Raw genomic sequence first — 47,418 nt, 5'->3', positions numbered from 1 at the left:
TTTCCGCGGCCGTCCTGCGTCCGGGGCGGCGGGGCCCGCCCGGCCCCCCCCCCCCCCCCCCCCCCCCCCCCACTACAGTTGAAGCGCGCCGGCATTACAGTCGGCGCAGTTCCCAGGCGCGGTGGATGCGGGCGTTGCGCTCGAAATCCGGGCCGATGGTCTGTGCGGAAATCTCGCGGCAGATCGCGAACTCGGCAACCGCGTTCTCGTCCAGCTTGAAACGACGGAAGTTGTTGGAGAAGTACAGCACGCCGTCGGAGGTCAAACGATCCATTGCCGCACGCAGCAGGCGCACGTGCTCGCGCTGGATGTCGAAGTCTTCAGCGCGCGCGGAGTTGGAGAAGGTCGGCGGGTCGCAGAAGATCACGTCGTAGCGGTTCTTCTCCGCTTCCAGCCAGGTCACCGCATCGGCCTGCACCAGCGTGTGCTGGCTGCCGCCCTTGCCGTTGAGCGCGAGGTTGTCGGCACACCACTGCAGGTAGGTACCGGACAAGTCCACGCTGGTGGTCGAGCTGGCGCCGGCAACCGCGGCTTCCACGCTGGCCACGCCGGTGTAGCAGAACAGGTTGAGGAAGCGCTTGCCACGGGCTTCCTGCGCCATATGCGTGCGCAGCGGGCGGTGGTCGAGGAACAGGCCCGTGTCCAGGTAATCGAACAGATTCACGCGCAGCAGCGCGTTGTTCTCGCGCACCAGGATGAACTCGCCGCGCTGCTCGAAGCGCCCGTACTTGCTGCCGCCCTTTCCGCGCTCGCGTGACTTCAGCGCGACCTGCTCGGCCGGCGCCTGGAACACCTCACGGGCCGCAGCGAGCAGCTCGTTGCGGCGACGGCGCACGTCCACATCCGGAATGGTGGCAGGTGCGGCGTATTCCTGCACATGCAGGAAGGTGCGGTTCTTGCCACCGTCCTCGCGGTAGACGTCGATGGCCGCCGCGTATTCCGGCAGATCGGCGTCGTAGGCGCGGAAGCAGGTAATGCCTTCGCGGTTCAGCCAGTTCTTGAACTTCTTGAGGTTCTTGCGCAGGCGGTTGGCCACCATCTGCGCGCCTTCGCTGAGCTCGCGCGGCTGGCCTGCGTTCTCACGCTCCGGCACAGCGATCGGATCGCAGACAATCAGCGCGCACTCGATGGCGCCATTGAACATTTGGTACTTCTTGGCCGCGCGCAGCCCGGTGGCAAAGGCCAGGTCGGCGCTGCCGCACAGCAGGCTTGCGCGCCAGGTCGGCACCGCGCGCTTGAGCGCATCGCCGATACGGCGATACAGCACGGTGTCGGCTGCCAGACGCTCGTCGTAGGGCGGGTTGCAGACCACGCAGCCGGTTTCCTGCGGCGGCACCTGCACATCGGCCACGTCACGCACGCCGAACCAGATAGCTTCGCTGACGCCGGCCACTTCGGCATTTTCCTTGGCCGCACGGATGGCCTGCGGATCGATATCGCTGCCGTGGATGACCTGCTTGAGCGCAGCGCGACCGGCCTGCTCACGCTCGCGCGCTTCGGCCATCAGTTCCTTCCACTGCACCTGGTCGAAACCGCGCCAGCGGCTCGGTGGGATGCTGCCGTGGCGCTGCAGGCCAGGTGCGACGTCGGCGGCCATCAAGGCGCCTTCGATCAGCAAGGTGCCGCTGCCGCACATCGGGTCGAGCAGACCGCCGCCTTCGGCGTGGATCTTCGGCCAGTTGGCGCGCAGCAGCACGGCGGCGGCCAGGTTTTCCTTCAGCGGCGCGTCGTTCTGCGCCATGCGCCAGCCGCGGCGGTGCATCGGGCCACCGCCGAGGTCGATCGAGATCGTCGCCCTGCCCTTGCGCAGCGACAGGTTGATGCGCACGTCCGGAAATTCCACATTCACCGACGGCCGCTCCATGCCCTGGTCACGCAGGCTGTCGACCACGCCGTCCTTGACCCGCTGCGCGGCAAAGCGCGCATGGGTGATGGCGGTACCGGACACGTGTGCGTCCACCGACAAGGTCAGCTCGGGGGTGATGTGCTGGTCCCACGGCATCGCCGCCACGCCCTGATACAGCGAATTCTCGTCCGGGCATTCGAACTCCTGCAGCGGCCACAGCACGCGGCTGGCCAGGCGCGACCACAGCACCACACGCTGCGCATCGCGCAGTTCGCCCTCGGCATTGACGCCGGAAATGGTGGCGGTCGCCCGCGGCAGGCCCATCGCCAGCAGTTCGTCGGCGAGCAGGTATTCGAGGCCCTTGGCGCAGGAAACAAAGAAATTCACGGGAGATATCAACTTTCAGAAAGGGAATCAGGCCAGCCAGACGGGCGGGCACGGCAGCCGGCCCCGGGGCATCCAGGGGGTCTATTGTAGGCAGTTGCCCGCCGCACCGTCGGATTCAGCCGACAGCCGCGTTCACAAACCGCGCAGCAAGGCCTCAAAGGCCTGGCAGGACGCATCCACATTGCGCATCAGGCGGTGGCCGTCGTTGACCAGCAGCAGCCGCGCTTTGCGCTCGGCGGCCCAGGCGATGACATCGGCAGCCGGGATCAGCTCGTCGTTCCAGGCGTGGACCACGCTGATCGGCACCGCCGCGGCATCCAGCGCCGGCATCGGCCCCATTGTGGTCGGCGGCACCATCAGGAACAGCCCGGCAACCGGCACCTGCAGCGAGGTGATGGCCGAGATATAGGCGCCCAGACTGGACCCGGCCAGCACCAGCGGGCCATGTGCGGCCTTTTCGGCTGCCCGCTCGATCAGCCGCTGCAGCCGCGCCGGTACGTCGCCAACCCGGCTGATCTCGCTTCTGGCATCCAGATCGGTGTAGTCCGGGCGCTCATGACTCCAGCCCAGGCGTTCGGCAACCTCAGCCAGCGCGGTGACCTTGGTGGCGTCCGGGCCGCTCTCGAAGCCGTGCGACAGAATGCAGTGGCCGCGGCTCATGACTGGCGGCAAGTCGTGGGGGAATTCATGCGTGGATGCTAGCATCCACGCATGCACCTGCCGCCCCCCATCATTGCCAAGCCGCTGCCCTACGAGCACCAGTTGGCGCAGCGCAAGCCCGCCGATATCGACCTGGTGGTGATCCATTGCACCGAGCTGCCGGACCTGGCCACGGCGCGCGAGTACGGTGAGCGTGCGCTCTACGACAATGGCAGCGGCAACAGCGGCCATTACTACATCGACCGCGATGGCAGCATCCAGCAATACATTGCGCTGGACCGCGTCGCCCACCACGTGCGCGGCATCAATCCGCGCTCGATCGGCATCGAGCTGGTCAACCGCGGGCGCTGGCCCAACTGGTTCGACTCCAACAACCAGGCCATGAGCGAGCCCTATCCCGAAGCACAGATCGCCGCCTTGGTGAGGTTGCTGGAATGGCTGCCGCAGGCAATACCGTCGCTGCGTTTCATCGCCGGCCATGAGCAGTTGGACACAGCCCTGGAACCGGCCAGCGACAACCCCAGCCTCAACGTGCAGCGCAAACTCGATCCGGGCCCGATGTTCCCGTGGGAACTGGTGCTGCGCGCGATTGATCTGCAGCAGCTGCCGAACTAAGCAACTCCCGGCAGCCGCCTACTGCGGCAGGTACTGGAACTTCTCGCCTGCCGTCACTGCAAGATCCAGGCGATTGATGGCCGGCGCGATCGGGCACACCACGTGTGGGGTGAACGCGCAGGGCGGGTTCTCGGCGCGATTGAAATCCAGCTGAACCACGCCGTCGGTGGGCATGGCCGCGTACAGGTAACGCGCACCACCATAGGTTTCGCGGCCGCTGGTGCGGTCCGACAGCAGGAAGAACAAGCGTCGTGATGCTGGCGCAGCCTCATCCAGCACCGGCTGCAGGTGATAGCTGCGCCCATTGACCTCAAACACCGCCTCGCCCGGCACGACGGCCGGCAACGGGGTGCCGATCGAGGTCAACAAGACTGCCTGCTTGGGCGCGGGGAACGGCCGCCATTGCGCGCTGACGTTCCATTTCGGATCGACCGGAAAGTGCTCGATAGCCGTGAATGCAAGGCGTCGCGGCGATTGCGGGTCGCGGTAGCGCCAGCCCAGAATGCTGCCGGTGCGCACCAGATAGAACTCCGAGTCACCCACTTGAACGCGGCTGGCTTCGTTGACATGGGCAACCCCTGGGACCAAAACCGCCCGCTCCAGCGGCTCGCCGTTGATCCGGGCACCGGCGCGGCTACCTGCGGTGAACATGGCTTCGCCGTCACGGTCGACCTGCAGGAAACCAAGCTCCGCAGGGCCACTGGGCAGAACCACGTCATTGGCCGCGGCACTGCCCACCCGGTAGGCACCGGTCTTGAGTCGGCCCGAGCCGGTATAGCTGAGCCAACCCTCAGGCGCGCGCAGTTGGGCCAGGCGCTGCGTCCGCCACTGTTCAACCTCGCGCAGATACTCACGCACTGCATCACCGGACAAGCCGTTGCCTGGCGCATTGCATGCACCAAGAACTGCCGCCACCAGCGCTACGCCTAGCCATTTCAATGAACGCACGCTTCCCCCGAAGCATTCATACCCATCGGCACCGCGCCCACTCGCGGTGTACTGATCACTCAAACCGTAGCAACCGGCCTGTTTGCATCACTGGACCAACCACTCCAGGAATCACTGAACACACGCAGACCTGGCATACCCGCATGCGCAAACGCCAGGGCGAGATGACAGGCGGTGACGCCCGAACCACACATCACCGCCACCTGCGCCGGTGCCTGCCCGGACAACAGCGGCTCCAATTCAGCACGCAGCTCCTGCGCAGGACGGAAACGGCCATCGCGCAGATTCGTGCCGAACGGCCGGTTGAGCGCACCAGGCACATGCCCAGCTACCCGATCCAGGGGCTCGACTTCGCCGCGGTAACGTTCACCTGCACGCGCGTCCAGCAACCATGCCGGCGTCTGCGACAAGCGCGACTGCACCTCATCGGCACCGACTACCTGGGTCATGTCGAACTGACCGGGATAGGCCGGCAATGCAGGCACCACAACCGGAGCCGCATCAACCGCGTACCCTGCCGCCTGCCAAGCGGCCAGACCGCCATCGAGCACGGCGACCTTGCGGTGGCCGATCAGGCGCAGCAGCCACCACAGGCGCGCCGCCGCCATGCTGCCATCGGCCGCATCGTAGACCACCACCTGGGTATCCGGCGCAATGCCCCACTGTCCCAGACGCACTGCAAAGACCTCGCTTTCCGGCAACGGGTGTCGACCATGCCCCTGCTTGCCCATGTCCGACAGATCTTTCTCCAGATCCGCATGAAGCGCACCGGGAATATGTGCGGCGGCGTAGCCAGCGGCACCGGCCTGCTTGTCCACCAATGAATAGCGCGCATCCATCACCCGCACCGCAGTGCTGGCGGTGGCGCGGGCATCGACCACGCGCAATTCGGGCTGTGCCAGGGCATTGGCCAGCTCCGCTACATCCACCAGCGTGGTCCACGAAACGCCAACCTGGCTCATGCCACCTGCTCCAAACGACGACGAAGGTTGTAGAGGATGGCTGCGGTCGCGCCCCAGATGCGCTGCCCGGGCCAGCTGTACTCCATGACATGACGGACGCGCCCGCCATGCTCGATATCCACCTGGCGCAGGTTGGCCGGGTCCATCAGGTAATCCAGTGGCACCTCGAACACCTCGGCCACTTCACCGGGTTCGGGACGTGCGATGAACGCCGGGTCCACGACCGCGACCACCGGCGTCACCCGGAAGCCGGTGATGGTGATGAAGGGGTCCAGATAGCCCAAGGCCAATACCTGGCTGCGCGGCAAGGCGATTTCCTCGTCGCTCTCGCGCAGCGCAGCTGCCAGCGGATTGCGGTCCAGGGTTTCGATGCGGCCACCAGGAAACCCGACTTGACCGCCATGGTTGCGCAGCGCTTCGGTACGACGGGTCAAGATCACCTGCGTGCCCTGCGCGCGCGGCACCAGTCCAGCAAGTACCGCCGCTTCCACCGGTGGCCCCGGGGGCAACAGATCCTCCAGCTCCGAGCGGTTCCAGCCCGGCCCGGTTGGCGTCTGGGTCAGTGGCATCAAGGCCTGCTGCAGCCGATCACGACCCTGCAGTTGCTCGGCAAACGCCTGCGCCTGGCGTGCGCGCCCTGGCAGTTCCTGCGTCATTACCCGCCGCCGCTCGTCCTCGCTCATGCGCATCCACGCACCGATCTCGGCACCATTGCGCCAGCAACCACGGCAGTAGCCCTGTTCATCAAGCGCGCAGATGCCAATACAGGGGCTGGAGATGACACGAGCAGGTGCATCCATCAATTCCGACATCACGCTAGCGTAACGCGAGGCGCACCTGCGGACCAGTTATCGGCCTTCGTCAGCAATGAATTTGCCCAGCCCGGATGACAAACCCAAGGACAAACACCCAAGCCAATCCAGCATGCCCAGGCAATGCTTAGGCCCATTAATTATGTGACCTCCATCAAACTATGGTTGAGGAATGGTTCATCTCCGGGCACACTCCAATTGCCGACAGGGGGAACACGAACCATCCAATGCGCGTGACGCGCGTTCGATCAGCGTGGCTGTTGGACGCCTGCCTCGCGCGCGCATGGATGGAGCCTTATCGCTTTTCACTCTGTAAGCGGAGCTCGGAAATGAGAATGGCAAAACCTTCCTTGTTGTTATCGGCGCTGGCACTGTCCGCCAGCCTTTCAGTACAGGCCAATGAGCCGCCAACGGACGGCAACCCAAGTACCCCTACCGAAAGCGGCATGGTCGCCGGCATCGATGCCAAGACCGGCAAGCTGCGCAAACTCACCGATACCGAGATCCGCGCTCTTTCCGAAAAGGCAAACGCAATGCCTTCGGCAAGCCGCAGCGCCGCCGGCACCAACGCCGCCTGGGCACGCATTCCGCAGACCGGCACCGATGCAGCCAAGACCATCCGCCTGCAGAGCAACGGCATGAGCACCGCCGACCTGCCGCTGTCCGCGTTGAGCTCATTGAGCGTCGAACGCGATGCCAACGGTGAAGTACAGATTCTGGAGAACGGCGCGCCGCTTTCGCATGGTCGACAGGAGGTGTCCGAATGAAGACGCTGCTGCTTTCCGCCGTCATCGGCAGCGCCGTGCTCGGCGCATCGGCCAACGCCGCCATCATCACTCCGATCAACCAGGATCCCGCAGGCAAGGGCCTGAACGACACCACCGTACGCGCGCCTGAAGGCGGCAACCCCGGCAAGACGGTCGGTGAGCAACGCCGCATCGTCTATCAATTCGCCGCCGATCTATGGGGCGCGGTGCTGCAGAGTGACGTGGAGACCTTCGTCGGCGCCAGCTTCCAGGACCTGACCTGTACCGCGACCGGCGGCACCCTCGGCTCGGCCGGCGCCTCCTGGATCGCAACCACTCCGCCCACCGCCACCGAACTGGGCATGATGTACCACGCCCCGCTCGCCAATGCCCTCAACGGCAGCCGCATCACCATCAGCAGTTCCGGCACCGATATCACCAGCCGCTTCAACGCCAATCTTGGCGGCAGCAACCCGGACGGTACGCCATGCATGACCGGCTCGGGCTGGTACTACGGACTGGACGGCAAAGCGCCCGCCAACCTGATCAGCTTCCTCGACGTGGTGATGCATGAGATCGGCCACGGCCTGGGCTTCTCCGGCTTCGTCGGCTATACCACCGGCCGGCTGGGCGAGCGCGCCGGCATTCCGCAGTACTACGGGTATTCGGACGTCTATACCGAGAACGCGTTCGACAACCTGTCCGGCAAGCGCTTCACCGAACCCACGATGACCAACGCGCTGCGCGCAACGTCGGTCAAGACCCGCGGCGCTCCGGCATGGAACGGCGCAACCACCAAGGCGCAGACACCGCTGTGGCTTGATCCTGCAGTGGTGCTGTCGGTCAACGGCAGCGGCCTGGTCACCCAGTTCTACGGCACCGCATCCTTTGGCCCCCCAGCCACTCCGGCCAACTTCGCCGGCGCGGTTGTCGTCGCCAACGATGGCACCGGTGCCGACACCGCCGACGGCTGCGAAGCGATTCCCGCCGGCAGCCTCAGCGGCAAGGTCGCCTACGTCAATCGCGGCGGCTGCGCATTCGAGATCAAGGCAGCCAATGCACAGGCAGCAGGCGCAGTCGCAGCGATCATCGGCAACGTAGCCAGCTCCGGAGATCCGGGCACCGCACCGGGCATGGCCGAAGACGCCAGCGTCAACGCCACCATCCCAACGCTTAGCGTCAACCTCACCGATGCCAATCAGATCAAGGCAGCGGCACAGGCAGGCACGGCGTTGACCGCAAGCCTGGGCCAGGTAGCCGGCCGCTATGCCGGTGCCGATGCCAGTGGGCGTCCGCTGCTGTATGCACCGGCCATCGTTGCCAGCGGTTCGACCTTCTCGCACTTCGAGAGTGTGCTGGTACCCGACGCGTTGATGGAACCGGCCAACAGCCCCAACACTGACGCGGGCCGCATGGTCGACCTGACCTTGGCGGTATTCGTCGACCAGGGCTGGGACTTGAACGCTGGCACGGCGCGCATCGGCAGCTGCGATACGGGCGTGAAACTGTTCAAGAACCCGGGCTTGATCGCCGGTGCCAATGTGCAGGCCCAGGACCGCCTGTGCCGCACCACCGCCAACGGCAACCGTGCGCTCTACCTGCGTTGCATGAACGACACCGCTGCCTCGCTGAAGGCCGTCAACCTGATCAGCACCGTCGAACAGGCTGGCATCCGCACCTGCGCGGCCAAGGTGACGTCGCCGTAAATCCAGTGGAGCAGAGATTGCCTGTAGTGCCGAGCCATGCTCGGCAGAGGCTCTACAAGCGAAACCACCAGCTCGTCCAGAAACAGCACTGGATGGTGAACAAAGAGCCGGCGCCTTGATGGCGCCGACTCTTCTTTTTCCACGGCACTGATGGTTACCTGACCTGCAACAACCCAGCTTGCGATGGTCGGCCACTGCGCCCTTGGCCAGCTACGCGCCTGCACTGGGCTGATCGTTGATGAAGCGCAACTGCTGGTGTCGCCGGGAAAGCCCTTGCCGAGCATGGCTCTGCACTACATGTGCTTGCAGACAAAAAGAAAGCGCCGGTGTTGCCACCGGCGCCTCTTGTTGCGTCACTGGTTTGCGCTTACTTGACGCTGACCAGCTTGATCTCGAACTGCACAGCCACGTTCGGCGGGAACGGGGTGCGCGGGTCGGCACCGTAGGCCTTCTCCGGCGGCAGGGTCACTTCCCACTTGGCGCCGGCCGGCATCTGCAGCAGGGTTTCGCGCATGGCAGCCATTTCCACTTCGCTTAGCTTGATCGACGGAATCGACTGTGCCGGGCGAGCTTCGGTCGGACGCTGGCCGTACGGGAACGGACCGGCAACTTCCAATGCAACGGTGCTGGCCTGGGTCGGCTTGGCGCCGGCACCGGCTTCGATCACGCGGTACTGCACGCCGCTGGCCAGGGTCTGCACGCCGGCCTTGGCCTTGTTGGCGGCAATGAACTGGTCACTGCGGGTCTTGTTTTCAGCAGCAGCCTTGTCGTACTCGGCCTTGGCGGCCTGGGCACGGCCCTGCTCGCGGCGCTGGAAGGCTTCAACGGCCGGCTTCAGCTGGTCGGCGGTGATTGCCGGCTGCTTCTTGGCGTAGGCATCCTGCAGGCCCTTCACCACCGAAGCGATGTCCAGCTGCTCGCCACGACCGGTGAGCTCAGCCAGGTTGTTACCGTAGTCATAGCCGAAGTAATAGCTCAGCTTGCCCTTTTCGGACGCGATGTCCTGGGCGAAAGCGGTGCCGGTGACGGCCAGGGCGGCCACGGCGACCGCAATAGAACGCAACTTCATCAAACAGTTCTCCAGGAATGGTGTCTCAGGGCAAGCATGCCGCCTGAGGCGACGGGTTAGGATAGCCGTCACAAAGGCTGTCCGCCACTGACGACGCTCAGCTATGACCATCGCCGATTGAAAGAGTTCCTTTCATTACTTTTTCTTAACGTTTTGAGGCTTTCACCCCATGTCCGATTCACCGGTTTCGATCAGCACCCATGCAGGTGTCCGCACCATCACCGTGCAGCGCCCGGAAAAGCTCAATGCCCTCAATCGGCTGACCTTGGAAACCCTGGACGCCGCCTTCGCCGAAGCAGCATTGGCCGAGGATGTAAGGGTGGTGGTCCTGACGGGCGCGGGTAGCAAAGCCTTCGTTGCCGGCGCGGACATCGCCGAAATGAATACCTTGACCCCGGTTCAGGGCCGCGATTTTTCGCTGGTCGGACAGCGCCTGATGCGCCGCATCGAGCGCCTGAACAAGCCGGTCATCGCAATGGTGAACGGTTTCGCACTGGGTGGCGGCATGGAACTGGCGATGGCCTGCCACCTGCGCATCGCCGCCGACAGCGCCAAGATCGGCCAGCCGGAGATCAACCTGGGCCTGGTACCGGGTTTTGGCGGCACCCAGCGCCTGCTGCGCCTGGCCGGCCGCGCGGCCGCGCTTGAACTTTGCCTGCTGGGCGCACCGATCAGCGCCGAGCGCGCCCAGCAGTTGGGCCTGGTCAACCGCGTGGTGCCGGCCGCCGAGCTGGAAGCGGAGACCACCAAGCTGGCCGAGCAATTGGCCAATGCGGCACCGCTGGCGCTGCGCGGCATCCTCGACGCGATCAACGTCGGTGGTGAGTGCGCCATCGAAGAAGGGCTGGAATACGAAAGCGCACAGTTCGGCCTGGTGTTCTCCACCGACGACATGCGCGAAGGCACTACTGCATTCCTGGAACGCCGCAAGCCGGAATTCAAGAATCGCTGAGTTGTCCATGTCCAACGCAAGCGCTACACCCCGCCAACTGCTGCAATTCGTGCTGGACGATGATCTGGATGCGGCGCTGCGCGCCGGGCTGATGGAGTACCTGCCGCAGCCCGGCGATGAACTGCTGGATCCTGCGCAGCCGCAACTGCCACAACTACTTCAACAGGCCCAGCAGCAGCTGCGCACGGCCTGGGCTGCACGTGAGCGCCATCGCGCCCGCGCCGCGCGACTTGAACGTCGCGATGCCGAGCGCCAGGCACGCCGTGCGCCGCCGCCGGCAGCTGACAGCAAGCCTGCCCTGCCCTCTGCGGCGGCGGCAATCCTGGCGCGTGCCAAGGCGCGCGCCGCAGAAAAGCCGGGCAAATGAAGGCAGTGGCAGTGAAGAAAGCTACAGTGAAGAAGACGGCCGACAGAAAAATCGCCGCGAAGAAGATCGCGGTAAAGAGCGCTCCGGCAAAAAAAGCCGCAGCGCGGAAAAGCACGTTGGCTCGCGGCAGCAAACGCATGAGTGCGGCCGAAGTGTTGGAGATGTTCACCCGCCTGCGCGAGCTCAACCCACACCCGACCACAGAGCTGGAATACAGCTCGCCGTTCGAGTTGCTGGTAGCAGTGACCTTGTCGGCGCAGGCCACCGATGTCGGCGTGAACAAAGCCACCCGCAAATTGTTCCCGGTGGCCAATACCGCCCAGGCCATTCTTGCCTTGGGCGAGGAAGGACTGAAGCCTTACATCGCCACCATCGGCCTGTTCAACGCCAAGGCAAAGAACGTGATTGCCGCCTGCGCCATCCTGGTCGAGAAATACGGTGGCGAAGTGCCGGCCGAACGCGCCGCGCTGGAAGCCCTGCCCGGGGTCGGCCGCAAAACCGCCAACGTGGTGCTCAATACCGCCTTCGGCCAGCCGACGATGGCGGTGGACACGCATATCTTCCGCGTCTCCAACCGCACCGGACTGGCACCTGGCAAGGATGTGCGGGTGGTCGAGGATGGGCTGGTGAAGGTGATTCCGGATGAATTCCTGCAGGATGCGCACCACTGGCTGATCCTGCACGGGCGCTATGTCTGCAAGGCGCGCAAACCCGATTGTCCGCAGTGCGTGATCCGGGATCTCTGCCATTTCAATGACAAGACCGCCGACGCAGCATGAGCGTCGGCGGCTGCCATCTGCACGACACTTTCCCGTAACAGCCCCAAGGCCCAATACGCAGGCCCTTGTGCCACAAGGCCAAAGCTCGTCGTTGAACTGTCACATTTACGCAATCTTTACGCCCTAGCCTTCGCAGCAACCTCCAACCGCCTGCAAGGCTACCCACCCAATGAAACTGCATCGCCAACTCCTTACCGCGGCCGTGGCTGCTGCACTGTTCGCGCCGGCTGCACACGCTGAAGTCGCCATCGACGTTATTGGCGGTTCCGAAATCACCTTCGAAGGCCTGGTCCAGGCCGACGGCAACTGGTTCAGCAATGACAAGGCCGACCTCAATGGCGTTGCCAAGAACGGCAAGGACAGCGAGTTCGAACTGCGCCGCGCCGAGCTGGTGCTGAAGGGCAAGGGCCCGGGCAATATCGAATGGGTGGTCGGCTATGACGCCAAGGCTGACAAGTTCCTCGACACCAACGTCAAGTACAAGCTGGGCGGCAACAGCAACCACTTCCTGCAGGCCGGCCAGTACAAGCAGCCGAACAGCCTGGAAGAACTGTCCAGCACCAAGAACAACGACTTCATATCCAAGGCCACCGTCACCAACACCTATGCAGTTGCCCGCCGCCTCGGCGTTGGCTACGGCGTTGGCGATGCCAACTGGTCGGTCACCGCTTCGGCCTTCGGCCGCGAGCTGACCCGTGACCTGGCCCACGGCAGCGGCTACGGCGTGCGCGGCACCTTCGCCCCGATCAACGAGAAGGGCAACATCCTGCACCTGGGCCTGAGCTACGTAAACTACGACACCGACGCCGACCTGCTGCGCCTGCGCGCCCGCCCGAACGCCGACCTGGCCACCGTGCGCCTGGTCGACAGCGGCGACCTGAAGGACACCGACCGCCTGAGCACCATCGGCGCCGAAGCCATGTACGTGCATGGCCCGTTCAAGGCCCAGGGCGAGTACTACAGCTCGAAGGCCAAGCGTTACGACCACGACAACTACAGCACCGACGGTTACTACATCAGCGGCGTGTGGAACGTGACCGGCGAGACCTGGGGCTACAAGGGCGGCACCCCGAGCCTCGGCCTGCCGGATGCGCCGGGCCGCGGCATGTGGCAGCTGGGCGCACGCTTCGACAGCATCAACCTGGACGACGGCGGCCTGCGCGCGCCGGCCGTGGTTGGCGGCGCACCGCTGGTTGACGGCGTGCTCGGCGGCAAGATGGACATCTGGACCGTGGGTGCCAACTGGTACTGGCGCTCCAACTTCAAGGCCTCGCTGAACTACGTGATGGTCGACAGCAAGAAGTATTCGTCGAGCGCCCGCAGCTTCGTCAGCGACAAGCCGGACATCCTGGAAGCGCGCCTGCAGTTCTTCTGGTAAGCATTGGCTGCATGCAATAACACGAACGCCCCGCAAGGGGCGTTCGTCGTTTCAACAGGTTTTCTTTGTGGGAGCGGCGTGAGCCGCGAAGCTGGTAACGTTTGCGCGCAAGCGGTTGCCACAATCTGAGGGTGTATCGGCTTCGCGGCTCACGCCGCTCCTACAACGGCAGGCGCCGCTACGCTTGCTGAAGCTGTGTAAGCTTCGCAGCTTACGCAGCTCCCACAACGCATCCGGGGGCGCTCCAACCGGATGGATCCCATGCGCACCTGCCTGCTGGCACTACTGCTATTCCTGCCCGTCACCAGTTTCGCCCAGGACTGCGGTGATGACGCTGCCGCGCGTATCACCCAGGCGTACCAACAGCGCAACACGGCCGCCCTGCCCGACCGCTCCGGCTGGTCCATCGACGCCGAGCGCGGCGCTTGCCGAGTATGGCCAGCGGATACTTCGTTGACCTTGATCGCGGTGCCGTTTCTGGGCCCGGAGGGACCCAATGGTGACTCCCAGTCGGGCGACCTGGATGTATTGGTGGTCGACAGCACCAGCCTGCGCCCACGCGCGGGGCTCCGCCTGCCCGAGGTGATGAGCAGCGATGCCATCCAGGTCGACAGCGTCGGCCTGGATACCGCGCGTTACAACCTCTCGCCGGGCGTACGTGCGTTCGGCGTACGCAGCTCACGCAGCAACTCCTCGCAACCCAACCCTTTCAGCGAAACCCGGCTGCAGCTGCTGGTACTCAACGGCAGCAACCTGGAAGCAATTACCGGGCAGATCGTGGTGTCCAGCAGCGGCGGTGAATGGGATACCCGCTGTGCCGGTGAATTCCATGAAACAAAGCGCACGCTGGAGGTTGGCCCCTCCCCCGCGCAAGGCTGGGCAACGCTGACAATCCGTGAACGCGGCAGTTCAACCGTGAACCACGAAGATGCCAAAGGTGACTGCGTGGAAGCCCGCGAAGAGCAGCCCGTGCGCAGCTTCAAGCTGCTACCAGAGGGCCGCAGTTACCCCCTTCCCAGCGAGGTTGAAGCAGCGTTCTGATCACAAGCGCCACTGTCATATGTGCGTCATATGACAGACGCTGCGCTGTCATCAAATGGTTATGGAATAGGCGCCGGGGCGGAAACCACCGCACATCAACTCCCAGGAGCCATTCGTGATCCACGCCATCAAATCGCGCGCCGCTGTAGCCATCCTCGCAGCGTCGTCCGTGTTCGCCGCCAATGCAGCCGATGTCACCGGCGCCGGCGCGTCCTTCATCTACCCGGTCATGTCCAAGTGGTCGGCCGATTACAGCGCCGCCACCCGCAACCGCGTCAACTACCAGTCGATCGGCTCGGGCGGCGGCATTGCCCAGATCAAGGCCAATACCGTTGACTTCGGCTCGTCCGATGCGCCGCTGAAGCCGGAAGAACTGGCGTCGGCTGGCCTGGTGCAGTTCCCGTCGGTGATCGGCGGCGTGGTGCCGGTGCTCAACGTGCCGGGCGTGGACGCCGGTGCGATGAAGCTGGATGGTCCGACGCTGGCCAACATCTTCCTGGGCAAGATCACCAAGTGGAATGACCCGGCCATCGCCGCGCTCAATGCCGGCCTGACCCTGCCGGACACCAAGATCACCGTCGTCCACCGTTCCGACGGTTCGGGCACCACCTTCAACTTCGTCAACTTCCTGTCCAAGGTCAACGCTGACTGGAAGACCACCGTCGGTGAAGGCACCAGCGTCCAGTGGCCGGTCGGTATCGGCGGCAAGGGCAACGAAGGCGTGGCCGCTTACGTCAAGCAGATCCGCGGCTCGATCGGTTACGTCGAGTTCTCCTACGCCCTGCAGAACCGCCTGACCTTCTCGCGCATGAAGAATGCCGCCGGCAACTTCGTGCAGCCGCGTGACGAGACCTTCTCGGCCGCTGCTGCCAGCGCAGACTGGGCCAACGCACGTGACTTCTACCTGGTGATGACCAACGCTCCGGGCGAGCAGGCATGGCCGATCACTGCCACCAACTTCATCCTGATGCGCAAGCAGCCGAAGAGTGCCGAAGGCGCCAAGGCCGCGGTTGAGTACTTCCGCTGGATCTACGCCAACGGCGACGCCCAAGCCCGCCAGCTCGACTACGTGCCGCTGCCGGACCCGCTGGTCCGCCAGATCGAAACCTACTGGCAGCAGAACCTGCGTTACTGAGTAAAGAGCCGGCGGGTCCCTCTCCCTCGCCGTCTCAAGCGCGGATCAAGTGATCCGCGCTTTTTTTTGCGCATTAGTTGTGGGAGCGGCGCAAGCCGCGAGGCTGAAGACCCAGTCCCAGCGGCATTGCCGGGACCACTCCCTGTAGAGCCGAGCCATGCTCGGCTGAGGCTCTATCGGTGAGGCCCCTGCCGAGCGTGGCTCGGCATTACGTTGAGGCTCTACCGGTGAAACCCCTGCCGAGCATGGCTCGGCACTACATTGAGGCTCTATCGGCGAGGCCCCTGCCGAGCGTGGCTCGGCACTACGCTGGGGCTCTATCGGTGAAGCCCCTGCCTAGCGTGGCTCGGCACTACACGGAGGCATGACCGGCGCAGCACCTGTAGAGCCGAGCCATGCTCGGCTGAGGCTCTACCGGTAAAGCCCCTGCCGAGCATGGCTCGGCACTACGGGGCATCGCCGGATAGCCCCACCTCCGGGTGACATTTCTGCCTTTCAGGGCACCATCCACCCATTGATTCTGTGAGCTTTTTCAGATTTTTTTCACGATGTAATCAGGTTGTAACAAAAACATCATTTCATAGCCGCATCCGCCGGCGATGCCGGCATTTACCCCGCTATGGAGTGACGCATGAAGCTGCACACGACCGGTCTTGCCGCCCTTTCGCTGGCCATCGCCCTGGGCCTGTCGGCCTGTGGTGACAAGGGTAACCAGGCCGCTTCCGGCCCAGACGCCGCGGGTGCCTCCGCAGCGGCCGCAGGTGACAAGGTTGCCGTTGAGATCTCCGGTGCCGGCGCATCGTTCATCTTCCCGCTGGTGTCCAAGTGGTCGGCCGACTACAACGCCGCGACCGGCGCCAAGATCAACTACCAGTCGATCGGCTCGGGTGGCGGTATCGCCCAGATCAAGGCCGGCACCGTCGACTTCGGCTCTTCGGACAAGCCGCTTTCCACCGAAGAACTCGCGCAGGCAGGCCTGGGCCAGTTTCCGTCGGCAATCGGCGGCGTGGTACCGGTGGTCAACCTGGAAGGCCTGCAGCCGGGCCAGCTGCGCCTGAGCGGCACCCTGCTGGCTGACATCTTCCTGGGCAAGATCAAGACCTGGAACGACAAGGCCATCGCCGATGCCAACCCGGGCGTGACCCTGCCCGACACCAAGATCACCCTGGTGCACCGCTCCGACGGTTCGGGCACCACCTTCAACTTCTCCAACTACCTGTCCAAGGTCAGCGGCGAGTGGAAGGAAAAGGTTGGCGAAGGCACCTCGGTGCAGTGGCCGGACGGCGTCGGTGGCAAGGGCAACGAAGGCGTTGCCTCCTACGTGCAGCAGATCAAGGGTTCGGTCGGTTACGTCGAGCTGGCCTACGCCCTGCAGAACAACATGCCGTATGCCTCGATGCAGAACGCCGCTGGCAGCTGGGTGCAGCCGACCGCCGAGACCTTTGCCGCCGCTGCTGCCAGCGCCGACTGGGCCAACGCCAAGGACTTCAACCTGGTGATCACCAACGCACCGGGCGCCAATGCATGGCCGATCACTGCCACCAACTTCATGCTGATGCACAAGCAGCCGAAGGATGCCAAGCGTAGCGCCGATACCCGCGCGTTCTTCAAGTGGGCCTTCGAGAATGGTCAGGCCCAGGCCAACGAGCTGCACTACGTGCCGCTGCCGGCGGAGCTGGTTACCCAGATCGAAGCCTATTGGGCTGCTGAGTTCAAGTGACGCAATGACGCGGGCGCACCGCAGGTGCGCCCGCCTTTGTCATTGCGTCATCCCCGCGCAGGCGGGGATCGCTCGTGATTCTGCTTATGTTGTTGCTGTTGCTGTTGCTGTTGTTGCTGCTCTTGCTCCGCCCTCGCTGTTGAAGCCACACGCACCATCAACAGCAAGAGCGATTCCCGCCTACGCGGGAATGACCGCTGAAAAGCGATCCCCGCCTTCGCGGGAATGACGAACAAAAGCAGAAGCGACGGCTAACCCCTCCAACGAGGGATTGATATTTCACCGCATCCACCTGGGCCCCTGCCGCTGCCATGAATGCCATTGCACCGTCCCTAGCTTCCTCGCCCACATCGCGCGACCTGCGTGACGCCCGCAACGAGCGTCTGTTCCGCTGGTTCCTGGTCGCCACCGTCATCTTCGTCCTGGTCGCCCTCGCCAGCGCCGCACTGTCCATGCTCTGGGGCGGCCGCCACGCGCTGCAGGAGCAAGGCCTTAGCTTCTTCTACTCCTCCGAGTGGAATCCAGTCGAGAACAAGTTCGGCGCGCTGGCACCGATCTACGGCACCATCGTCACCGCCCTGATCGCGATGTTGATCGCCGTGCCGGTGAGCTTCGGCATCGCCTTCTTCCTGACCGAAGTCGCGCCGCGCTGGCTGCGTGGCCCGGTTGGCACCGCCATCGAGCTGCTGGCAGGCATTCCGTCGATCATCTACGGCATGTGGGGCCTGTTCGTGCTGGTGCCGGTGATGACCGAATACGTCACTCCGTTCCTCAACGATCACATAGGTCCACTGCCGGTGATCGGCGCCTTGTTCCGCGGTCCGCCGTTGGGCATCGGCATGCTCACCGCCGGCTTCGTGCTGGCGATCATGGTCATCCCCTTCATCTCCTCGGTGATGCGTGAAGTCTTCCTCACCGTTCCCACCCGCCTGAAGGAATCGGCCTACGCGCTGGGTTCCACCAAGTGGGAAGTGAGCTGGGACATCGTGCTGCCTTACACCCGCTCTGCTGTCATCGGCGGCGTGTTCCTTGGCCTCGGCCGTGCGCTCGGCGAAACGATGGCGGTCGCTTTCGTGATCGGCAACAGCGTGCGTCTGACCCCCTCGCTGCTGGAGCCTGGCACCACCATCGCCGCACTGATCGCCAACGACTTCGGCGAAGCCACCGAGACCTACCGTTCGGCGCTGCTGCTGCTCGGCTTCGTGTTGTTCATCGTCACCTTCGTGGTGCTGGCACTGGCCCGCCTGATGCTGATGCGCCTGTCCCGCAAGGAGGGCAACTGATGTCCGCTTCCGCTGATTCGCTGTACCTGCGCCGTCGCGTCGTCAATGTCGTGGCCCTGTTCATGGGTTGTGCGACCGCCTTGTTCGGTCTGTTCTTCCTCGGCTGGATCCTGTGGACGCTGCTGTCCAAGGGCCTGCCGGGCATCAACCTGAATCTTTTCACCAAGATGACGCCGCCGCCGATGCAGGAAGGCGGCCTGCTCAATGCCTTCTTCGGCAGCGCGGTGATGTGTGCGATGGCGATCGGCATCGGCACGCCGCTGGGCGTCGCCGCGGGCACCTGGCTGGCCGAGTACGGCAACGCCCGCAAGGCCGGCACCGTGGTCCGCTTCGTCAATGACATCCTGCTGTCGGCACCGTCGATCGTGCTCGGCCTGTTCGTCTACACGCTGTACGTGATGCAGACCGGCGGCCAGTTCTCGGCATTTGCAGGCGCGCTGTCGCTGGCCTTCATCGTGCTGCCGGTGGTGATCCGCACCACCGACGAAATGCTGCGCCTGGTACCGGTGCAGATGCGCGAAGCCGCGTTGGCTCTCGGTGTGCCGCAATGGAAGGTGATCATGCAGGTGCTGTACCGCAGCGCCATGGCCGGCATCGTCACCGGCATCCTGCTGGCGCTGGCCCGCATCTCCGGCGAAACCGCGCCGCTGCTGTTCACCGCCTTCGGCAACCAGTACTGGAACAGCAACGTCATGCAGCCAATGGCCTCGGTGCCGGTGGTGATGAACCAGTTTGCCGGCAGCCCGTATGAATCCTGGCAGGTGTTGGCTTGGGCAGGCGCCCTGGTGCTGACCGTGTTCGTCCTGCTGGTCAGCCTCTCCGCGCGCGGCCTGCTGCTGCGTAACCGCATCTCGAACGATTGAACTTAAACGATTGATTGCCATGGACCTTCCCATGAACGACCTCAGCAACGCCGTACCGATGCAGCGCATCAACGTGCCCGCCGCCAACCAGTCGCTGCATACCCCGGCGCCGGTCAAGCTGGCTGCACGCGGCCTGGACTTCTACTACGACAAGTTCCATGCGCTGAAGAGCATCAACCTGGAGATTCCGGAAAAGCGTGTCACCGCGCTGATCGGCCCCTCCGGTTGCGGCAAGTCCACCCTGCTGCGCATCTTCAATCGCATCTACGCGCTGTATCCCAAGCTGGAAGCGCGCGGCGAAGTGTTGCTGGACGGTGAGAACATCCTCTCGCCCAAGTACCCGATGAACCGCCTGCGTTCCAAGGTGGGCATGGTGTTCCAGAAGCCGGTGCCGTTCCCGATGACCATTTTCGAGAACGTCGCCTACGGCATCCGCCACCACGAGAAGCTGTCCAAGGCCGACATGGCCGTGCGCGTCGAGCAGGCACTGCGCCAGGGCGCGCTGTGGGACGAAGTGAAGGACAAGCTCAACCAGAGCGCGTTGGGCCTGTCCGGTGGCCAGCAGCAGCGTCTGTGCATCGCCCGCGCCGTGGCCCTGCGCCCGGACGTGCTGCTGCTCGATGAGCCGACCTCGGCGCTGGACCCGATCTCCACCAGCCGCATCGAGCAGCTGGTCGAAGAGCTGAAGAACGATTACACCATCGCCATCGTCACCCACAACATGCAGCAGGCCGCGCGCGTGTCCGACTACACCGCCTTCATGTACCTGGGCGACCTGATCGAGCACGACCGCACCGAAACCATCTTCTCCAACCCCTCCAAGCAGCAGACCGAGGACTACATCACCGGTCGCTTCGGCTGAGGCTGGCGCAGGCAGACCATGCAAGGGTCCGCCGCCCGCTGGACGCCTGGCCAAGGATGGCCGGGCCGCACTCCGAAGCCAGATGTACGCCATGGATGGCAACGCAGCTACCGAACGAATGCAGTCCCACCCGAACCGTCTCCAGCGAGCATTCCATGAATCTTCCCAACGACCACATCGTCAAGAGCTATGACGAAGAACAGCAGCGACTGGTAACCGAGATCGTGCGCATGGGCGAAATGTCCGTTGCCCAGCTCGAAGCCGCGCTGGACGTGATCGAACGCCGCGACGAGAAGGCCGCGCAGCGCATCGTCGCCAACGACGAGGCCATCGACCAGCTCGAGCAGCAGATCAGCCACGACGTGATGCGCCTGGCGCTGCGTGGGCCGATGGCCCGCGACCTGCGCGAGATCCTCGCCGGCCTGCGTATCCCCGCCGACATCGAACGCATCGGCGACTATGCCGCCAACGTCGCCAAGCGCTCCATCGCGCTGGCCGCGGTGCCGCCACTGCCGCAGATCCAGGGCGTGCGCGCACTCGGCCGGCTCGCCGCGCAGCAGGTCCGCCGCGCGATGGAAGCCTATCGCGACAACGATGCCGAGGCGGCGCTGAGCCTGCGCGCCGACGACGCGCGTCTGGACGCCCAGTACACCGCGCTGTTCCGCGAGTTGCTGACCTACATGATGGAAGACCCGCGCAACATCACCCCGTGCACGCACCTGCTGTTCATGGCCAAGAACCTGGAGCGTATCGGCGACCACGCCACCAACATCGCCGAGAACGTATGGTTCCTGGTACACGGTGATGCGCCGCTGCCGCCGCGCGAGAAGCGCGACGAAACCAGCACCGTCGATCACGCCTGATCGACGGTTGTCCGGCCGCTGCCTGCATGCGCAGCGGCCGCGCTGCCATCCTGTCCGCATCAGCCCGCTGCACCTCGTCGTGGCGGGCTGATACAGACTGGTACAAAGCGACACCGTGCAGCCGGTGTTTTTAATCAGTCATTCACGCATTTTTTCCGAGCATGGACTCGTCCGCAGCACTCCCGCCGCGCACTGAGGAATTGCCATGAAGCGTATCGCTGCCACCCTCCTGGGTCTGTCCCTGTTCGCCTCCGGTGCCGCCCTTGCCGGCCCAGCGCAGGATCGTGACCGCGACGACATTCGTCGCGACAAGTCGGCCCACAGTGCTGACCAGCACGCCCAAGGCCATCGCACCAGCACACCTGCACCGGCCGCGCACAACAGCGCCCGCCACGCATCCAGCAACAGCGCGCACCATGTCCCACGCAAAGGCGAGCGCCTGCCGCAGAACCAGCGCGGCAACCGTATTGCCGATTACAGCAAGCATGGCCTGCGTCGGCCCGGGCGTGGCAACGAATGGCGCAAGGTCGATGACCGCTATGTGTTGATGGCAGTCGCCACCGGGCTCATCATCGATATCGTCAGCGGCCATCGCTGATCACCATCGCCAGCTGAACCAACACGGGCCCCAAGTGGGCCCGTTGCCATTCCAACGGTGGCAAGGTCACGCCATTGCGCCGGACCGCTTGCTAAGCTCCAGCCTCCCCCCGGCCCAACCACCACCGGAGACACCATCAATGGCCATCGACATCCGCAAGTCCACCACGCTCGCCCTGGGCGCCGCCCTGCTCGGCGGCATGGCGGCCCCTGCTTTTGCCATGACCGACCTGGCCCAGGGCTATGCCCTCGGTGCCAGCACCCAGACCCCACCAACCACCGAAGCACAAGCGGCTACCGCTACCGCGCAAAGCACCGATGCTGCCGCCAAGCAGAAGGCCGAGAGCAAGTGCGGCGAAGGCAAATGTGGCGAAGGCAAGTGCGGTGCCGACAAGGACAAGCCCAGGACCGATGCCGCCAAGGTTGATGGCGAAGCAGCCGCAGGTGCCGACAAAGCCAAGGCCGAAGGCAAATGTGGTGAGGGCAAGTGTGGCGGTAAGCACTAAGCCCTGCACACCACCCCACCAGCGCATGCCCGCCCAGGCCAGCGCTGGCCTGGGCCTGCGGCGCTCGCTGCTCGACGCCTTGCAGGCTGCACCGGCCGGCGCATTCGATTTTCTCGAATGCGCCCCGGATAACTGGATCGGGGTTGGCGGCAGCCTGGGCGAAGCGCTGTCCGCACTGTCGCAGCAACATCCGCTGAGTTGTCATGGCCTGTCGCTGTCGCTGGGCGGCCCCGCCCCGTTGGACCTGGAATTCCTTGCACGGACGCGGCGCTTCCTCGACCAGCACCAGGTCGCCCTCTACAGCGAACACCTGAGCTGGTGCACGGATGACGGCCATCTCTACGAGCTGCTGCCGCTGCCGTTCACCGATGAAGCCGTGCGCCATGTGGCCGCGCGCATCCGCCAGACACAGGACATCCTGGGCCGTCGCATCGCCGTGGAAAATGCCTCCTACTACGCTGTACCTGCGGCGGACATGGACGAGGCGGACTTCATCAACGCCGTGCTGGACGAGGCCGATTGCGATCTGCTGCTGGACGTCAACAATGTCTACGTCAACGCCATCAACCATGGCTATGACGCCCGCACCTTTCTTGCACGCCTGCCCTCGCAACGCATTGCCAGTTACCACGTTGCCGGCCATCACGACGAAGCCGAAGACCTGAAGATCGACACCCATGGCATGCCGGTCAAGGACGATGTCTGGGCACTGCTGGCCGATGCCTACACCATGCATGGCGTGCGCCCCACCCTGCTGGAACGCGACTTCAACTTCCCGCCACTGCCTGAACTGCTTGAAGAACTGACACGTATCCGCCAGTTGCAGCAGGCCGCCCATGGCTGAGTCACTGCGTGAGATGCAGATGCGCTTTGCCGCACACCTGCGTGATCCGTTGCAACAGCCTGCTCCGGCGAGTATCGATTACACGCGCATGCAGGTGTATCGCGAGCTGTACTTCAACAATATCCAGAGTCTGCTGGCCGCGAATTTTCCGGTAATCACACGCACCTTGGGTGAATCGCGCTGGCAGCAACTGGTGCGCGTTTTTTGTCGCGAGCATCGCGCGCGCACGCCGTTGTTCCCGGAGATCGGCCAGGAATTCATTGCCTTTCTGGACAGTCAGCCGGTCGATCCGCAAGCGCCCTGGTTGCTGGAACTGGCGCATTACGAATGGATCGAACTGGCGCTGAAAATCAGCGACGAGCCGCTGCCTGCGCATGATCCTGGTGGTGACCTGCTGGCTGCCAGCCCGGTCTGTTCGCCCAGCTGCCGTGCCTTGGCCTACCAGTGGCCGGTGCATCGGATTGGTCTGGAATATCAGCCCAGTGAGCCACCGTTACAGCCAACTTTGTTGCTGGCCCGGCGCGAGGCTCATGGAAACATCGTGTTCTCCGAACTTTCGCCGATGCTGTACCGGTTGTTGGAGAGGCTGGAGCAGTTTCCCGAGCTCAGCGGGCTTGAGCAGCTGCGGGCGTTGGCGGCCGAGGCAGGTACACCGGCGGATGCTGCTTTCGTCAGCAATGGCACGGCAATGCTGCAGCAACTGCGGGATAAGGGCTGTCTGCTGGGCAGCTTGGCCCCCTCCCTTGCGCCGAAGGCGTAGGGGAGGGTTGGCTCTCAGGCATTGCCGGGAATGCCCCTGTAGAGCCGAGCCATGCTCGGCTGAGGCTCTACCGGTAAAGCCCTTGCCGAGCATGGCTCGGCACTACGCGGTAAAGCCCTTGCCGAGCATGGCTCGGCACTACGGCCTCCTGATAGCGCTTGCAGCCTGCCGCTGACGCGGCCACTTGACCCGCTCTGCTACCCTATTGCGATGAACGAACTTGCTGAACCCTCGGTCCCCCGCCCTGCTTTCACGCCGATGGCGCAACGCTTCCGTGGCTTCCTGCCGGTGGTGGTGGATGTGGAAACGGGCGGCTTTGACTGCAATCGCCACGCCCTGCTTGAGATCGCCACCGTGCCGGTGGAGATGGACGAGAACGGCCTGCTCTACCCCGGCCAGACCGCCAGTGCGCATGTGATCCCGGCCGAAGGCACCGAAATCGATCCCAAATCGCTGGAAGTCACCGGCATCGTGCTCGACCACCCGTTCCGCCTCGCCAAGCCCGAGCGCGATGCCTTGGAGCATGTGTTCGCACCGGTGCGTGCGGCGATGAAGAAGTACAACTGCCAGCGCGCGATCCTGGTCGGCCACAACGCGCATTTCGACCTGAATTTCGTCAACGCCACCGTCGCCCGCAGCGGCCACAAGCGCAACCCGTTCCATCCGTTCAGCGTGTTCGACACGGTGACGCTTGCCGGCGTGGCTTACGGTCAAACCGTGCTGGCCCGCTCGGTACAGGCGGCTGGCTTCGAGTGGGATGCCAGTGAAGCGCACAGCGCGGTATACGACACCGAACAGACCGCGCGCCTGTTCTGCAAGATCGTCAACGCCTGGCCAACCGCGCCCGGCCGCTGAGCTGCACGATCATCAGGCCGCGCAGGTCCTTGCGCGGCCTTCCTTCTTTGCCTGCGCCAATGCGTTCTTGGCACGCTGATAGAACAGCACCGGCGCCTGGTCGTCTTCGCCGAGCTGCACAACGCCAGCACTGAAACTGACCTTGATATCACCGGCCTCATGGCCGCCCCACTCCGCGTACTGACCAAACAGACGCTGCAGGCGCTGGCAGGCGATCTCGGCCTCGGGCAACGCGGTATCGGCCAATAGCACGGCAAATTCCTTGTTGCCCAACCGTGCCGGCATGTCGGATGCACGCAGGCTGCGTCGCATCAGATCGCCTACCTCGCACAGCACCAGGTCACCCACCGCACGCGACCACTCGGCATTGATCTGCTTGAGGTGATCGATGCTCAGTACCACCAGGCTCAAGGAACGCCCGGTACGACGCGCTGCCGCCATGTCACGCGCCAGCACGTCATCGAAGGCACGGCGGTTGGGCAGGCCACTGAGATCATCCTCATTGGCCAAGCGCTCGAACGCTTCGGCCTGCTCGCGCAGCCGCTGTTCCAGCTGCGCCTTCTCCAGCAGGGCGACTTCCAGCCTGCCGTTCTGCTGCTGCAGCTGTTCGGATCGAGCATGCTCCTGCGCGGCGAGCTGCTGGGCCTGGCCACGTTGCTGCCTGAGCTGAAGCGCCAGCCACAACACCAGCACGAGCAACAGCAGACACAGGCCGGCGAGCAGGCCGGGCAGCGGCAATACCGCCAGCGACGGCGGGAAACCTTCGACTCCGCCCTGCGCCCAGGCAGGTGCCGCAGCAACGCCTGCCAACACGCTCAGCGCTGCCAGACATCGTTTTGCAAAGACCCTCGCCCTGCCCGACGTCGCGCGCATCCCCATCCCCGACCGGGTTACCGGATTCTTCTCTGCTGCCATCGTTCATGCCCCAAACTGGTGTGGCGATACTAGCAAACAGAGGCCTTGTTGCAGGGATGAGCGAGCGCTGGCAGCAGGGATTTCCGCCAGAGTGTGATTGGTGGTGTGAAAGCCTAGCGCCCCCGCTGTTGTGGGAGCGGCGTCAGCCGCGAAGCTGGCTATCCGCCAGACTCAAGCAATAGTTTCCTGCGCTCGACATACCAATGATGGTTTGCCTTCGCTCACGCCGGATGTATCTGTTGCTTCGCGGCTGACGCCGCTCCTACAACAGCCCAGCGCCGCTAGGCGCTGGCCGGCCACTGCGGCGCTTCCCACCGAACGATGGCTTCCAGACCGCCTTCGGGGTGATTGCGCAGGATCAAGCTTGCACCGTCCTTCTCTGCCAGTGCACGGGCGATGGTCAGGCCCAGGCCAGCGCCGCCGGTCTCGCGTGAGCGCGAGGTTTCCAGGCGCAGGAACGGGGTGAACACGGCTTCGAGTTCGTCCTCGGCCAGCCCCGGCCCATGGTCACGCACCCGCACCTCGACTGCATCGCCATCGCGGCGTGCACTGACATGCGCGGCGCGGCCATACTTCACCGCGTTGTCGACCAGATTGGAGAACAAACGCCGCATCGCCAACGGCCGCAGCATCAGCACCGCCCCGCTCCCCTGCTCCAGCACCGCATCATGACCAGACTCGGCGACGTCCTCGACCACGCTTTCCAGCAGCGAGTCCAGATCGAGCGCCGCACGTTGCTCGGCACTCTCGGCACTGCGAGCAAGATCCAATCCCTCGCGAATCAAGGCCTGCATCGCGGCAAGATCGCCGATCAGGCGCTCACGCAATTGTTCGTCCTGCACGTTTTCCAGCCGCAGGCGCAGCCGCGTCGATGGCGTCTGCAGGTCGTGGGTGATCGCCGCCAGCATCTGCGTGCGTTCGCTCAGATGGCGCTGCAGACGCTTCTGCATGGCATTGAAGGCTTCGGCAGCACGCTGCACTTCCAAGGGTCCGCTGACCGGCAGCGGTTCGCGCTGCAGGTCATGGCCAAGCTCGGTGGCGTGGTTCGCCAATCGCTGCAATGGCGAACTGGCGATGCGCGCAACCACATAGGCCAGCAGGCCAATCGCCAATGCCAGCAACGACAGGAACCACGGGTCAAATGCCGCGCCGCTGCGCCTCGCCACCGCCGGGTATTCCAGCGCCAGCCGCAGCGGCGTGCCGTCAGTGAGCTTCAGTTCCACCAGGCGACAGCGCGGTGGGGTGAATGCCGGGTCGCGCTCACGTGGGTGCTGTGATCGCTGTCCGCGCCCCGGTGGTGGCAGGAATTCCGGCAGCGGCGGCATGCAGGAGCGGAAACTGGTCGCGCGCACCTGCGCATTGGCGACTGCACCACCGCGTGCCGCCAGCACCGCCATCAGGGCCTCGTCCACATCGCCGACGCGGAAGTCGCCTTTCACCTCACGCACATTGGGTCCGCCCACCGCCAGCAGGCGGCTGCGCAGCTCCGGGTTGCCGTCCAGCAGATTGACGAAGCCCTGCAGACGGTCGGCGATACGCGCAAGGTTCTGCCGCTCGAATTCCTGCTGGCGCCGGCTCTCGGCCAGCAATGTCGCGCCAATCGCCGCCACCATCATGCCGACCAGCAGGATGACGAACAGCCGCCCGGCCATCGACGACAGGAACAGGCGCAGCCGCTTCATTCCAGCGTCACCGCGCTGGCGAACACATAGCCCTCGTTGCGCACCGTCTTGATCAGGCCGTCGGCACCACCAGCATCAGCCAGCTTCTGCCGCAGGCGGCTGATCTGCAGGTCGATGGCACGGTCCTGCGATTCGTAGTTGCGACCGCTGCTCAGCGACACCAACTGCTCACGCGACAACACCTTGTTGGCATGCGCCACCAGCACCCGCAGCAGGCGGAACTCGGCCCCCGACAACATCACCACGCGCTTGGCCGGATCAACCAGATGCCGGTGTTCCAGATCGAATACCCAGCCGGAGAACAGCGCCCGGCGCATCGCCAGCGGTTCCATGTTGGTCGGCAAGGCCTCGGTCCGGCGCAGCACGTTGCGGATGCGTGCCAGCAGCTCGCGCGGCTCGAAGGGCTTGGCCAGGTAATCATCGGCGCCCATTTCCAGCCCCAGCACGCGATCGATCGGTTCGCTGCGTGCGGTGAGCATGATCACCGGCGTGGTCGAACGCACCCGCAATTCGCGGCACAACGCCAAGCCGTCTTCGCGCGGCAGGTTCAGGTCAAGCACGATCAGGTCGATGTGCTCGCGCGCCAGTACCTGGCGCATCTGGTTGCCATCGGCCGCCGTGCTCACGGCATAGCCGGCCCGGCCCAGTTGCTCGGCCAGCAGGCTGCGGATGTCACTGTCGTCGTCTACCACCAACAAGCGGTGCAAGGTCTGTATGTCCGTCATGGGGCAATGATCCATGCTAGCGGATCGTCGTGCGCGGCCGCAGTGTATCCACAGGTATCAACGCCCGCACTTGATACACGCCGATACATTGCTGGCTGAACCTGATACATGCCGACACACACTGTGCCTTGAGGCTGAACAGGGTGCTGACCACACTGGCATCAACGCCGCACGCTGCGGCCCAGCCTGAGTGCCTGATCACCGTGAAGCTGCTGCCCTCCTCCCGCCGCAACCGCATCCTGCTTGCCGCTGCCATCGTCGCCCTGATCGCCGGCGGCGTGTTCTGGGCCACGCGCAAGCCCGCTACTCCTTCGATGGCCACCTCGCCGGTCAGCCGTGGCGATCTGGAACAGACGGTCGACGCCACCGGCGTCATCGATGCCTACAAGCTGGTCAGCGTCGGTGCGCAGGCTTCGGGCCAGATCAAGGTGCTGAAGGTGCAGCTGGGTGATGTGGTCAAGCAGGGCGACCTGATCGCCGAGATCGACTCGGTAACCCAGGAGAACAGCCTGAAGAATGCTGAGGCGGCGCTGGAGAACATCCGCGCCCAGCGTGCGGTGCAGACCGCCTCGCTGAAGGAATCCGAGCTGGCCTTCGCCCGCCAGAAGGAGATGCTGGCCGCCGAAGCCACCTCGCGCGCCGACTACGAGTCGGCCGAAGCCAACCTGGCCAGCACCCGCGCGCAGATCCGTGCGCTCGACGCACAGATCCGCCAGCGCGAAACCGAACTGGGCACCGCCCAGGCCAACCTCGGCTATACCCGTATCACCGCGCCCATCGACGGCACCGTGGTCGCGGTGGTTGCCGAAGAAGGCCGTACCGTCAACGCCAACCAGTCCGCACCGACCATCGTCAAGCTGGCGCGGCTGGACCTGGTCACCGTGAATGCCGAGATTTCCGAAGCCGACGTGGTCAAGGTCAAGCCCGGCATGCCGGTGTACTTCACCATCCTCGGCAATCCGGACCACAAGTACGAAGCCAAGCTGCGCACGGTGAACCCGGCGCCGGCCTCGATCAGCACCGACAGCACCAGCTCCAGCAGTTCTTCCTCGTCCAGCTCCAGCACCGCCGTGTACTACAACGCGCTGTTCGACGTCGAGAACCCGGACGGCACGCTGCGCATCGACATGACCGCGCAGGTCTCGGTGATGCTGGCCCAGGCCAAGGACGCGCTGTTGATTCCCACCGTCGCGCTCGGCCCCAAGGTGCCGGAAGGCGGCCGTGGCCCCGGCGCGACTGCCGCCAATGGCGAGCAGCGCGCCGCCCGCGGCAAGCAGGAAGGCCAGCGCCAGCAGCGCCGCCAGCCGGATGCCGCCGCACTGGCCAAGAGCAACAGCTACGTGGTCCGCGTGGTCAACAAGGACGGGCAGCCCGAGCCGCGCACGATCAAGGTCGGCCTCAACAACGGCTCCAACGTCGAAGTACTGGAAGGCCTGAAGGAAGGCGAGCTGGTCGTGGTCGGCGAAGTCACTGCCGGCGAGAAATCCAGCAGCAGCAACCAGCGCGGCCCGATGGGCCCGATGATGGGTGGCCCGCGCCGATGAGCCAGCCACTGCTGCAACTGCGCGACCTGCGTCGCGAGTTCCCGGCCGGCGAGGACACCATCGCCGTGCTCAAGGACGTCAACCTCGACATCCATGCCGGCGAGATGGTCGCCATCGTCGGCCAGTCCGGTTCGGGCAAGTCGACGCTGATGAACATCCTCGGCTGCCTGGACCGCCCCACCGTGGGCTCGTATAAAGTGGCCGGCCGCGAAACCGGGCGCATGCAACCGGACGAACTGGCCGAGCTGCGCCGTGAACATTTTGGTTTCATCTTCCAGCGCTATCACCTGCTGGGCGATCTGGACGCACGCGGCAACGTGGAAGTGCCGGCAATCTACGCCGGCACCCCGCACGAGGCACGGCGCGAACGGGCTGAAGCCCTGCTCACCCGCCTTGGCCTGAGCGACCGCATGGGCCACAAGCCCGGCCAGCTGTCCGGCGGCCAGCAGCAGCGCGTGTCCATCGCGCGTGCGCTGATGAACGGTGGCGAGGTGATCCTCGCCGACGAACCCACCGGCGCGCTGGACAGCGCATCGGGCGAGGAAGTGATGAACATCCTCGGCGAGCTGCATGCCGAAGGCCAGACCATCATCATCGTCACCCACGACATGCACGTAGCCGAGCACGCCCAGCGCATCATCGAGATCCGCGATGGCGAGATCATCGCCGACCGCCGCAACGACAAGGTGCCGGCACTGCAGACGCAGCAGCGCACCGAGCCCGTGCGCGCCGGTGGCAGCGCCTTCCAGGCCGCCCGTGATCGCTTCGTCGAAGCTTTCCGCATGGCCTTGCTGGCAATGAACGCGCACCGCCTGCGTACCTTCCTGACCATGCTCGGCATCATCATCGGCATCGCCTCGGTGGTGTCGGTGGTGGCGATGGGCAATGGCTCGCAGCAGCAGATCCTGCAGAACATTTCCTCGCTGGGCACCAATACCATCGACGTCTACCCGGGCCGTGGCTTCGGCGACATGCGCTCGGCCCGCGTGCAGACGTTGAAAAGCAGCGATGCCGAAGCATTGGCCACGCAGAGTTACATCGACAGCGTCACCCCCAGCGTGTCCAGTTCGGTGACCGCGCGGGTCGGCAACAAGGCTGCCTCGGCACAGGTTGCCGGTATTGGCGACCAGTACTTCCGGGTCAAGGGCATGACCCTGGTCAGCGGTCGCTACTTCGACGAAAGCGAGGTAAAGGGCCTGGCACAGGTCGTGGTGATCGACGAGAACACACGTACCCAGCTGTTCGGCAGTGATGATCCGCTGGGCAAGGTGGTGCTGCTGGGCAATGTGCCGGCTCGGGTGATCGGCGTGGCCAAGCGCCAGTCGATGGGCTTTGGTGGCAGCACCAATCTCAGCGTCTGGGTGCCCTACACCACGGTGATGGCGCGCATGCTGGGGCAGACCTACCTGAGCAGCATCACCCTGCGGGTCAAGGACGACACGCCGATGGATGCCGCGCAATCGGCGATCACCAAACTGTTGACCCTGCGCCACGGCACCGAGGACTTCTTCCTCAGCAATACCGCCGAGATCCGCGAGACCATCGAGTCCACCACCAAGACCATGACCTTGTTGATCGGTGCGATCGCCGCAATTGCACTGGTGGTCGGCGGCATCGGGGTGATGAACATCATGCTGGTGTCGGTGACCGAACGTACCCGCGAGATCGGCGTGCGCATGGCCGTGGGTGCGCGGCAAAGCGACATCCGCCAGCAGTTCCTGATCGAGGCGGTATTGGTCTGCCTGCTCGGCGGCGTGCTGGGCATCGCGCTGGCGCTGTCGATCGGCTGGGCCTTCCAGACCTTTGGCGCGAGCTTCACCCTGCTGTTCTCCACCGGCTCGATCATTGCCGCCTTCGCCTGCTCGACCCTGATCGGCGTGGCGTTCGGTTTCCTGCCGGCCCGCAACGCCGCCCAGCTCGACCCGGTCGAGGCCTTGGCCCGCGAATGAAGATGACCATGAAAGCACTCCGTCCCCTGCTGCTCTCCGCCGCCCTGACCGCTGCCTTGGCCGGCTGCGCCACCACGCCCAGCGCCGACCCTGCTGCCGACCTGCGCGTGCCCAACGTCTATGGACGCGGCGATGCCGCTGCCAATGCGCCGGTGCAGGCCATCGCGCATGAAGTGACCGCACCGGTTACCGATGTGCATGCAGATGCCTGGTGGCAGGGCTTCGCCGATCCGAACCTGGACCAGCTGATCGAACGCGTACTGGCCAGCAACACCGACATGGCCTCGGCCGGTTTGAAGCTGGAACGTGCCCGCGCCCAGGCAGGACTGGCCTCCGCCGACCTGTGGCCACAGGCCAGCGGCTCGGTCAGCGCCAACAGCAGCCGCAGTACCGACAGCAGCGACGACTGGTCGCGCAACCACAGCGCCAGCGTGTCGCTGGGCTGGGAGCTGGACCTGTGGGGCAAGCTGCGCGGCCAGCGCGATATCGCCCAGTGGGAAGCGCAGGCCACCGCGCAGGACCTGCAGAGCACCGCGCTCACGCTTGTTGGCCAGAGCACCGAGCTGTACTGGCAGTTGGGCTATCTCAACCAGGCGATCGCCACCGGTCAGGCCAATCTTGAGCGCCTGCAGCGCACAGCTTCCCTGGTGCAGGCACAGTTCGATGCGGGCGGCGTATCGCGGCTGGAAGTTCGCCAAGCGCAACAGAACATCGAGAGTCAGAAGGCCGCACAGTCGCAGCTGGAACAGCAACGGGTGGAAACCCGCAATGCCTTGACCGTGCTGCTCGATGGCCAGCCCTGGCCGCTGGCGAACGAGCCGCAGAACCTTGATGTCGCGCAGAGCCCGGCCCTGGTCGAAGGCATGCCGGCCGAGTTGCTTGCACGCCGGCCCGACCTGCGTGCTGCCGAGTTGCGCCTGCGACAGTCGCTGAAGAGCATCAAGGTGACCGCCACCAGCTACTACCCCAGCCTGAGCCTGAGCGGTTCGGTTGGCAGCTCCAGCAGCTCGTTGGAGGATGTACTGACCAATCCGGTGGCGACGCTGGGCGCTGGCTTGAGCCTGCCATTCCTGAAATTCCGGCAGATGCAGCTGGACATCAAATCGGCCGATCTTTCCTACCAGATCGCCGCCAATGATTTCCGGCGCACGCTGTATACCGCGCTGTCGGAAGTGGACAACGCCTTGTCGGCACGCACCCGCCTCGCGGAGCAGGTCGCTGCGGCGCAGGCCTCGTATGACGAGGCGGTGGAGATCGCGCGCTTGTACGAGGTGCGTTATCGCGCGGGTGCTACGGATCTGCGTACCTGGCTTGAAGCGGAGCAGACCCGCCGTAACGCCGAGCTGTCGCTGGCGCAGACCAAGCGCAGCCAGCTGGTGAACGATGTGACGCTGTACAAGGCGTTGGGTGGTGGGGCAATGACGAGCCAGTAAACCTGCTTAAGCCCCTCTCCCGCATGCGGGAGAGGGGTTGGGGTGAGGGAAAGCTCCTGGCAAAGCAACGTCAAAAGCTCCCCTCATCCGCCCTTCGGGCACCTCGCACCGCGCCCCGGCCCTGCGTAGCACGCAGGGCGTACGAACAGTCACGAGCCTTTGGCTCGTGAACGCCTGTTCTTAACCCCGCAGGCGGGAGAAGGGCTTGCGTCCGACATTGCTGCGATCTGCAACACCCCGCGCGAACTACCGCTCCTGCTGCCCCACCCCATGCCGCTGCAGAACCTCCCGCACCTTATCCAGCGGAATCGCCTCCACCGTCTGCCCATTGCCACTCACCGTGGTCGCCATGAACAAGGCGTTGTAGACCGACTCTTCCACCGCATCGACGCTGGCCTGGAACACCGCGCTCATCTGTTCGTTGGCCAACTCGGTGGTCTGCAACTGCGCCGCGTCAAATCCACGCCGTACCGATTCGGCCGTTGAAAATGCCAGCACATAATCGCCGCTGCCGTTGGAGGCGGAGCTGCCGGTGCGCCCCAAACCCATCATTCCGCGCGAGGCCAGACGCCGCAGGTTGCGGTCCGACAAGGGTGCATCGGTTGCCACCACGATGATCACCGAACCATCGCCGCGATCATCGGCCAGCCCGCGCACATTGCCCTGCGCGGCCACTGCATTCTGGAATGCATAACGGTCCAGCTCGCGCCCGACCGGTGCACCTTCCACCTGCAGGACACCGCCGAAATTGGCCTGCACCAGCACGCCCACGGTCCAGCCGCCCAGGCTCTCGGGCAGCTTGCGCGACGAGGTACCAATACCGCCCTTCCAGCCGAATGCCACCGTGCCGGTGCCGGCACCGACACTGCCTTCCTGCACCGGCCCGCTCTTCGCGCTCTCCAATGCCCGGCGCACCGCGTCCGCGGTAACCGGCCGTGCGCGGATGTCATTGAGGCCACCATCATTGGTTTCGCCAACAACGACGTTCAACGAGCGCACCTGCTGCATGTCCGGCTGCGCCAGCATCCACTCGGCCATCGCATCAGCCGCCTTCCACACGCATAGCGTGCAGGTCAGCAGGATCGGGGTTTCCAGTTCGCCCAGTTCGTTGACCTGGGTGCTGCCGACAAATTTGCCGAAGCCGTTGCCAACATGCAGCGCCGCCGGCACCCGCGAGCGGTAGGCATTGCCGGGATGCGGCAGGATCGCGGTAACGCCGGTGCGTACCGTGTTGCCGGTACTCAGCGTCACCTGGCCAACGCGCACGCCGGCTACGTCGGTGATCGCGTTGTTGCTGCCTGGGCTGAAGATGCCGGGCGCGACACCCAGCTCACGCGCGCGTTGGCGAGGTGCGTCCTGCGCGGCGGCGCCCAGGACGCAAAGCCCCGCCAGCGCCACGGTCAATCGGAGGAAGAGACGAGGCGGCGTGCGGGGCATGGTGTTCCTTACAGGCGTTGGCGGACTGCCTCGAACAATGCCACACCCGTCGCCACGGATACATTGAGGCTCTCGACGTCGCCCGGCATCGGGATGCGCACCAGCTGGTCGCAGGTTTCGCGGGTCAGGCGGCGCATGCCATCGGCTTCGCCGCCCATCACCAACGCCACGTTGCCACGCAGGTCGAGCTTGTGGATGGTGGTTTCGGATTCACCGGCCAGCCCATACACCCATACGCCCAGCTTCTGCATGTCCTTGATGCAGCGGACCAGATTGGTCACCGATACCACCGGAATGCTGTCCGCGGCACCGGCGCTGACCTTGCGCACGGTCGCATTGACCGGGGCGCTCTTGTCCTTGGGGATCACCACCGCAGTGACGCCAGCGGCGGCGGCACTGCGCAGGCAGGCGCCGAGATTGTGTGGGTCCTGCACCTCGTCCAGCACCAGCACCAGCGCCTTGCCTTCGGCCGCTTCGATCAGGCCCTTCAGCTCGTTCTCGTCCCACAGCTTGGGCGCGGCATAGCGCGCGACCACGCCCTGGTGGCGGACCTGACCGGCCACGCCGCCCAGCGCCTGGGCGTTGACCTTGCGCACGTCGATGCCCTTGCGCAGGGCCTCTTCCTCGATTTCAACCAGGCGCGGGTTCTTGGCGCCGGCCTCGATCAGGACCTCGCGGACGTTTTCGGGGTCTTTCTCGATCGACGAAGCAACGGCATTGACGCCGACGATCCACTGGTTCTGCTTGCTCATGGGCGTCACATGGGGACTTCTGGGGGTGGCAATGGTAGGCCGATTCGGCGCGGCCCGCAGCTGCCACCGGCCTGCGGGGTGCGGGAATGGCGGCCGCCGCTGCTGCGAGGGCCGCTTCCGGCATCAATACTTCTGCTTGGTGCGCTTGGCTGGCTTGCCGCGTTCGGGCAGCGGCGGCAGGCCTTCCTCCAGCGGTTCGCCATCCAGCTTTTCGACCAGCCGGAAGTCGATCTTGCGCTCTTCCATGCTGGCCTTGAGCACCAGGATGCGGACCCGGTCACCGAGCCGGAACTCGTTGCCACGGCGGTCGCCGCTCAGCGTCTTGCGGATCGGGTCGAACTGGTAATAGTCATGCGGCAGCTGGGTAACGTGGACCAGGCCATTGACCTTGGACTCGTCCAGCTCGACGAACAGGCCGAAGCTGGTCACGCCACTGATCACGCCATCGAACTGGCTGCCGACGTGCTTTTCCATCCATGCGGCACGGAAACGCTCGTCGACCTCACGCTCGGCCTCATCGGCACGGCGCTCACGCTCGGAACACTGCAGTGACAAGGCCGCCATCTCGCGCGGGGTATAGGTGTACTTGTCGAGTGGACCGCCGCTCAGCGCGTACTTGATGGCACGGTGCACCAGCAGGTCGGGGTAACGACGGATCGGCGAGGTGAAGTGCGCGTAGGCCTCCAGCGCCAGGCCGAAGTGGCCGTTGTTGTCCGGCGAATACACCGCCAGCGACTGGCTGCGCAGCAACACCGACTCCAGCAACGCCGCATCCGGGCGCTCGCGCACCTTCTTCAGCAGCTTGGTGTAGTCACCCGGCTGTACCTTGCTCCACGGCGGCAGACTCAGCTTGAACTCCTTGAGGAACTCCAGCAGGTCGGCGAACTTGGATTCCGGCGGCCGCTCGTGCACGCGGAACGGTGCCGGCACGTGCTTGGACAGCAGGTAGCGTGCGGCCTCCACGTTGGCGGCGATCATGCATTCCTCGATCAGCTTGTGGGCATCGTTGCGCACCATCATGCCGGCCTGGGTGACTTCGCCACGGTTGTCCAGCACGAAGCGCACTTCCGAGGATTCAAACTCGATGGCGCCGCGACGCTCGCGCGCCTTGGACAGGATGCGGTAGAGCTGGTGCAGGTTCTGGATCTGCGGCAGCAGCGGGCCGATGAAGGCCTTGGCATCTGCATCGTCCTCGCCCACCGCCGCCCACACCTGCGTGTAGGTCAGGCGCGCATGCGAGTTCATCACCGCTTCGTAGAACTGCGAGCCGCTGACCTGGCCATCGCGCCCGATCTGCATGTCGCAGACGAAGCACATGCGGTCTTCCTTCGGCCGCAGCGAGCAGATGCCGTTGGACAGCGTCTCCGGCAGCATCGGCACCACGAAACCGGGGAAGTACACCGAGGTCGCACGACGCTGCGCTTCGTCATCCAGCGGCGTGCCGGGACGCACGTAGTTGGAGACATCGGCGATGGCGACCACCAGCCGGAAACCGTCGCGGTTCGGCTCGCAGTACACCGCGTCGTCGAAATCCTTGGCGTCCTCGCCATCGATGGTGACCAGCGGCATCGAACGCAGGTCCACGCGCTTGCCGATCATCGAGGCTTCCACCGTCAACGGCACGGCAGTGGCCTCGTCCAGCACCTCCGGCGGGAACTCGTAGGGCAGCTCATGGCCGTGGATGGCGGTTTCCACCACCAGCGACGGGGTCAGCTTGTCGCCGAGCACGGCAATGATCTTGCCGATCGGCGGACGCCGCGAATCCGGCGCATGGGTCAGTTCGCAGACCACCAGCTGCCCGTCCTTGGCGCCACCCGTGAGGTCGCCCGGGATCTGGATGTTGCGCTGGATGCGCTTGTCGTCCGGCACCACGTAGCTGATGCCAGCCTCGATGCTGAAGTGTCCGATCAGGCGGTTTACACCACGTTCCAGCACGCGGGCGATGGCGCCTTCGCGGCGGCCACGGCGGTCGATGCCGGTGACGTTGGCCAAGGCACGGTCACCGTGCATGACCTTGCGCATCTCGTATGGCGACAGGAACAGATCGTCGCCGCCCTCGTCCGGGCGCAGGAAGCCGAAGCCTTCCGGGTTGGCGATGACCACGCCGGGGATCAGGCTCAACTGGCTGACCGGTGCGAAGCCGCCGCGACGGTTCTGCACCAACTGGCCGTCGCGCACCATCGCACCAAGGCGTTTGGACAGCGCGTCGGCACGATCTGGCTCGATCAGGCCCAGCGCGGCACCGATTTCCTCGGCGTTCTGTGGTCCTTCGCAGCGGTCCAGCAACTGCAGGATGGCCTCGCGGCTGGCGATCGGCTGCGCGTAGCGCTCGGCCTCACGCGATGCGTAAGGATCATCGAACGCAGCAGCCGGTGGACCGGACTTGCGACGGCCGCGCACAAAACTCTGCGGGGCGGCATCGTCGGTGAACTTGCGTTTGCCCGGCTTGGCGGCGACGCGTGGGCCGGCCTTGCCTGGTTTTGCTGCGCCCGACTTCGCCGGCGCGGACAAACTCTCCGGCATCCATGGCGGCAGCTTGGCGGTTTTTGCTTTGGGGGCTTTGCCCGGCGCCTTGCCCGGCTTGCTGCCGGTGGCGGACTTGCGGGCCTTGTCGGCCCCAGTGGTCTTTTTGTTTTTCATCAGCCTCCATGGTACATGGACCAAGGTGTACAGGGTGCGCACAGCATCACTGCAGATGTTTGTGAAAAACCGTTGACAAAGATCCGCATCCTCTGCAAACTGCGCGGCCTGAAGTGCCCAGGTGGCGGAATTGGTAGACGCACTAGCTTCAGGTGCTAGCGGGGGCAACTCCGTGGAGGTTCGAGTCCTCTCCTGGGCACCACGTTTCAAGATCAAACCCGCGAAAGCGGGTTTTTTCGTTTCTGCGATTCGAACAAACAGGCCACGGTAGCCCGGGTAAGCGCAGCGCACCCGGGTTTCCCCCCAGCGCTCGAAGGCACCCGTGGCGACCCCCGGGTGCGCTGTGCTTACCAAGGCCCCACTGGCCGCGTTTTTCTTCACAAACCTGTTGACGCCACCAGAAACGTCCTACATAATCTCGCTCCTGAGTCGCCCAGGTGGCGGAATTGGTAGACGCACTAGCTTCAGGTGCTAGCGGGGGCAACTCCGTGGAGGTTCGAGTCCTCTCCTGGGCACCATGACTCAAACGAAACAACCCGCGAAAGCGGGTTTTTTTGTGCCCGCGATTTTACCCGTAGTGTCGAGCCATGCTCGGCAGGGGCCTTACCGACAATCCCAACCTGTAGTGCCGAGCCATGCCCGGCAGAGGCCTTACCGGTGAAGCCCCATTGCCGAGCATGGCTCGGCACTACAGCTAAAGAAGAAGCCCGCAATCTTTCCGATTGCGGGCTTCGCTGTAGTTTCATTGCAGTCGGCTTCGCGGCTTACGCCGCTCCTACAGCAACCAGGGCTAATGCCCACCAGCCGACGCTGCACCCGCTCCAGCACCAAACGGCGGCTTGGCCAGCCACACCAGGCCGATGATCAGCAGGAACACCCAGCCCAGCAGCAGGAAGATGTCGTTGAAGCCCATCTGCGAAGCCTGGTGGTTGATCATTTCGTTGAGCATCGCCGCACCATGTTGCAGGTCGCCCTGCCCCATCGCGGTCACCTGCTGATGCATGCCCGGATCGTACAGGGACACATGTTCGGTCAGGTCAGCGTGATGTTGCTGGGTGCGACGCGCCCACAGCCAGGTGGTCAACGATGCCGCGAAACTGCCACCCAGGGTACGCAGGAAGGTCGCCAGGCCCGAGCCGGCGGCAATCTCTCGGCCATCAAGGTCGGACAGCAGGATCTGCAGCACCGGCATGAAGAACAACGCCAAACCAACACCCATCAACAACTGCACGCCGGCAACATGCTCGAAGTTGACCTGCAGGTTGAAGCCGGAGCGCATGAAGCTGGTCATCGACAACACGAAGAACGCAATCGTCGCCAGATAGCGCATGTCGACCTTGTGACCGAACTTGCCCAGCACCGGTGCCACCAGGATAGGCAGGATGCCCAATGGCGCAGTGGCCAGGCCTGCCCAGATCGCGGTATAGCCCATGTCACGCTGCAACCACTGCGGGATCATCAACGCCACCGAGAAGAACGCCGCGTAGCCAACGATCATCGCCAACGTGCCAGCACGGAAGTTGCGATGCCGCAGCAGCTTCAGGTCAACGATGGGATCCTTGTCGGTCAGCTCCCAGATCACGAACACCGCCAGCATCATCGCAGCGATGCAGGTCAGCACAACGATCTTGGTCGAGTTGAACCAGTCTTCCTCGTTACCCAGATCCAGCATCAACTGCAGGCAGCCGACGCCGATCACCAGGGTGACCAGGCCGACGTAATCCATCTTCGGCCGTTCGGTGGTCTCAACGCGATGACGCAACTGGCCGCCTACAATCGCCGCAGCGATGACGCCCAGTGGCACATTGATCAGGAAAATCCATTCCCAGCTGTAGTTGTCGGTGATCCAGCCACCGAGAATCGGACCTGCGATCGGCGCCACCACGGTGATCATCGCCAGCAAGGCCAGCGCCTGCCCGCGTTTCTCGCGCGGATAGATCGACACCAGCAACGACTGGGTGATCGGGTACATCGGCCCGGCCACGAAGCCCTGCAGCGCGCGCGACACAACCAGCATGCCCATGCTCTGGGCGATGCCGCACAAAAGCGAGGCGATCGAGAACGCGATCGTCGCCCACATGAACAACTTGACCTCACCGAAACGGCGGCTCAACCAACCGGTCAGCGGCAAGGCAATCGCAGTGCTGACCGCGAACGAGGTGATGACCCAGGTTGCCTGCTGCGAACTGGCGCCAAGGTTGCCGGCAATCGTCGGCAACGAGACATTGGCGATGGTGGTATCCAGCACCTGCATGAACGAAGCCAGGGCCAGGCCCGCCGTGCACAGGGCTACATTGACGGGCGCTGCACCGGCCGCGGGCGCGGCAGGTGCGGCAGGAGCTTGAGCGGACATGGTGACCTCAGCTGGCGCGCGCGGACGACGGCAGGTTGTCCTGGATGATGCTGTGAATCAGGGCGTCGGCATCGTGCAGCTGCTTGGCGTAGATCTGCGTGCCGTACACCGTGCCCTTGGCCGCTTCTGCCGGCAGCACCGTGCCCTTCTGGTCGTGCAGATTGACCTCGGCCTTCATCGACAGACCCAGCCGCAACGGATGTTCGGCCAACTGCTTGGCATCGATGGCCACGCGCACCGGCACACGCTGCACGATCTTGATCCAGTTACCGCTGGCGTTCTGCGCCGGCAGCAACGAGAACGCCGAGCCGGTGCCCAGGCCGAGATTGGTGATGTGGCCCTTGTAAGTCACGTCACCACCGTACAGGTCCGAGCGCAGCTCCACTTCCTGGCCCAGGCGCATATGCCGCAGCTGGGTTTCCTTGAAGTTGGCATCCACCCACATCTGCTCGGCCGGCACCACTGCCATCAAGGCCGCACCCGGCTGCACGCGCTGGCCAACCTGCACCGAACGACGCGCGACATAACCGGTGACCGGCGCAACGATGCCGGCACGTGCGTTGTTGAGATAGGCCTGGCGCAGCTGCGCTGCAGCCGCCTGCACGTCCGGCTGGGTTGCGATGACGGTGTCATCGATCAGCGCGCGGCTGCGCTCGACGGTTTCACGCGAACCGGCAACCGCGGCTTCGGCAGCGGCCAGCTCATCACGGGCGTGGGCCAATTCTTCATTGGAAATAGCACCGCTGGCTGCGAGGTCGCGGCGACGGGCGAAGTCTTCGCGAGCGCGCTTCACCGACACCATCCGCGCATTCAATTCCGCCTGCGCACCTTCGGCACTGCGGTACAGGCCGCGCACCTGGCGCACGGTGCTGGCGAGGTTGGCCTGTGCCTGCTGCATGGCCACTTCGGTATCGGCCGGGTCCAGCTGCACCAGCAACTGGCCCTGCTCCACCTTCATGCCGTCATCGGCGGCGATGGATACCACGGTACCGGTGATCTGCGGAGTGATCTGCACCTGGTTGCCGCCGACATAGGCGTCATCGGTTTCCTCGGCCCAGCGGCCCAGGAAGTAGTACCACGCGGCAAAGGCCGCCAGCAGGATCAGGATGACGAACAGCAGACCGCGCAGCAGCTTGCCGCGACGGCTGGGAGCGGCTGCTGCCGCTTCGGGGGAGGAGGTCTGGCTCATGGGGGGACTCTCAGGAATGCGTGGTGTCGTTGCCATTGGCAACGGCTGGCGCCGTGTCGGCGCTGGGTTGGAAACCGCCACCGAGGGCGGTGCTCAGGCGTACCGAAGACATCAGCTGCTGTGATTGCAGGTTGCTCAGCCCTTGGTCGGCCTGCAGCAGACGGTCCTGGGTGCTGAGTACATCAAGGTAATTGCCGATACCGGCGCGGTAGCGCTGCTGCGCCAGCTCATAGGCGGTCTGCGCGATGCCACGCAGCTGCTGCTGCGCCTGCACCTGCTCGGCCAACGAACGGCTGGCATTGACCTGGTCGGCGACGTCGCGCAGGGCCTCTACCAGGGTGTGGTTGTAGTTGGCCACCGCAAGGTCATAGTCGGCATCGCTGCTGGCCAGGCCGGCACGCAGGCGACCGCCATCGAAGATCGGCAGGCTCAGCGCCGGCGCCAGCAGACCGAAGGTGGAGCCACTTTCCAACAGGCTGCCCAGATCCTTCGACACCACCCCGCCCAGAGCGGTCAGGTTGAGGTTCGGGTAGAAACGGGTCTTGGCCACCTTGACCTGCTTGTCCGCCGCTTCCACGCGCCAGCGCGCGGCAACGATATCCGGACGCCGGCCCAGCAGTTCGCTGGGAACTACACCTGGCAGCTGCAGGGCCAGCGGATTCAATTCATTCGGAACCTTGATGTCCAGGCCGCGGTCCGGTCCTTTGCCGAGCAGCGCGGCCAGCGCATTGCGTGACACATCGATCTGCTGCTGCGCGGCCAGTTGCTGCTGTTGTGCGGCTGGCAGCCGTGCCTGTGCCTGCTGCACCTGCAGTTCGCTGTCGATACCGGCGGCGCGACGCTGGCGGGTCAGCTGCAAGGTCTTCTCGGCGCGCGCCAGTTCGTCATTGGCAACACGCTGCAGTTGCCCGGCATGGGCCAGTTGCACGTAGCCCTGGACGATGGCGGCAGCCAGGTCCAGGCGCGCCGCCTGCGCATCCACGGCAGCGGCGTGGCCGCTGTCGACGGCAGCTTCCCAGGCGGCACGCTTGCCACCCCACAGGTCGACGCCATAGCTGAAGTTGGCCACGGCCTGCACGCTGCCCATGTAATGGCCGCCGACTTCGTCACCGGCCATGGATTCGGGCAGGCGCATGCCGGTATAGCCCGGTGACAGCGACAGGTTGGGTTTGCGCTCGGCATTGCTGCTGGCGGCGTGTGCCTGGGCCTGGCGCAGGCGCGCGTCGGCAGCTTCCAGCGAAGGAGAACCGCGCAGTGCCTCGTCGATCAGCGCATCCAATTGCGGATCGGCGAGCGCGCGCCACCAATCAGCTGCCGGAAAGCCTGCCGCGCTGAGCGGCGTACCGGCCAGGCTGCGGCTGCTGTGCAGGCTGTCGGCCTCCAGCAGTCGCCCCTGCGGTTGCAGGCCACGGCTGCTGGCGCACGCGGCCAGCGTAAGAACCAGCGCCGCGGCCAGGAGGCCGCGGGCGGGTGAAACCAGGGATGTGGGGGAGGACATGGTTTTCATGGGGTCATCAAGGAGTCACGTATACGGAGCAGCAGGGACATCAACATCTCCCGCTCCTCCGCCTGCAGGTCACGCATGGCGTCTTCCATCACCTTGTCGCCGCGCTGTTTCAGACGCAGCCACAGAGCATGGCCCTCATCGGTCAGCACGATCTGCAATGCACGGCGGTCCTGCGCGTGCGCCTCGCGACGCACGCAACCAAGCGCTTCGAACTTGTCCAGCAGACGGGTCACCGCACTGGGAACCTGGTCCAGGGTGCGGGCGAGCTCGTTGGCAGTACACGGCGCCATGTGCATCAAGGTCTTCAGACCGATGTAGTGGCTGAATCCAAGACCGAGGTCTTCTTCGGCCATGGAGGCATCAAGCTGCCTGGCAAGGCCGTCGCGGACTTGCCGCAGCAACAGGCCAAAGCTGGGGGGCGTGGTGGTATCGGCACAGATCATGGGCGGGCATTTTCCTTCCAGATGGAATAATTCTCAATGGAAATATTCTAACTGGCATCAAATGCTGTGTTGCACCAATGACGCCTGCGTCCGACCCGGACACAGTAATGGCTGCCGTCGTGGCCGGGTAATACAATCTGGCCAATGAATGACGAAATCCAGCCAACCCCAGGGGCAACACTCTCGTCGGTCCGGCGCCGGGCACCGCAGGGCTTTGACATGCACCTGCCCGCCCCGCTGCTGCATGACGAGGAACTGGACTGGTTCGAACGCGACGACGGGCCGCCGGTGTTCGGCTTCCGCTTCGACAGCCCGCAGGGTCTGGCCCGCGAAGTGGACTGGCATCAGCATGCGCGGGCGCAACTGATCTGCGTCGAACGCGGCCTGCTGACCACCCGCACCCGCCACGGCACCTGGTCGCTGCCGGCCGGCTCCGGTGGCTGGATGCCCGCAGCCGAGCCGCATACGGTGGTGATCGACGGCCCGCTGCGCGGCTGGGGCATGGCCCTGGCCAGCCCGATATGCACTGATTTGCCCAACGACCCCTGCGTGATCGGCATTTCCCGCCTGCTCAATGCACTGGCCGAGCGGATCAGTGACTGGTCGCCGGACCAGGCCCTCTCCCCGCGCCAGCAGCACATGCTCGACGTATTGCTGGACGAAATACGGGACGCGCCCCGCCAACGCATGCATCTGCCGATGCCGGCCGATCGCCGCCTGCTGCGAATCGCCTCGCAACTGCTGGCCGAGCCCGCCGACGACCGCAGCCTTGCGCAATGGGCGCAGTGGGCGGGCCTGTCGCCGCGCAGCCTGAGCCGCCACTTCCGCGACGAGACCACCTTGAGCTTCGCCCAGTGGCGCCAGCAGGCGCGATTGGCCGAAGCGCTGCGCCGGCTCAATGAAGGCCATGCCGTGGCCGACATCGCCCATTCACTGGGGTTCAGCAGCCCCAGCGCCTTCGTGATCGTGTTCCGCCGCCACTTCGGCCTGCCGCCCGGCCGCTACCAGAGCCGGGCCGATCAGGGGCTGGAAGGCGGGCTCGATCCCGTCCGTGGCTTGGCATCTCCGCCGCCATCCGGATAATCGTCGGATCAGGCAGCCGGCGGCCCCCGCCTTGGCTCCGCACAACAGGTAGCACCCCCCCGCAATGACTGAGTCTGCACGCCCCGCTTACCATGGCTTCGAACAGCAGCCACTGCGCGAATACGCTGAACGCGCCTATCTCGACTACTCCATGTACGTGGTACTGGACCGCGCCCTGCCCTTCATCGGCGACGGGCTCAAGCCGGTGCAGCGCCGCATCATCTATTCGATGAGCGAACTGGGCCTGGGTGCCGCATCCAAGCCCAAGAAGTCCGCCCGCACCGTCGGTGACGTCATTGGTAAATACCACCCGCACGGCGACAGCGCCTGTTACGAGGCCCTGGTGCTGATGGCCCAGCCGTTCTCGTTCCGCTACCCGCTGATCGACGGCCAGGGCAACTTCGGCTCCAGCGACGACCCCAAGTCGTTCGCGGCCATGCGTTACACCGAATCCAAGCTGACCCCGATCGCCGAGGTGCTGCTGGGCGAACTGGGCCAGGGCACCACCGACTGGTCGCCGAATTTCGACGGCACCCTGGAAGAGCCGAGCTGGCTGCCGGCGCGGCTGCCACACCTGCTCCTCAACGGCACCACCGGCATCGCCGTGGGCATGGCCACCGACGTACCGCCGCACAACCTCAATGAGATCGTCAGCGCACTGGTGCGCCTGATCGACGAGCCGGATACCACCGTCGCCGAGCTCTGCGAGCACGTGAAGGGCCCGGACTACCCGACCACCGCCGAGATCATCACCTCGCCGTCGGACCTGCGGAACATCTACGAGACCGGCAACGGCAGCGTACGTGCACGCGCCACCTTCAAGAAGGAAGGCAGCAACATCGTCATCGATGCGCTGCCGCACCAGGTCTCGCCGTCCAAGGTGATCGAGCAGATCGCCGCGCAGATGCGCGCCAAGAAGCTGCCGTGGCTGGAAGACATCCGCGACGAATCCGACCACGCCAACCCGGTGCGCGTGGTATTGATGCCGCGTTCCAACCGCGTCGACGCCGAGCAGCTGATGGGCCACCTGTTCGCCATCACCGACCTTGAGCGCAGCTACCGCGTCAACCTCAACGTCATCGGCCTGGACGGTCGTCCGCAGGTCAAGAACCTGAAGATGCTGCTCAGCGAGTGGCTGCGCTTCCGCCAGGACACGGTCACCCGCCGCCTCAACCATCGCCTGCAGAAGGTCGAGCGTCGCCTGCACCTGTTGGAAGGCTTGCTGGTTGCCTTCCTCAACCTGGACGAAGTGATCCGCATCATCCGCACCGAGGACGATGCCAAGGCCGCGTTGATCGCACGCTTCGCGCTGAGCGAAGACCAGGCCGAGTACATCCTGGAAACCAAGCTCAAGCAGCTTGCGCGCCTGGAAGAAATGAAGATCCGCGGCGAGCAGGATGAGCTGGCCAAGGAACGCGACAATATCCTGTCGATCCTGCAGAGCAGCGCCAAGCTGAAGAAGCTGGTCAAGGACGAACTGCTGGCAGACGCCAAGAAATTCGGTGACGATCGCCGTTCGCCGCTGGTACAGCGCGTTGCCGCCCAGGCCATCGACGAGACCGAGCTGGTCCCCAGCGAGCCGATGACCGTGGTGCTGTCGGAGAAGGGCTGGGTGCGCGCAGCCAAGGGCCACGATGTCGACGGCTCGACCCTGAACTACCGCGATGGCGACAGCCTGCTGGCCGTGGCACGTACACGCAGCACGCAGCAGGTGGCCTTCCTCGATACCGAAGGCCGCGCCTATTCCACGCCGGTGCATACCCTGCCCTCGGCACGCGGTAACGGCGAGCCGCTGACCGGCCGTTTCTCGCCGGCCTCCGGCAGCAGCTTCGTCACCGTGGCCAGCGGCGACAACAACACCCGCTTTGTGTTGGCGTCCACCCACGGCTATGGCTTCGTCACCCGCTTCGAGAACCTGACCGGCCGCAACAAGGCCGGCAAGGCGATGCTCAACCTGTCCGCTGGTTCGGCGGTACTGACCCCATCCTTGGTCGCCAACCCGGAGACCGACCGCATCGTCGCGGTCACCAGCGCCGGCAACATGCTCGCCATCCCGGCCAGTGAGCTGCCTGAGCTGGACAAGGGCAAGGGCAACAAGATCATCGAGATCCCCAAGGCCAAGCTCTCCACCGAGCGCGTGGTGGCGGTGGTCGCGGTCGGCCCGGGCAACACCCTGCAGGTGCGCAGTGGCCAGCGCACCATGAACCTGTCGTTCAAGGACCTGGAGACGTATCTGGGAACGCGGGCGACGCGCGGGCATCTGCTGCCGCGTGGCTGGCAGAAGGTGGAAGGGCTGGAAGTCCAGTAAGTACAAAGAAGGCCGGGCAATGCCCGGCCTTCTTTTGCTTGTGTTTGTGGGAGCGGCGTAAGCCGCGAAGCTAAAGGAAGAACCGTCACCGGCAATCAAGAATCACCATGGTTCCATTGCCGTCAGCTTCGCGGCTTACGCCGCTCCCACAAGCAGCGAGCCAACCGGCAACACACTCGCAATTGGAGAACCCCATGCAACCCGACTTCTGGCTGCAACGTTGGCAGAACGGTCAAATCGGCTTCCATCGCAACGAAGTGATGCCACTGCTGCAGAAGCACTGGCCCGAACTGCAACTCCCGGCAGGCAGTCGCGTACTGGTGCCGCTGTGCGGCAAGAGCCTGGACATGCACTGGCTGGCCGCGCAAGGCCACCGCGTGCTTGGCGTCGAATTGTCGCCGATGGCGATCGAGCAGTTCTTCGCCGAAGCCGACATCATTCCGCAGCGCCACAGCAGCCAGTACGGCGAGCACTACAGCGCCGGGCCGATTGAAATCATCTGTGGTGATGCATTTGCACTGGACGCGGAGTTGCTGGCAGACACAGCCGGCGTCTACGACCGCGCCGCCCTGATCGCCTTGCCGCCGCACCTGCGCCAACACTACCGCGACACCTTGTACGGGCAGTTGCCGATAGGTTGCCAAGGCGTGCTGATCACCCTGGAATACCCGCAGGATGAAAAGCAGGGCCCGCCGTTCTCGGTGGAGGAAGCCGAAGTGCAGCGCTTGTTCGCCAGCCCCTGGCAGGCCGGCCTGCTGGAACGCCGCGACATCCTTGATCAGCAGCCGGATTTCCGTGCCGACGGCGCAACTGCACTTTCCACCGCCGTCTACAGGCTGCAGCGCCTGTAATGCCCGTAGTGCCGACCCATGGTCGGCAGGGGCATTACCGGCAAACCCAAC

At 64.7% G+C, this 47,418-nt stretch carries 41 protein-coding genes and 2 tRNA genes; 27 read left to right on the top strand and 16 right to left on the bottom strand.

Going from position 1 to position 47,418, the window contains the following annotated elements:
• Nucleotides 1-94: 94 nt before the first annotated feature.
• On the bottom strand, nucleotides 95-2,233 hold the full coding sequence (gene rlmKL, locus AC13FW_RS15490; RefSeq protein ID WP_482989673.1) for a bifunctional 23S rRNA (guanine(2069)-N(7))-methyltransferase RlmK/23S rRNA (guanine(2445)-N(2))-methyltransferase RlmL: 2,139 nt from the start codon (nucleotides 2,231-2,233) through the stop codon (nucleotides 95-97).
• 132 nt (nucleotides 2,234-2,365) lie between these two features.
• On the bottom strand, nucleotides 2,366-2,893 hold the full coding sequence (locus tag AC13FW_RS15485) for a hypothetical protein (protein WP_482989672.1): 528 nt from the start codon (nucleotides 2,891-2,893) through the stop codon (nucleotides 2,366-2,368).
• A 51-nt stretch (nucleotides 2,894-2,944) separates the two neighbouring features.
• Between AC13FW_RS15485 and AC13FW_RS15480 the strand changes: the two genes are divergently transcribed.
• Nucleotides 2,945-3,508, top strand: coding sequence for an N-acetylmuramoyl-L-alanine amidase (locus tag AC13FW_RS15480; protein ID WP_482989671.1), 564 nt, complete (start codon nucleotides 2,945-2,947; stop codon nucleotides 3,506-3,508).
• Between the two features lie 18 nt (nucleotides 3,509-3,526).
• On the opposite strand, the gene AC13FW_RS15475 is transcribed toward AC13FW_RS15480, so the two are convergent.
• The 3 genes from AC13FW_RS15475 to AC13FW_RS15465 are packed head-to-tail and all read right to left on the bottom strand — an operon-like array spanning nucleotide 3,527 to nucleotide 6,218.
• The gene (locus tag AC13FW_RS15475) at nucleotides 3,527-4,456 is read right to left on the bottom strand and encodes a DUF1684 domain-containing protein (protein WP_482989670.1); all 930 of its coding nucleotides are present in this window, start codon (nucleotides 4,454-4,456) and stop codon (nucleotides 3,527-3,529) included.
• Between the two features lie 59 nt (nucleotides 4,457-4,515).
• Nucleotides 4,516-5,418 (bottom strand): sulfurtransferase, encoded by a 903-nt coding sequence (locus tag AC13FW_RS15470; protein ID WP_482989669.1) that lies wholly within the window; start codon nucleotides 5,416-5,418, stop codon nucleotides 4,516-4,518.
• Entirely contained in the window at nucleotides 5,415-6,218 is an 804-nt protein-coding gene (locus AC13FW_RS15465; RefSeq protein ID WP_482989713.1) for a CoA pyrophosphatase, read from the bottom strand. Before AC13FW_RS15465 ends, AC13FW_RS15470 begins: the two co-directional genes overlap by 4 nt.
• A gap of 347 nt (nucleotides 6,219-6,565) precedes the next feature.
• Here AC13FW_RS15465 and AC13FW_RS15460 point away from each other — a divergent pair, with 347 nt between their 5' ends.
• Together AC13FW_RS15460 and AC13FW_RS15455 are read left to right on the top strand one after the other, a co-directional pair.
• The gene (locus AC13FW_RS15460) at nucleotides 6,566-6,997 is read left to right on the top strand and encodes a post-PEP-CTERM-1 domain-containing protein (protein WP_482989668.1); all 432 of its coding nucleotides are present in this window, start codon (nucleotides 6,566-6,568) and stop codon (nucleotides 6,995-6,997) included.
• Entirely contained in the window at nucleotides 6,994-8,682 is a 1,689-nt protein-coding gene (locus AC13FW_RS15455; protein WP_482989667.1) for a PA domain-containing protein, read from the top strand. Before AC13FW_RS15460 ends, AC13FW_RS15455 begins: the two co-directional genes overlap by 4 nt.
• A gap of 367 nt (nucleotides 8,683-9,049) precedes the next feature.
• On the opposite strand, the gene AC13FW_RS15450 is transcribed toward AC13FW_RS15455, so the two are convergent.
• Nucleotides 9,050-9,751 (bottom strand): FKBP-type peptidyl-prolyl cis-trans isomerase N-terminal domain-containing protein, encoded by a 702-nt coding sequence (locus AC13FW_RS15450; RefSeq protein WP_282270953.1) that lies wholly within the window; start codon nucleotides 9,749-9,751, stop codon nucleotides 9,050-9,052.
• A 169-nt stretch (nucleotides 9,752-9,920) separates the two neighbouring features.
• Here AC13FW_RS15450 and AC13FW_RS15445 point away from each other — a divergent pair, with 169 nt between their 5' ends.
• The 16 genes from AC13FW_RS15445 to rnt all read left to right on the top strand — a co-directional run bounded on the left by AC13FW_RS15445 (nucleotide 9,921) and on the right by rnt (nucleotide 24,556).
• Nucleotides 9,921-10,703 (top strand): enoyl-CoA hydratase/isomerase family protein, encoded by a 783-nt coding sequence (locus AC13FW_RS15445; protein ID WP_482989666.1) that lies wholly within the window; start codon nucleotides 9,921-9,923, stop codon nucleotides 10,701-10,703.
• Between the two features lie 7 nt (nucleotides 10,704-10,710).
• A complete protein-coding gene (locus tag AC13FW_RS15440; protein ID WP_296252385.1) occupies nucleotides 10,711-11,070 on the top strand; it encodes a hypothetical protein in 360 nt (119 codons plus the stop codon).
• 137 nt (nucleotides 11,071-11,207) lie between these two features.
• Entirely contained in the window at nucleotides 11,208-11,849 is a 642-nt protein-coding gene (gene nth, locus AC13FW_RS15435) for an endonuclease III (RefSeq protein ID WP_482987401.1), read from the top strand.
• A 169-nt stretch (nucleotides 11,850-12,018) separates the two neighbouring features.
• The gene (locus AC13FW_RS15430; RefSeq protein WP_482989665.1) at nucleotides 12,019-13,227 is read left to right on the top strand and encodes an OprO/OprP family phosphate-selective porin; all 1,209 of its coding nucleotides are present in this window, start codon (nucleotides 12,019-12,021) and stop codon (nucleotides 13,225-13,227) included.
• A gap of 261 nt (nucleotides 13,228-13,488) precedes the next feature.
• Complete coding sequence (locus tag AC13FW_RS15425; RefSeq protein WP_482989664.1) at nucleotides 13,489-14,268, top strand: PA3715 family protein; 780 nt, start codon at nucleotides 13,489-13,491, stop codon at nucleotides 14,266-14,268.
• A 115-nt stretch (nucleotides 14,269-14,383) separates the two neighbouring features.
• A complete protein-coding gene (pstS, locus tag AC13FW_RS15420) occupies nucleotides 14,384-15,403 on the top strand; it encodes a phosphate ABC transporter substrate-binding protein PstS (protein WP_282270941.1) in 1,020 nt (339 codons plus the stop codon).
• Nucleotides 15,404-16,034: 631 nt separating this feature from the next.
• Nucleotides 16,035-17,123 (top strand): phosphate ABC transporter substrate-binding protein PstS, encoded by a 1,089-nt coding sequence (gene pstS, locus AC13FW_RS15415; protein WP_481554790.1) that lies wholly within the window; start codon nucleotides 16,035-16,037, stop codon nucleotides 17,121-17,123.
• Nucleotides 17,124-17,434: 311 nt separating this feature from the next.
• Entirely contained in the window at nucleotides 17,435-18,406 is a 972-nt protein-coding gene (gene pstC, locus AC13FW_RS15410; protein WP_282272922.1) for a phosphate ABC transporter permease subunit PstC, read from the top strand.
• Entirely contained in the window at nucleotides 18,406-19,269 is an 864-nt protein-coding gene (gene pstA, locus AC13FW_RS15405; RefSeq protein ID WP_282272924.1) for a phosphate ABC transporter permease PstA, read from the top strand. Before pstC ends, pstA begins: the two co-directional genes overlap by 1 nt.
• A 31-nt stretch (nucleotides 19,270-19,300) precedes the next feature.
• On the top strand, nucleotides 19,301-20,131 hold the full coding sequence (gene pstB, locus AC13FW_RS15400) for a phosphate ABC transporter ATP-binding protein PstB (protein WP_282272926.1): 831 nt from the start codon (nucleotides 19,301-19,303) through the stop codon (nucleotides 20,129-20,131).
• 155 nt (nucleotides 20,132-20,286) lie between these two features.
• Nucleotides 20,287-20,994, top strand: a complete 708-nt coding sequence (gene phoU, locus AC13FW_RS15395; protein WP_282272928.1) for a phosphate signaling complex protein PhoU — start codon at nucleotides 20,287-20,289, stop codon at nucleotides 20,992-20,994.
• 205 nt (nucleotides 20,995-21,199) lie between these two features.
• Nucleotides 21,200-21,592: an RcnB family protein gene (locus tag AC13FW_RS15390; protein ID WP_482989663.1), complete on the top strand. Its 393-nt coding sequence runs from the start codon at nucleotides 21,200-21,202 to the stop codon at nucleotides 21,590-21,592.
• 139 nt (nucleotides 21,593-21,731) lie between these two features.
• Complete coding sequence (locus AC13FW_RS15385; RefSeq protein ID WP_482989662.1) at nucleotides 21,732-22,097, top strand: HvfA family oxazolone/thioamide-modified RiPP metallophore; 366 nt, start codon at nucleotides 21,732-21,734, stop codon at nucleotides 22,095-22,097.
• A gap of 25 nt (nucleotides 22,098-22,122) precedes the next feature.
• Nucleotides 22,123-22,941, top strand: a complete 819-nt coding sequence (locus AC13FW_RS15380) for an HvfB family MNIO-type RiPP peptide maturase (RefSeq protein ID WP_482989661.1) — start codon at nucleotides 22,123-22,125, stop codon at nucleotides 22,939-22,941.
• On the top strand, nucleotides 22,934-23,701 hold the full coding sequence (locus AC13FW_RS15375) for an HvfC family RiPP maturation protein (RefSeq protein WP_482989660.1): 768 nt from the start codon (nucleotides 22,934-22,936) through the stop codon (nucleotides 23,699-23,701). The genes AC13FW_RS15380 and AC13FW_RS15375 overlap by 8 nt, the downstream gene beginning before the upstream one ends.
• 210 nt (nucleotides 23,702-23,911) lie before the next feature.
• On the top strand, nucleotides 23,912-24,556 hold the full coding sequence (rnt, locus tag AC13FW_RS15370) for a ribonuclease T (RefSeq protein WP_482989659.1): 645 nt from the start codon (nucleotides 23,912-23,914) through the stop codon (nucleotides 24,554-24,556).
• A 12-nt stretch (nucleotides 24,557-24,568) separates the two neighbouring features.
• Here rnt and AC13FW_RS15365 read toward each other — a convergent pair whose 3' ends face one another.
• From AC13FW_RS15365 to AC13FW_RS15355, 3 genes are all read right to left on the bottom strand, one after another.
• Entirely contained in the window at nucleotides 24,569-25,369 is an 801-nt protein-coding gene (locus tag AC13FW_RS15365) for a GGDEF domain-containing protein (protein WP_482989658.1), read from the bottom strand.
• A gap of 383 nt (nucleotides 25,370-25,752) precedes the next feature.
• On the bottom strand, nucleotides 25,753-27,153 hold the full coding sequence (locus AC13FW_RS15360) for an ATP-binding protein (protein ID WP_482989657.1): 1,401 nt from the start codon (nucleotides 27,151-27,153) through the stop codon (nucleotides 25,753-25,755).
• The gene (locus tag AC13FW_RS15355) at nucleotides 27,150-27,878 is read right to left on the bottom strand and encodes a response regulator (RefSeq protein WP_282272210.1); all 729 of its coding nucleotides are present in this window, start codon (nucleotides 27,876-27,878) and stop codon (nucleotides 27,150-27,152) included. Before AC13FW_RS15355 ends, AC13FW_RS15360 begins: the two co-directional genes overlap by 4 nt.
• A gap of 197 nt (nucleotides 27,879-28,075) precedes the next feature.
• On the opposite strand from AC13FW_RS15355, the gene AC13FW_RS15350 reads away from it, so the two are divergent.
• From AC13FW_RS15350 to AC13FW_RS15340, 3 genes are read left to right on the top strand one after another with little or no spacing between them, the layout of a single operon-like run.
• Nucleotides 28,076-29,422 (top strand): efflux RND transporter periplasmic adaptor subunit, encoded by a 1,347-nt coding sequence (locus AC13FW_RS15350; protein ID WP_296252535.1) that lies wholly within the window; start codon nucleotides 28,076-28,078, stop codon nucleotides 29,420-29,422.
• Entirely contained in the window at nucleotides 29,419-31,371 is a 1,953-nt protein-coding gene (locus tag AC13FW_RS15345) for a MacB family efflux pump subunit (protein WP_482987570.1), read from the top strand. The genes AC13FW_RS15350 and AC13FW_RS15345 overlap by 4 nt, the downstream gene beginning before the upstream one ends.
• Nucleotides 31,372-31,379: 8 nt before the next feature.
• Nucleotides 31,380-32,804, top strand: coding sequence for an efflux transporter outer membrane subunit (locus AC13FW_RS15340; protein ID WP_482989656.1), 1,425 nt, complete (start codon nucleotides 31,380-31,382; stop codon nucleotides 32,802-32,804).
• Nucleotides 32,805-33,050: 246 nt separating this feature from the next.
• Here the strand turns inward: AC13FW_RS15340 and AC13FW_RS15335 are convergent, their stop codons facing one another.
• From AC13FW_RS15335 to rnr, 3 genes are all read right to left on the bottom strand, one after another.
• On the bottom strand, nucleotides 33,051-34,241 hold the full coding sequence (locus tag AC13FW_RS15335) for a DmpA family aminopeptidase (RefSeq protein ID WP_482989655.1): 1,191 nt from the start codon (nucleotides 34,239-34,241) through the stop codon (nucleotides 33,051-33,053).
• A gap of 8 nt (nucleotides 34,242-34,249) precedes the next feature.
• Nucleotides 34,250-34,993 (bottom strand): 23S rRNA (guanosine(2251)-2'-O)-methyltransferase RlmB, encoded by a 744-nt coding sequence (rlmB, locus tag AC13FW_RS15330; protein ID WP_282273113.1) that lies wholly within the window; start codon nucleotides 34,991-34,993, stop codon nucleotides 34,250-34,252.
• A gap of 123 nt (nucleotides 34,994-35,116) precedes the next feature.
• Nucleotides 35,117-37,633 (bottom strand): ribonuclease R, encoded by a 2,517-nt coding sequence (gene rnr / locus AC13FW_RS15325; protein WP_482989654.1) that lies wholly within the window; start codon nucleotides 37,631-37,633, stop codon nucleotides 35,117-35,119.
• Between the two features lie 115 nt (nucleotides 37,634-37,748).
• On the opposite strand from rnr, the gene AC13FW_RS15320 reads away from it, so the two are divergent.
• Together AC13FW_RS15320 and AC13FW_RS15315 are read left to right on the top strand one after the other, a co-directional pair.
• A tRNA-Leu gene (locus tag AC13FW_RS15320) sits at nucleotides 37,749-37,835 on the top strand.
• 229 nt (nucleotides 37,836-38,064) lie between these two features.
• Nucleotides 38,065-38,151, top strand: a tRNA-Leu gene (locus AC13FW_RS15315).
• Nucleotides 38,152-38,423: 272 nt separating this feature from the next.
• Here AC13FW_RS15315 and AC13FW_RS15310 read toward each other — a convergent pair.
• From AC13FW_RS15310 to AC13FW_RS15295, 4 genes are read right to left on the bottom strand one after another with little or no spacing between them, the layout of a single operon-like run.
• A complete protein-coding gene (locus tag AC13FW_RS15310) occupies nucleotides 38,424-39,986 on the bottom strand; it encodes a DHA2 family efflux MFS transporter permease subunit (protein ID WP_482989653.1) in 1,563 nt (520 codons plus the stop codon).
• A gap of 7 nt (nucleotides 39,987-39,993) precedes the next feature.
• Entirely contained in the window at nucleotides 39,994-41,175 is a 1,182-nt protein-coding gene (locus AC13FW_RS15305; protein ID WP_296252286.1) for an HlyD/EmrA/EmrK family protein, read from the bottom strand.
• Nucleotides 41,176-41,185: 10 nt separating this feature from the next.
• Entirely contained in the window at nucleotides 41,186-42,673 is a 1,488-nt protein-coding gene (locus AC13FW_RS15300) for an efflux transporter outer membrane subunit (protein ID WP_482989652.1), read from the bottom strand.
• Nucleotides 42,674-42,678: 5 nt separating this feature from the next.
• The gene (locus tag AC13FW_RS15295) at nucleotides 42,679-43,125 is read right to left on the bottom strand and encodes a MarR family winged helix-turn-helix transcriptional regulator (protein ID WP_482989651.1); all 447 of its coding nucleotides are present in this window, start codon (nucleotides 43,123-43,125) and stop codon (nucleotides 42,679-42,681) included.
• Nucleotides 43,126-43,344: 219 nt separating this feature from the next.
• Here AC13FW_RS15295 and AC13FW_RS15290 point away from each other — a divergent pair, with 219 nt between their 5' ends.
• The 3 genes from AC13FW_RS15290 to AC13FW_RS15280 all read left to right on the top strand — a co-directional run bounded on the left by AC13FW_RS15290 (nucleotide 43,345) and on the right by AC13FW_RS15280 (nucleotide 47,367).
• Nucleotides 43,345-44,208: a helix-turn-helix domain-containing protein gene (locus AC13FW_RS15290; RefSeq protein WP_482989650.1), complete on the top strand. Its 864-nt coding sequence runs from the start codon at nucleotides 43,345-43,347 to the stop codon at nucleotides 44,206-44,208.
• A gap of 64 nt (nucleotides 44,209-44,272) precedes the next feature.
• Nucleotides 44,273-46,516, top strand: coding sequence for a DNA topoisomerase IV subunit A (parC, locus tag AC13FW_RS15285; RefSeq protein WP_482989649.1), 2,244 nt, complete (start codon nucleotides 44,273-44,275; stop codon nucleotides 46,514-46,516).
• Nucleotides 46,517-46,710: 194 nt separating this feature from the next.
• The gene (locus AC13FW_RS15280; RefSeq protein ID WP_482989648.1) at nucleotides 46,711-47,367 is read left to right on the top strand and encodes a thiopurine S-methyltransferase; all 657 of its coding nucleotides are present in this window, start codon (nucleotides 46,711-46,713) and stop codon (nucleotides 47,365-47,367) included.
• Nucleotides 47,368-47,418: the final 51 nt, after the last annotated feature.

This window comes from Stenotrophomonas sp. 21LCFQ19, assembly GCF_056861425.1.
The sequence above is the reverse complement of the archived record's forward strand: the minus strand, read 5'-3'. Positions and strand labels throughout refer to the sequence as shown.

What these genes read in the sequence shown, in the direction of transcription:
- AC13FW_RS15430 (WP_482989665.1), top strand. Translation starts at nt 12,019, where the DNA reads ATGAAACTGCATCGCCAACTCCTTACCGCGGCCGTGGCTGCTGCACTG.
- AC13FW_RS15450 (WP_282270953.1), bottom strand. Translation starts at nt 9,751, where the DNA reads ATGAAGTTGCGTTCTATTGCGGTCGCCGTGGCCGCCCTGGCCGTCACC.
- AC13FW_RS15280 (WP_482989648.1), top strand. Translation starts at nt 46,711, where the DNA reads ATGCAACCCGACTTCTGGCTGCAACGTTGGCAGAACGGTCAAATCGGC.
- pstC (WP_282272922.1), top strand. Translation starts at nt 17,435, where the DNA reads ATGAATGCCATTGCACCGTCCCTAGCTTCCTCGCCCACATCGCGCGAC.
- AC13FW_RS15485 (WP_482989672.1), bottom strand. Translation starts at nt 2,893, where the DNA reads ATGAGCCGCGGCCACTGCATTCTGTCGCACGGCTTCGAGAGCGGCCCG.
- pstA (WP_282272924.1), top strand. Translation starts at nt 18,406, where the DNA reads ATGTCCGCTTCCGCTGATTCGCTGTACCTGCGCCGTCGCGTCGTCAAT.
- AC13FW_RS15425 (WP_482989664.1), top strand. Translation starts at nt 13,489, where the DNA reads ATGCGCACCTGCCTGCTGGCACTACTGCTATTCCTGCCCGTCACCAGT.
- nth (WP_482987401.1), top strand. Translation starts at nt 11,208, where the DNA reads ATGAGTGCGGCCGAAGTGTTGGAGATGTTCACCCGCCTGCGCGAGCTC.
- AC13FW_RS15470 (WP_482989669.1), bottom strand. Translation starts at nt 5,418, where the DNA reads ATGAGCCAGGTTGGCGTTTCGTGGACCACGCTGGTGGATGTAGCGGAG.
- AC13FW_RS15335 (WP_482989655.1), bottom strand. Translation starts at nt 34,241, where the DNA reads ATGCCCCGCACGCCGCCTCGTCTCTTCCTCCGATTGACCGTGGCGCTG.
- AC13FW_RS15290 (WP_482989650.1), top strand. Translation starts at nt 43,345, where the DNA reads ATGCACCTGCCCGCCCCGCTGCTGCATGACGAGGAACTGGACTGGTTC.
- AC13FW_RS15460 (WP_482989668.1), top strand. Translation starts at nt 6,566, where the DNA reads ATGGCAAAACCTTCCTTGTTGTTATCGGCGCTGGCACTGTCCGCCAGC.
- AC13FW_RS15385 (WP_482989662.1), top strand. Translation starts at nt 21,732, where the DNA reads ATGGCCATCGACATCCGCAAGTCCACCACGCTCGCCCTGGGCGCCGCC.
- AC13FW_RS15355 (WP_282272210.1), bottom strand. Translation starts at nt 27,878, where the DNA reads ATGACGGACATACAGACCTTGCACCGCTTGTTGGTGGTAGACGACGAC.
- AC13FW_RS15345 (WP_482987570.1), top strand. Translation starts at nt 29,419, where the DNA reads ATGAGCCAGCCACTGCTGCAACTGCGCGACCTGCGTCGCGAGTTCCCG.
- pstS (WP_481554790.1), top strand. Translation starts at nt 16,035, where the DNA reads ATGAAGCTGCACACGACCGGTCTTGCCGCCCTTTCGCTGGCCATCGCC.
- AC13FW_RS15440 (WP_296252385.1), top strand. Translation starts at nt 10,711, where the DNA reads ATGTCCAACGCAAGCGCTACACCCCGCCAACTGCTGCAATTCGTGCTG.
- AC13FW_RS15455 (WP_482989667.1), top strand. Translation starts at nt 6,994, where the DNA reads ATGAAGACGCTGCTGCTTTCCGCCGTCATCGGCAGCGCCGTGCTCGGC.
- AC13FW_RS15380 (WP_482989661.1), top strand. Translation starts at nt 22,123, where the DNA reads ATGCCCGCCCAGGCCAGCGCTGGCCTGGGCCTGCGGCGCTCGCTGCTC.
- AC13FW_RS15340 (WP_482989656.1), top strand. Translation starts at nt 31,380, where the DNA reads ATGAAAGCACTCCGTCCCCTGCTGCTCTCCGCCGCCCTGACCGCTGCC.
- AC13FW_RS15300 (WP_482989652.1), bottom strand. Translation starts at nt 42,673, where the DNA reads ATGTCCTCCCCCACATCCCTGGTTTCACCCGCCCGCGGCCTCCTGGCC.
- AC13FW_RS15390 (WP_482989663.1), top strand. Translation starts at nt 21,200, where the DNA reads ATGAAGCGTATCGCTGCCACCCTCCTGGGTCTGTCCCTGTTCGCCTCC.
- pstB (WP_282272926.1), top strand. Translation starts at nt 19,301, where the DNA reads ATGAACGACCTCAGCAACGCCGTACCGATGCAGCGCATCAACGTGCCC.
- AC13FW_RS15465 (WP_482989713.1), bottom strand. Translation starts at nt 6,218, where the DNA reads ATGGATGCACCTGCTCGTGTCATCTCCAGCCCCTGTATTGGCATCTGC.
- phoU (WP_282272928.1), top strand. Translation starts at nt 20,287, where the DNA reads ATGAATCTTCCCAACGACCACATCGTCAAGAGCTATGACGAAGAACAG.
- AC13FW_RS15360 (WP_482989657.1), bottom strand. Translation starts at nt 27,153, where the DNA reads ATGAAGCGGCTGCGCCTGTTCCTGTCGTCGATGGCCGGGCGGCTGTTC.
- AC13FW_RS15375 (WP_482989660.1), top strand. Translation starts at nt 22,934, where the DNA reads ATGGCTGAGTCACTGCGTGAGATGCAGATGCGCTTTGCCGCACACCTG.
- rnr (WP_482989654.1), bottom strand. Translation starts at nt 37,633, where the DNA reads ATGAAAAACAAAAAGACCACTGGGGCCGACAAGGCCCGCAAGTCCGCC.
- AC13FW_RS15480 (WP_482989671.1), top strand. Translation starts at nt 2,945, where the DNA reads ATGCACCTGCCGCCCCCCATCATTGCCAAGCCGCTGCCCTACGAGCAC.
- AC13FW_RS15445 (WP_482989666.1), top strand. Translation starts at nt 9,921, where the DNA reads ATGTCCGATTCACCGGTTTCGATCAGCACCCATGCAGGTGTCCGCACC.
- rlmB (WP_282273113.1), bottom strand. Translation starts at nt 34,993, where the DNA reads ATGAGCAAGCAGAACCAGTGGATCGTCGGCGTCAATGCCGTTGCTTCG.
- AC13FW_RS15305 (WP_296252286.1), bottom strand. Translation starts at nt 41,175, where the DNA reads ATGAGCCAGACCTCCTCCCCCGAAGCGGCAGCAGCCGCTCCCAGCCGT.
- AC13FW_RS15295 (WP_482989651.1), bottom strand. Translation starts at nt 43,125, where the DNA reads ATGATCTGTGCCGATACCACCACGCCCCCCAGCTTTGGCCTGTTGCTG.
- rnt (WP_482989659.1), top strand. Translation starts at nt 23,912, where the DNA reads ATGAACGAACTTGCTGAACCCTCGGTCCCCCGCCCTGCTTTCACGCCG.
- parC (WP_482989649.1), top strand. Translation starts at nt 44,273, where the DNA reads ATGACTGAGTCTGCACGCCCCGCTTACCATGGCTTCGAACAGCAGCCA.
- AC13FW_RS15310 (WP_482989653.1), bottom strand. Translation starts at nt 39,986, where the DNA reads ATGTCCGCTCAAGCTCCTGCCGCACCTGCCGCGCCCGCGGCCGGTGCA.